49 protein-coding genes, 1 tRNA gene and 1 pseudogene (1 of these 51 cut by a window edge) are annotated in these 57671 nt (G+C 71.7%); 21 read left to right on the forward strand and 30 right to left on the reverse strand.

From position 1 onward, the window contains the following. Nucleotides 1-620 (reverse strand): AAA family ATPase (locus tag ABEB28_RS03130; protein WP_425558911.1); only part of this gene is annotated, 620 nt, incomplete at its 3' end. 337 nt (nucleotides 621-957) lie between these two features. On the opposite strand from ABEB28_RS03130, the gene ABEB28_RS03135 reads away from it, so the two are divergent. Continuing rightward, entirely contained in the window at nucleotides 958-3399 is a 2442-nt protein-coding gene (locus ABEB28_RS03135) for an MMPL family transporter (RefSeq protein ID WP_345726406.1), read from the forward strand. 144 nt (nucleotides 3400-3543) lie between these two features. Here ABEB28_RS03135 and aspS read toward each other — a convergent pair whose 3' ends face one another. Genes aspS through ABEB28_RS03150 form a run of 3 tightly spaced genes read right to left on the reverse strand, consistent with a single transcriptional unit; the run spans nucleotide 3544 to nucleotide 7327 of the window. Next, a complete protein-coding gene (gene aspS / locus ABEB28_RS03140) occupies nucleotides 3544-5364 on the reverse strand; it encodes an aspartate--tRNA ligase (RefSeq protein ID WP_345726407.1) in 1821 nt (606 codons plus the stop codon). Next, nucleotides 5361-6620, reverse strand: coding sequence for a histidine--tRNA ligase (gene hisS, locus ABEB28_RS03145; RefSeq protein WP_345726408.1), 1260 nt, complete (start codon nucleotides 6618-6620; stop codon nucleotides 5361-5363). Before hisS ends, aspS begins: the two co-directional genes overlap by 4 nt. Further along, the gene (locus ABEB28_RS03150; RefSeq protein WP_345726409.1) at nucleotides 6617-7327 is read right to left on the reverse strand and encodes an MBL fold metallo-hydrolase; all 711 of its coding nucleotides are present in this window, start codon (nucleotides 7325-7327) and stop codon (nucleotides 6617-6619) included. The genes hisS and ABEB28_RS03150 overlap by 4 nt, the downstream gene beginning before the upstream one ends. Nucleotides 7328-7676: 349 nt before the next feature. Between ABEB28_RS03150 and ABEB28_RS03155 the strand changes: the two genes are divergently transcribed. Then, nucleotides 7677-8492 (forward strand): peptidylprolyl isomerase, encoded by an 816-nt coding sequence (locus ABEB28_RS03155; RefSeq protein WP_345726410.1) that lies wholly within the window; start codon nucleotides 7677-7679, stop codon nucleotides 8490-8492. A gap of 289 nt (nucleotides 8493-8781) precedes the next feature. On the opposite strand, the gene ABEB28_RS03160 is transcribed toward ABEB28_RS03155, so the two are convergent. From ABEB28_RS03160 to pgsA, 16 genes and pseudogenes are all read right to left on the reverse strand, one after another. Further along, nucleotides 8782-8964: a hypothetical protein gene (locus ABEB28_RS03160; protein WP_345726411.1), complete on the reverse strand. Its 183-nt coding sequence runs from the start codon at nucleotides 8962-8964 to the stop codon at nucleotides 8782-8784. A gap of 16 nt (nucleotides 8965-8980) precedes the next feature. Next, nucleotides 8981-11422: a RelA/SpoT family protein gene (locus tag ABEB28_RS03165; protein WP_345726412.1), complete on the reverse strand. Its 2442-nt coding sequence runs from the start codon at nucleotides 11420-11422 to the stop codon at nucleotides 8981-8983. A gap of 185 nt (nucleotides 11423-11607) precedes the next feature. After that, entirely contained in the window at nucleotides 11608-12240 is a 633-nt protein-coding gene (locus ABEB28_RS03170) for an adenine phosphoribosyltransferase (RefSeq protein WP_345726413.1), read from the reverse strand. Then, nucleotides 12237-13418, reverse strand: a complete 1182-nt coding sequence (secF, locus tag ABEB28_RS03175; RefSeq protein ID WP_345726414.1) for a protein translocase subunit SecF — start codon at nucleotides 13416-13418, stop codon at nucleotides 12237-12239. The genes ABEB28_RS03170 and secF overlap by 4 nt, the downstream gene beginning before the upstream one ends. Nucleotide 13419: 1 nt before the next feature. Then, nucleotides 13420-15384 carry a protein translocase subunit SecD gene (gene secD / locus ABEB28_RS03180; RefSeq protein ID WP_345726415.1) on the reverse strand — a complete coding sequence of 655 codons (1965 nt, stop codon included), beginning with the start codon at nucleotides 15382-15384 and terminating at the stop codon, nucleotides 13420-13422. 194 nt (nucleotides 15385-15578) lie between these two features. Next, nucleotides 15579-16052, reverse strand: coding sequence for a preprotein translocase subunit YajC (gene yajC, locus ABEB28_RS03185; RefSeq protein WP_345726416.1), 474 nt, complete (start codon nucleotides 16050-16052; stop codon nucleotides 15579-15581). 210 nt (nucleotides 16053-16262) lie between these two features. After that, complete coding sequence (gene ruvB / locus ABEB28_RS03190) at nucleotides 16263-17378, reverse strand: Holliday junction branch migration DNA helicase RuvB (RefSeq protein ID WP_345726417.1); 1116 nt, start codon at nucleotides 17376-17378, stop codon at nucleotides 16263-16265. Beyond that, nucleotides 17375-17974, reverse strand: coding sequence for a Holliday junction branch migration protein RuvA (ruvA, locus tag ABEB28_RS03195; protein WP_345726418.1), 600 nt, complete (start codon nucleotides 17972-17974; stop codon nucleotides 17375-17377). Before ruvA ends, ruvB begins: the two co-directional genes overlap by 4 nt. Then, nucleotides 17971-18591 (reverse strand): crossover junction endodeoxyribonuclease RuvC, encoded by a 621-nt coding sequence (ruvC, locus tag ABEB28_RS03200; RefSeq protein ID WP_345726419.1) that lies wholly within the window; start codon nucleotides 18589-18591, stop codon nucleotides 17971-17973. The genes ruvA and ruvC overlap by 4 nt, the downstream gene beginning before the upstream one ends. 108 nt (nucleotides 18592-18699) lie before the next feature. After that, the gene (locus ABEB28_RS03205) at nucleotides 18700-19449 is read right to left on the reverse strand and encodes a YebC/PmpR family DNA-binding transcriptional regulator (RefSeq protein WP_345726420.1); all 750 of its coding nucleotides are present in this window, start codon (nucleotides 19447-19449) and stop codon (nucleotides 18700-18702) included. Then, the gene (pdxT, locus tag ABEB28_RS03210) at nucleotides 19446-20114 is read right to left on the reverse strand and encodes a pyridoxal 5'-phosphate synthase glutaminase subunit PdxT (RefSeq protein ID WP_345726421.1); all 669 of its coding nucleotides are present in this window, start codon (nucleotides 20112-20114) and stop codon (nucleotides 19446-19448) included. The genes ABEB28_RS03205 and pdxT overlap by 4 nt, the downstream gene beginning before the upstream one ends. Before the next feature lie 72 nt (nucleotides 20115-20186). After that, nucleotides 20187-21107, reverse strand: coding sequence for a pyridoxal 5'-phosphate synthase lyase subunit PdxS (gene pdxS / locus ABEB28_RS03215; protein WP_345726422.1), 921 nt, complete (start codon nucleotides 21105-21107; stop codon nucleotides 20187-20189). Between the two features lie 108 nt (nucleotides 21108-21215). Continuing rightward, the gene (locus ABEB28_RS03220; protein WP_345726423.1) at nucleotides 21216-21797 is read right to left on the reverse strand and encodes a hypothetical protein; all 582 of its coding nucleotides are present in this window, start codon (nucleotides 21795-21797) and stop codon (nucleotides 21216-21218) included. Between the two features lie 180 nt (nucleotides 21798-21977). Continuing rightward, complete coding sequence (locus ABEB28_RS03225) at nucleotides 21978-23177, reverse strand: glycosyltransferase family 4 protein (protein ID WP_345726424.1); 1200 nt, start codon at nucleotides 23175-23177, stop codon at nucleotides 21978-21980. Between the two features lie 17 nt (nucleotides 23178-23194). Beyond that, the gene (locus ABEB28_RS03230) at nucleotides 23195-24256 is read right to left on the reverse strand and encodes a phosphatidylinositol mannoside acyltransferase (RefSeq protein WP_345726425.1); all 1062 of its coding nucleotides are present in this window, start codon (nucleotides 24254-24256) and stop codon (nucleotides 23195-23197) included. Between the two features lie 236 nt (nucleotides 24257-24492). Further along, a pseudogene (gene pgsA / locus ABEB28_RS03235) lies at nucleotides 24493-25086 on the reverse strand (phosphatidylinositol phosphate synthase); the annotation flags it as partial. 452 nt (nucleotides 25087-25538) lie between these two features. Between pgsA and ABEB28_RS03240 the strand changes: the two are divergent. Continuing rightward, nucleotides 25539-27812 carry an elongation factor G-like protein EF-G2 gene (locus tag ABEB28_RS03240; RefSeq protein WP_345726426.1) on the forward strand — a complete coding sequence of 758 codons (2274 nt, stop codon included), beginning with the start codon at nucleotides 25539-25541 and terminating at the stop codon, nucleotides 27810-27812. A 34-nt stretch (nucleotides 27813-27846) separates the two neighbouring features. After that, nucleotides 27847-28422 (forward strand): HIT family protein, encoded by a 576-nt coding sequence (locus tag ABEB28_RS03245; protein WP_345726427.1) that lies wholly within the window; start codon nucleotides 27847-27849, stop codon nucleotides 28420-28422. 178 nt (nucleotides 28423-28600) lie between these two features. Here ABEB28_RS03245 and thrS read toward each other — a convergent pair whose 3' ends face one another. Beyond that, nucleotides 28601-30601, reverse strand: a complete 2001-nt coding sequence (thrS, locus tag ABEB28_RS03250; RefSeq protein ID WP_345726428.1) for a threonine--tRNA ligase — start codon at nucleotides 30599-30601, stop codon at nucleotides 28601-28603. Between the two features lie 297 nt (nucleotides 30602-30898). Between thrS and ABEB28_RS03255 the strand changes: the two genes are divergently transcribed. Beyond that, entirely contained in the window at nucleotides 30899-31717 is an 819-nt protein-coding gene (locus ABEB28_RS03255) for a hypothetical protein (RefSeq protein WP_345726429.1), read from the forward strand. A gap of 323 nt (nucleotides 31718-32040) precedes the next feature. On the opposite strand, the gene ABEB28_RS03260 is transcribed toward ABEB28_RS03255, so the two are convergent. Next, nucleotides 32041-32655, reverse strand: coding sequence for a TetR/AcrR family transcriptional regulator (locus tag ABEB28_RS03260; RefSeq protein ID WP_345726430.1), 615 nt, complete (start codon nucleotides 32653-32655; stop codon nucleotides 32041-32043). A gap of 81 nt (nucleotides 32656-32736) precedes the next feature. Here ABEB28_RS03260 and ABEB28_RS03265 point away from each other — a divergent pair, with 81 nt between their 5' ends. From ABEB28_RS03265 to ABEB28_RS03290, 6 genes are all read left to right on the forward strand, one after another. Beyond that, on the forward strand, nucleotides 32737-33156 hold the full coding sequence (locus ABEB28_RS03265; protein ID WP_345726431.1) for an organic hydroperoxide resistance protein: 420 nt from the start codon (nucleotides 32737-32739) through the stop codon (nucleotides 33154-33156). Nucleotides 33157-33212: 56 nt separating this feature from the next. Beyond that, the gene (locus ABEB28_RS03270) at nucleotides 33213-34271 is read left to right on the forward strand and encodes a type III polyketide synthase (RefSeq protein WP_345726432.1); all 1059 of its coding nucleotides are present in this window, start codon (nucleotides 33213-33215) and stop codon (nucleotides 34269-34271) included. Beyond that, a complete protein-coding gene (locus ABEB28_RS03275; protein ID WP_345726433.1) occupies nucleotides 34265-34771 on the forward strand; it encodes an isoprenylcysteine carboxyl methyltransferase family protein in 507 nt (168 codons plus the stop codon). The genes ABEB28_RS03270 and ABEB28_RS03275 overlap by 7 nt, the downstream gene beginning before the upstream one ends. Further along, on the forward strand, nucleotides 34768-35808 hold the full coding sequence (locus ABEB28_RS03280) for an NAD(P)/FAD-dependent oxidoreductase (RefSeq protein WP_345726434.1): 1041 nt from the start codon (nucleotides 34768-34770) through the stop codon (nucleotides 35806-35808). The genes ABEB28_RS03275 and ABEB28_RS03280 overlap by 4 nt, the downstream gene beginning before the upstream one ends. A gap of 45 nt (nucleotides 35809-35853) precedes the next feature. Beyond that, nucleotides 35854-36990 carry a DmpA family aminopeptidase gene (locus ABEB28_RS03285; protein ID WP_345726435.1) on the forward strand — a complete coding sequence of 379 codons (1137 nt, stop codon included), beginning with the start codon at nucleotides 35854-35856 and terminating at the stop codon, nucleotides 36988-36990. A 222-nt stretch (nucleotides 36991-37212) separates the two neighbouring features. Next, a complete protein-coding gene (locus ABEB28_RS03290; protein ID WP_345726436.1) occupies nucleotides 37213-37686 on the forward strand; it encodes an STAS domain-containing protein in 474 nt (157 codons plus the stop codon). 25 nt (nucleotides 37687-37711) lie between these two features. Here ABEB28_RS03290 and ABEB28_RS03295 read toward each other — a convergent pair whose 3' ends face one another. Further along, the gene (locus ABEB28_RS03295; protein ID WP_345726437.1) at nucleotides 37712-39346 is read right to left on the reverse strand and encodes an LLM class flavin-dependent oxidoreductase; all 1635 of its coding nucleotides are present in this window, start codon (nucleotides 39344-39346) and stop codon (nucleotides 37712-37714) included. 67 nt (nucleotides 39347-39413) lie between these two features. Further along, entirely contained in the window at nucleotides 39414-40061 is a 648-nt protein-coding gene (locus ABEB28_RS03300; protein ID WP_345726438.1) for a TetR/AcrR family transcriptional regulator, read from the reverse strand. 76 nt (nucleotides 40062-40137) lie between these two features. Between ABEB28_RS03300 and ABEB28_RS03305 the strand changes: the two genes are divergently transcribed. Then, on the forward strand, nucleotides 40138-40833 hold the full coding sequence (locus tag ABEB28_RS03305) for an SDR family NAD(P)-dependent oxidoreductase (RefSeq protein WP_345726439.1): 696 nt from the start codon (nucleotides 40138-40140) through the stop codon (nucleotides 40831-40833). Between the two features lie 103 nt (nucleotides 40834-40936). Here the strand turns inward: ABEB28_RS03305 and ABEB28_RS03310 are convergent, their stop codons facing one another. The 5 genes from ABEB28_RS03310 to ABEB28_RS03330 all read right to left on the reverse strand — a co-directional run bounded on the left by ABEB28_RS03310 (nucleotide 40937) and on the right by ABEB28_RS03330 (nucleotide 45476). After that, nucleotides 40937-41821 (reverse strand): alpha/beta fold hydrolase, encoded by an 885-nt coding sequence (locus tag ABEB28_RS03310; RefSeq protein ID WP_345726440.1) that lies wholly within the window; start codon nucleotides 41819-41821, stop codon nucleotides 40937-40939. An 85-nt stretch (nucleotides 41822-41906) separates the two neighbouring features. Then, nucleotides 41907-42542 carry a DapH/DapD/GlmU-related protein gene (locus ABEB28_RS03315; protein WP_345726441.1) on the reverse strand — a complete coding sequence of 212 codons (636 nt, stop codon included), beginning with the start codon at nucleotides 42540-42542 and terminating at the stop codon, nucleotides 41907-41909. Nucleotides 42543-42642: 100 nt separating this feature from the next. Continuing rightward, complete coding sequence (locus tag ABEB28_RS03320) at nucleotides 42643-43278, reverse strand: hypothetical protein (protein ID WP_345726442.1); 636 nt, start codon at nucleotides 43276-43278, stop codon at nucleotides 42643-42645. 22 nt (nucleotides 43279-43300) lie between these two features. Next, the gene (locus ABEB28_RS03325; protein WP_345726443.1) at nucleotides 43301-44557 is read right to left on the reverse strand and encodes a hypothetical protein; all 1257 of its coding nucleotides are present in this window, start codon (nucleotides 44555-44557) and stop codon (nucleotides 43301-43303) included. 31 nt (nucleotides 44558-44588) lie between these two features. Beyond that, the gene (locus ABEB28_RS03330) at nucleotides 44589-45476 is read right to left on the reverse strand and encodes an XRE family transcriptional regulator (RefSeq protein WP_345726444.1); all 888 of its coding nucleotides are present in this window, start codon (nucleotides 45474-45476) and stop codon (nucleotides 44589-44591) included. An 803-nt stretch (nucleotides 45477-46279) separates the two neighbouring features. On the opposite strand from ABEB28_RS03330, the gene ABEB28_RS03335 reads away from it, so the two are divergent. From ABEB28_RS03335 to nrfD, 6 genes are all read left to right on the forward strand, one after another. Then, complete coding sequence (locus ABEB28_RS03335) at nucleotides 46280-46495, forward strand: hypothetical protein (RefSeq protein WP_345726445.1); 216 nt, start codon at nucleotides 46280-46282, stop codon at nucleotides 46493-46495. Between the two features lie 168 nt (nucleotides 46496-46663). After that, nucleotides 46664-47080, forward strand: a complete 417-nt coding sequence (locus ABEB28_RS03340; protein WP_345726446.1) for a CBS domain-containing protein — start codon at nucleotides 46664-46666, stop codon at nucleotides 47078-47080. Nucleotides 47081-47192: 112 nt separating this feature from the next. Continuing rightward, on the forward strand, nucleotides 47193-47927 hold the full coding sequence (locus ABEB28_RS03345) for a hypothetical protein (protein ID WP_345726447.1): 735 nt from the start codon (nucleotides 47193-47195) through the stop codon (nucleotides 47925-47927). A gap of 529 nt (nucleotides 47928-48456) precedes the next feature. After that, nucleotides 48457-51843 carry a formate dehydrogenase gene (gene fdh, locus ABEB28_RS03350; protein WP_376981634.1) on the forward strand — a complete coding sequence of 1129 codons (3387 nt, stop codon included), beginning with the start codon at nucleotides 48457-48459 and terminating at the stop codon, nucleotides 51841-51843. Between the two features lie 2 nt (nucleotides 51844-51845). Then, nucleotides 51846-52745: a 4Fe-4S dicluster domain-containing protein gene (locus ABEB28_RS03355; RefSeq protein WP_345726589.1), complete on the forward strand. Its 900-nt coding sequence runs from the start codon at nucleotides 51846-51848 to the stop codon at nucleotides 52743-52745. A 41-nt stretch (nucleotides 52746-52786) separates the two neighbouring features. Next, entirely contained in the window at nucleotides 52787-53743 is a 957-nt protein-coding gene (gene nrfD, locus ABEB28_RS03360; RefSeq protein WP_345726590.1) for an NrfD/PsrC family molybdoenzyme membrane anchor subunit, read from the forward strand. On the opposite strand, the gene selD is transcribed toward nrfD, so the two are convergent. After that, entirely contained in the window at nucleotides 53724-54710 is a 987-nt protein-coding gene (gene selD, locus ABEB28_RS03365) for a selenide, water dikinase SelD (RefSeq protein ID WP_345726448.1), read from the reverse strand. The two genes, nrfD and selD, sit on opposite strands and share 20 nt — an antisense overlap. 41 nt (nucleotides 54711-54751) lie before the next feature. Between selD and ABEB28_RS03370 the strand changes: the two genes are divergently transcribed. The 3 genes from ABEB28_RS03370 to selB form a co-directional block, all read left to right on the forward strand. Next, nucleotides 54752-54844: transfer RNA gene (locus ABEB28_RS03370), tRNA-Sec, on the forward strand. Between the two features lie 18 nt (nucleotides 54845-54862). Further along, nucleotides 54863-56209 (forward strand): L-seryl-tRNA(Sec) selenium transferase, encoded by a 1347-nt coding sequence (gene selA, locus ABEB28_RS03375; RefSeq protein ID WP_345726449.1) that lies wholly within the window; start codon nucleotides 54863-54865, stop codon nucleotides 56207-56209. Next, nucleotides 56197-57671, forward strand: partial view of a selenocysteine-specific translation elongation factor gene (gene selB, locus ABEB28_RS03380; protein ID WP_345726450.1) — the 5' portion only. Its footprint extends 286 nt past the window's final position; 1475 of the gene's 1761 nt are visible here — the first part of the coding sequence; it begins with the start codon at nucleotides 56197-56199; the stop codon falls past the right edge of the window. The genes selA and selB overlap by 13 nt, the downstream gene beginning before the upstream one ends.

Below are 57671 nucleotides of genomic sequence, written 5' to 3' on the forward strand. Positions count from 1 at the left end.
CCGACGGCCCCGGCTATGGCCGCGTCGGCCGCGGCTTCCAGGGCGGTGAGCGAGCGCCGGGCGTCACCGTCGGCGAGGCGGACGAGGTGGTCCTCGGCGTCCGCGGCGAGGCGGACGGCGCCGTTCAGGCCGCGGGGGTCGACCAACGCGCGGCGCAGCAGCTCGCGGATGTCGTCCGCGTCCAGCGGGACCAGCGTGAGCAGCAGCGAGCGGGAGAGCAGCGGGGACACGACCGAGAACGACGGGTTCTCGGTGGTCGCCGCGACCAGCGTCACGGTGCGGTCCTCGACGGCCGCGAGCAGCGAGTCCTGCTGGGTCTTCGAGAACCGGTGCACCTCGTCGACGAAGAGCACGGTGTAGACGCCCCGGCGGCGTTCGAGCCTGGCCTGTTCGATCACCGCCCGGACGTCCTTGACGCCCGCCGAGAGCGCGGACAACGCGACGAAGCGCCGGCTCGTCGCCCGGGAGACCAGGTGAGCGATCGTCGTCTTCCCCGAGCCGGGCGGGCCCCAGAGGATCACCGAGAGCGGCGCATCCCCCTCGACCAGGCGGCGCAGCGGGCTGCCCGGGCCCAGGAGGTGCCGCTGGCCGACCAGCTCGTCGAGCGTCTGCGGGCGCATGCGAACCGCCAGCGGCGCGTGCGGGTCCACCCGGTCCGGCGCGCCCGTCCCGGCGATCGGCGCGGGCCGGGTGGGCCCCGGCTGCGCGGCCGGGTCGTCGCCGCGACCGTCGAACAGGCTTTCGGTCTCCACTCCTCGACCCTACTGACTCCGGCGCGCCAGCCTCGGCGGCCGCCCGGCGCCGCAGCCGGGTGCCGAGACCCCGCGGTGTGACCGGGAACGCACGTCTACGAACCGGGGCATCCCGGGAAGTTGCACCCGTCCGCCACACCGGAGCCGTACCGTCATCAGATCACCAGTGACCGGTGGCAACGTTGCCCGAGCAGCCGGAGATCAAGTGTTCGCGCGTCTAGGTCGGTTCTGCTACCGCCACCGGAAACTCGTGGTGGTGCTCTGGCTGCTCGTGTTCGTCGCCGGCATCGCGAACACCGGCCGGGTCACCGACCGGCTCGGCGGCGGGCAACAGGCGTCCGAGTCGATGGAGTCGGTGCGTGCGGCGACGCTGCTCACCGAGTCCTCCGAGTACGGCGGCCGGGTTTCGGCGGTGGTCGACGGCGTCCCGGTCGCCGCGGCGAAGAAGGCGATCGTCGACGCCCGCAACGACCTGGGGCGCACCGAGGGCGTCGGCCGGGTGCTCGACCCGTTCGCGCCACAGCTGCCGAAGGAGGGCCAAGAGCTCTTCGTCGCCACCGACGGCAAGGCCGCGCTGATCGTCGTCGACCTGACGCGCGAGCTCTCGGTCGACGGTCAGCACGTCGCCGAGCAGGTCATCGCCGACCGGCTGCACGCGATCGCCGACGCCGTCCCGGGCACCGAGGTGACCGTCGGCGGACCGACGCTCCTGCAGCGGGAGATCAACGATCAGACGCGGCGCGACACCGAGAAGGGCGAGATCATCGCGCTTCCGGCGACGCTGCTCGCGATGGTGGCGATCTTCGGTGGCGCGGTCGCCGCCGGTATCCCGATCGTCGGCGCGCTGGCCTCGATCGCCTGCGGGATGCTCGTCATGCTCGGCCTGCTGCAGCTGATGGACCTCGACCCGAACGTCCTGTCGGTGAGCACCGTCCTGGCGCTGGGCCTGTCGATCGACTACTCGCTGCTGATGGTCAACCGGTTCCGGGAGGAGCGGTACGCCAAGCGCACGGTGCCCGAAGCGATCGAGCGGACGGTCGCGTCGGCGGGGCGCACGATCACGTTCTCCGCCCTCACCGTCGCGCTGTCGCTGGCCGGGCTGTTCGTGTTCCCGAGCCCGATCTTCCGCGGCATCGGCTCGGCCGGCGTCGGCGTCGTGCTGTTCGCGCTGCTGGCCGGCGTCACGCTGGTGCCGGCCCTGCTGGGGATGAGCGCCCGCCGGGTCGGCGTCGGCCGGCACCGGTCGGAAAGACCGAGCGACAACGGCACGTTCGCGCGGCTGGCACGGCTCACCCGGCGGAGACCGCTGATCGCGACCGTGCTGCTGGTGACCGCGCTGCTGGGCGCCGGGATCCCGTTCGCGTCGGTGACGTTCGTGAACAGCAGCGCGAAGATGCTCCCGGAGGGCTTCGAGGCCCGCCGTTTCGCCGAGGTGACCGCCGCCCGGTTCCCGGGTCAGGAATCGCCACCGATCACGATCGTCGCGAACACCAGCCAGCCGGAGCTGGCGCTCTGGGCGACGAAGCTACAGCGCGACCCCGAGTACAGCGGCATCTCCCGGATCCTGCTGCCGACGCAGGTCACCGAGGGTTTGTCCAGCATCGACATCGTCCCGAAGGCCAGCGAACACGATCGGGTCGGGCAGCAACTGGTGCGGCAGATCCGCGCGGATCGGCCACCGTTCCAGATCTGGGTGACCGGCGACACCGCGGTGCTCGTCGACTTCCTCGCCGAGGTGCGGCGGTACGCGCCGTGGGCGGCGGCGCTGATGGTCGTGGCGACGCTCGTCCTGCTCTTCGCGATGACCGGATCGGTGCTGGTGCCGCTCAAGGCACTCGTGATGAACGTGCTGTCGCTGACCGCGTCGTTCGGGGCGCTGAAACTGATCTTCCAGGACGGGCACCTGCACGAGTACCTGGGCTTCGCCCCCACCGGCGGGTTGGAGCCCTGGGTGCCGGTGCTGGTGTTCTGCTTCGCGTTCGGGCTCTCGATGGACTACGAAGTCTTCCTGCTGTCCCGGATCAAGGAGCTGCGCGACGCCGGCCTGGACAACGACACCGCGGTCGAGATCGGGCTGCAGCGGTCGGGGAAGATCATCACCTCCGCGGCGCTGCTGATGATCATCGTGTTCGCCGGGTTCGCGGCCGGACGGATGCTGGCGATCAAGGAGCTGGGCGTAGCAATGGCGATCGCGGTCGCCGTCGACGCCACGCTGGTGCGGTGTCTGCTGGTCCCGGCGACGATGGCGCTGCTCGGCGAGGCGAACTGGTGGGCGCCGGGTCCGCTGCGCCGTCTCTACGACCGGTTCGGCCTGCACGAGGCACCGTCGGCCGAGCCGCTCCCCGTGCCCGCGGCGCGGCGTCCCGCGCTCCCCACGGCACCCCTCTCGCCTGCGCCCGCTGCGCCCGCTGCGGCGGCTCCGCACAGCGCGTCCGGCGGCTCGGTTCCGGCGGCGAATCGGTCCGCGGCGAACGGTCAGTCCGCGGACGGCGAGTACGTGTACCCGGGGTCGGACGAGCGGCTCTACAACACCTACCCGGCGCCTTCCGCTCCCCCGCAGCTGGGCCCGCGCCGGCCACCGCTGCCCAGGCCACGCTCCGAGGCCACCCCGACGGATGCCACCTCGGACGGGCCGCGCCGGCGGTGACGGTACTCACCGGCGGCGCGGAACGGCGTCAGGCCTTCTCGGACGAACCCTTGTCGGACGAACCCTTCTCGGACGAACCCTTGTCGGACGAACCCTTCTCGGACGAACCCTTCGGCTTGNACTCACCGGCGGCGCGGAACGGCGTCAGGCCTTCTCGGACGAACCCTTGTCGGACGAACCCTTCTCGGACGAACCCTTCGGCTTGGCGTCCACCCCGGCCTCGGCGCGCTGACGCGGCGAGATCGGCGCCGGCGCACCGGTCAGCGGGTCCCCGCCGGACGCGGTCTTCGGGAACGCGATGACGTCGCGGATCGACTCGACGCCGGCCAGCAGCGCGCAGAGCCGGTCCCAGCCGAGCGCGATACCGCCGTGCGGCGGCGCGCCGTACTTGAACGCCTCGAGCAGGAAGCCGAACTTGCCCTGCGCGTCCTCCTCGGACAGGCCGAGCACCTCGAAGACCCGCTCCTGGACGCGGCGGTCGTGGATACGGATCGAGCCGCCGCCGATCTCGGTGCCGTTGAGCACGATGTCGTAGGCCCAGGCCAGCGCCTCGGCCGGTGCCTCCTCGAACCGGTCGATCCAGTCCGCGTTCGGCGACGTGAACGGGTGGTGCACGGCGGTCCAGGCGCCCTTCGCACCCTCGACGCCGATCTCCCCGCCACCGATCGGCTCGAACATCGGCGCGTCGACGACCCAGAGGAACTCCCAGCGGGACTCGTCGATCAGCCCGCAGCGACGGCCGATCTCCAGCCGGGCCGCACCGAGCAGGTCCAGGGCGCCGGAACGCTCCCCGGCGCCGAAGAACACCGCGTCACCCGGCTTGGCACCGACCGCGTCGGAGAGGCCGGCCAGGTGCTCGGCGGAGAGGTTCTTGGCCACCGGGCCGCGGGGCTCGCCGGTCTCGGCGTCGAACAGCACGTAGGCGAGGCCCTTGTGACCCCGAGCCCGCGCCCACTCCTGCCAGCCGTCGAGCTCCTTCCGGGTCTGCGAGGCACCGCCCGGCATGACCACGGCACCGACGTGCGGTGCCTGGAACACCCGGAACGACGTTCCGGTGAAGTACGACGTGAGGTCGACCAGCTCGTTGCCGAACCGGACGTCGGGCTTGTCCGAGCCGTAGCGGGTCATCGCGTCGGCGTAGGTGAGCCGCGGCAGCGGCAGCGGGATCTCGTAGCCGGCCAGCTCCTTCCAGATCGCCGACACCACGGCCTCGCCGACCGCGATGACGTCGTCCTGGGTCACGAACGACATCTCGATGTCGAGCTGGGTGAACTCCGGCTGCCGGTCGGCGCGGAAGTCCTCGTCTCGGTAGCAGCGGGCGATCTGGTAGTACCGCTCCATCCCGGCCACCATCAGCAGCTGCTTGAACAGCTGCGGCGACTGGGGCAGCGCGTACCAGGACCCGGGCTGCAGGCGGGCGGGCACCAGGAAGTCGCGGGCGCCCTCCGGCGTCGACCGGGTCAGCGTCGGCGTCTCGATCTCGACGAAGTCCCGGTCGTCGAGCACGCGGCGGGCGATCCGGTTGACCGCGCTGCGCAGCCGCAGCGACGAGGCCTGCTGCGCGCGCCGCAGGTCGAGGTAGCGGTACTTGAGCCGGGCTTCCTCGCCGACCTCACCGGCGGTCTGCCCGTCGATCGGGAACGGCAGCGGCGCGGACTCGCTGAGCACGGTCAGGGACTCGGCGACGACCTCGATCGCACCGGTCGGCAGCTCGGGGTTGTCGTTGCCCTCCGGCCGGGCGCGGACCTCGCCGGTGACCCGGATGCAGTACTCGGCCCGCAGCGCGTGGCCGACCTCCTCGCGCAGGACGACCTGGACGTAGCCGGAGGCGTCCCGGAGGTCGACGAAGATGACCCCGCCGTGGTCGCGGCGGCGGGCCACCCACCCGGAGAGGGTGACGGTCTGACCCGCGTGCTCGGCGCGGAGCACGCCGGCCTGGTGGGTGCGGTATTGAGTGCCGCTCACGAGAGAAGCTCCTTGACGGTGCGGGCGAGGTCGGTCAGCGGTACGGCCCGCTGCTCGGCGGTGGTCAGATCTTTCAGCTGGGCGGTGCCGTCGGCGAGGTCCCGATCGCCCAGGAGCACCGCGAACCGGGCGCCGGAGCGGTCGGCGGCCTTCATGGCGCCCTTCAGCCCCTTGCCACCGAACGCGAAATCGGCCGCGACACCCGCGTCCCGCAGCTCGGTGACGAGCGTCAGCCCACGACGCCGAGCCTCGTCGCCGAGCGGCACGACGAACGCCGCGACGCGTGGCGCCGGGTCTCCGACCAGTCCTTCCGCCCGCAGGGCGAGCAGCGTCCGGTCGACGCCGACCGCGTAGCCGATGCCGGAGACGTCCGGGCCGCCGAGCTGCTTGGAGAGTCCGTCGTACCGGCCGCCGCCGCCGATCGCCGACTGCGCGCCCAGGCCGTTGTGGACGAACTCGAACGTCGTCTTCGTGTAGTAGTCCAGGCCGCGGACCAGCCGCGGTGCCTCCTGCCACGACACGCCGAGGTCGGTGAGGTGCTGCCGGACCTGGTCGTAGTGCCGCTGGCAGGTGTCGCAGAGGTGGTCGACCATCAGCGGCGCCTCGGTCAGCTGCGCCGCCACCTCCGGACGCTTGTCGTCGAGGACGCGCAGCGGGTTGATCGACGCGCGTCGCTGGGTGTCGGCGTCCAGGTCCAGCCCGGCGAGGAACGCTTGGAGCTTCTCCCGGTACTGGGGGCGGCACTCCGCGTCGCCCAGCGACGTGAGCTGCAACTCGAAGGCGGTGAGACCGATCTCCCGGAATCCCGCGACCGCGAGCGCGACGACCTCGGCGTCCAGCGCCGGGTCGTCGACGCCGAGCGCCTCCATGTCGACCTGGGTGAAGTGCCGGTACCGACCGGCCTGCGGCCGCTCGTAGCGGAAGTTCGACCCGACCGCGTAGAGCTTCACCGGCAGCTGGCCGCTGTACAGCTTGTGCTCGATGAACGCCCGCATCAGCCCGGCGGTCAGCTCCGGGCGCAGGGTCAGCGACCGGCCTCCCCGGTCCTCGAACGTGTACATCTCCTTGCTGACGACGTCGGTCGACTCGCCGACGCCGCGAGCGAACAGCGCGGTGTCCTCGAAGATCGGCGTCTCGATGTACCCGTAGCCGGCCCGGCGCAGCGGCGCGGTGAGCGCGTCACGGACGGCGAGGAACGTCGCCGAGTCGGGCGGAAGGGTGTCGAACGTCCCCTTCGGGGCGGTAAAGCTGGTCACAATCCGGTCCTCGGAAGAAAGGTGCCGTCGGCCGCGTTTCCCGCAGCCTCGGCGACCTGGAGCAAGTACGGGTTGGTGGCGCGTTCCCGGGCGATCGTGGTGTCGGGGCCGTGCCCCGGCTTCACCACGGTGGCGTCGTCCATCGGCAGCACGACGCGAGCCAGCGACGCCAGCATGTCCTGGGCGCTGCCGCCGGGCAGGTCGACCCGGCCGATCGACCCGGCGAACAGCAGGTCACCGGAGAACAGCACCGGCGCGTCCGGCGTCTCGACCCCGAACACCAGCGAGCCCGGGGTGTGACCCGGCGCGAGCGTGACGCTCAGCTCCACCCCGGCGAGCTGCAGCGTCTCACCGTCGGCCAGCATCTTGACGTCGCTCGGCTCGGTGTACTCCAGGCCGAAGATCGGAGTGCCCTTCGGGGCCCCGATGAAGCTCCACGGGTCGGCGAGCTGGTCGGCGTCGGCCGGGTGGATGTAGGCCGGGATGTCCCGCGCGCCGCAGACCGGCGCGACCGAGAACGTGTGGTCGAGGTGACCATGGGTGAGGATCACGGCGGCCGGATGGAGCCGGTGCTTCGTCAGGACGTCCTCGAGCTGGTCGACCACGCCGATCCCCGGATCGATGACCACACACTGTTCGCCGGCCGCGGGGGCGACGACCCAGCAGTTGGTGCCGAGCGCGAGGGCCGGAAATCCGGCGATGAGCACGAGTGTCCCTTCTCTTGACCAGGGTGTGGCGTATCCGGCGGCTGCGTTCCGATAACGGGACGCGTTCCCACCAGCCTACCGATGCCCGCCTGCCCGGGCCGACCGGCTTTACGGTGGTGCGGCCCGGCGCTACCGAGCGGCGTCCCCGCGCCCGACGGGCAGAGTGGGGTATCAGAAAAGCGATCTCGATCGGTGCATCAGGGCGCGTCGTGGGGTATCAGCCCCTCTTTTAGGGACGCGCCGTACACTCGGCCGCACGCGCGGGCCTTCGACGCCCGTGACATGCGCAGGCGGCGCGGCATCGCATTACGTGGGCTCGGCGCCGGAAACCCGAACAGGAGAGCACGGAGTGCCGACGAAGGATCGCCAGCGGCAGCTGGCCCGCGCCAAGCTCGAACGGCAGATGGCCCGGCGGGCCGCGGCCGCGAAACGCCGTCGTCAGACGCAGGCTGCGGTAGGCGCCGGTATCGCGCTCCTGCTCGTCGTCGTCGGGGCCGTGTTCCTCGTCGCCAACTTGAGCGGCGACGACGACAAGGACACGACCACGGAGGCCGCGACCGGCCCCAAGTGCACCTACCAGAAGGCCGACGCCAGCACCGGCAAGGTGAAGGACGTCGGCACGCCGCCCACGGCCGACATCCCCGACACCGGCACGCGCACGGTCACGATGACGACGAACGTCGGGACGGTGGAGTTCACCATCGACCAGGCGGGCGCTCCGTGCACCAGCAACAGCATGGCGTTCCTGGCCAGCAAGAAGTTCTACGACAAGACGTCGTGCCACCGCATGACGACCGGGGGCATCTTCGTGCTGCAGTGCGGTGACCCGTTCGGCGACGGCACCGGCGGCCCCGCTTACCGGTACGGCACCGAGAACCTGCCGGCGAACCAGCACCCGCCGTACCCGGCCGGGACGATCGCGATGGCGAAGAGCCAGGAGGCGATCTCGGTCGGCAGCCAGTTCTTCATCGTCTACAAGGACATCCCCGAGGACGCGCTGGGCGCGGACTACACGGTGGTCGGCAAGGTCACCAAGGGCCTCGACGTGATCGAGAAGGTCGCCGCGAAGGGCGTCACCCCGGCGGACCCGAGCAACCCCGGCGACGGCAAGCCGAAGCAGGCCGTGAACATCACGAGCTTCACGGTCTCCCCCGCCGCGAGCTGACCCGCACAGCGAAACGGCCTCGCCCCGATCGGGGCGGGGCCGTTTCGCTGTGGCGCAGCCGCCGCGTGGTTGTCGCACCTCCCGGGTGCCGCACGCAGTGGTTGTCGCGCCTCCCGGGTGCCGCGCACCGTGGTTGTCGCGCCTCCTGGGCGCCGCGCTAGGTGGTTGTCGCGCTCTGCGGGCTATGGCACGGACAGGGCGACAGCCATTCCCGCGCCGCGCGGGCAACTCGACACCGACGCCCACGAAGAAGCGCCCGCACGCGTCGCATGCGGGCGCTCCGGGTCGGTCAAATCCGCGAGTTAATGGACTCCGCGTTGCCCCAGTCCGGCGGCGGGTCTTCCGGTGGGGTGCTGGTCGCCTGGAGCGACCCGGTCTCCCGGAACGTCTCCAGCCCGACGATCTTCGCCCGCACCTTCCCGGGCTCCGACGCTCCAGCCGGACGGTCGGGCAACCTGCGCTCGATGCTCATCGCGCCTCCCTGAGGATCAACCGGACGTCACACGGTAGGCGTCGTACACGCCTTCGACCCGCCGCACCACGCGGAGCAGGTGCCCCAAGTGCTTCGGGTCGGCCATCTCGAACGTGAACTTCGAGACCGCCACCCGGTCACGCGTCGTGCTCACGGTCGCCGAGAGGATGTTGACCTTCTCGTCGGAGAGCACCTTCGTGACGTCGGAGAGCAGGCGGTGCCGGTCGAGCGCCTCGACCTGGATCGCGACCAGGAACGTGGACCCGGCGGTCGGCGCCCACGACACCTCGACCAGCCGCTCGTCCTGGCGCTTGAGGTCGGTGGCGTTCGTGCAGTCCTCACGGTGGACGCTGATCATGCCGCTGCGGGTGACGAACCCGAGGATCGAGTCACCGGGCACCGGGGTGCAGCACTTCGCAAGCTTCACCCAGACGTCGTCGCCGGCGTTGCTGACGATGACACCCGGGTCGCCGGGCCCGGCCGGGCGGGATCGGTGCCGGGACGGACTCGCCGTCTCGGCCAGGTCTTCGGTAGCGCCCTCCGCGCCACCGAGCGACGCGACCACCCGCTGGATCACGGCCTGCGCCGACACCTGGTTCTCACCGACCGCGGCGTAGAGCGCGCTGATGTCGGAGAGGTGCAGGTCACGCGCGATCGTCAGCAGCGCGTCGCCGCCGAGTAGCCGCTGCAACGGCAGGCCCTGCTTGCGCATGACCCGCTGCAGCGCGTCCTTGCCGGACTCGATCGCGTCCTCGCGGCGCTCCTTCGCGAAGTACTGACGGATCTTCGTCCGCGCCCGCGGGCTCTTGACGAAGCTCAGCCAGTCCTGGCTCGGGCCGGCGTTCTCCGACTTCGACGTGAAGATGTCGACGGTGTCGCCGTTGTTGAGCGTGCTCTCCAGCGGCACCAACTTGCCGTTGACCCGGGCACCGATGCAGCGGTGCCCGACCTCGGTGTGCACCGCGTAGGCGAAGTCGACCGGCGTCGAGTCTTTCGGGAGCGCGACGACGTCACCCTTCGGGGTGAAGACGTAGACCTCCTGGCCACCGAGGTCGAACCGCAGCGCCTCGAGGAACTCACCCGGGTCGCTGGCCTCGCGCTGCCAGTCGAGCAGCTGCCGCAGCCACGCCATGTCGTCGACGGTGGCGGGCGGGCCGGCCACGTCGGCACCCTTGGTCTCCTTGTACTTCCAGTGCGCGGCGATGCCGTACTCGGCGGTGCGGTGCATCGCCAGCGTCCGGATCTGCAGTTCGATCGGCTTGCCCTCGGGGCCGATCACCGTCGTGTGCAGCGACTGGTACATGTTGAACTTCGGCATCGCGATGTAGTCCTTGAAGCGGCCGGGAACCGGCTGCCAGGACGCGTGGATGACGCCGAGCGCGGCGTAGCAGTCGCGGACCGAGTCGACCAGCACCCGCACGCCGACCAGGTCGTAGATGTCGGCGAAGTCGCGGCCCCGCACGATCATCTTCTGGTAGATCGAGTAGTAGTGCTTCGGCCGCCCGACCACGGTGGCGCGGATCTTCGCGTTCTTCAGGTCGGTCTGGACCTGGTTGGTGACCTCGGCCAACCCACGGTCGCGGGCCGGTGAGTGCTCCTGCACCAGGCGCGCGATCTCCTCGTACCGCTTCGGGTACAGGGTCATGAACGCGAGGTCTTCGAGCTCCCACTTGACCGTGTTCATGCCCAGCCGGTGCGCCAGCGGCGCCAGCACGTCGAGCGTCTCGCGGGCCTTCTTCTCCTGCTTGGGGCGGGGCAGGAAGCGCAGCGTCCGCATGTTGTGGAGCCGGTCGGCGAGCTTGATCACCAGGACGCGCGGGTCGCGGGCCATCGCGACGACCATCTTGCGGATCGTCTCGGCCTCGGCCGCGTCGCCGAACTTCACCTTGTCGAGCTTCGTGACGCCGTCGACGAGGTGCGCGACCTCGCCGCCGAAGTCGGCGTGCAGCTGCTCCAGCGTGTACCCGGTGTCCTCCACCGTGTCGTGCAGCAGCGCGGCGACCAGCGTCGTGGTGTCCATACCCAGCTCGGCGAGGATCGTCGCGACCGCGAGCGGGTGGGTGATGTACGGGTCGCCGGACTTGCGTAGCTGACCGCGGTGGAACTGCTCGGCGACGTCGTACGCCTTCTGCAGCAGGCGGACGTCGGCCTTGGGGTGCGCGGCCCGGTGGGTGGCGACCAGCGGCTCCAGCACCACGTTGACGGCGCCCTGCCAGGACGGAGCACTGAATCGGGCCAGCGCCGCACGTACCCGGCGTCCGGTCGGCGCGCCGATACCGCCGGCATCGGTGCCCCCGAGCCCGACGGCGGAGCCGGCGGCCGGGTCGGAGTGCGGCAGCGCACCGTCCGCGACACCGTCGCCGGCCACCCGGGCTACTACGGGCGCAGCCGAGCCGGAGGAGTCGGCGGGACCGGGATCCCGCTGACCACCGGCGACCGTCGGTGCGACGTCTGACACAGGCCGCTCCCTCTGCTAGTGCCCCGCGGGTGCCTCACGGGAGGCATCGAGCTCCCTCCATGCTACGCGGGCGAGCATCTCCGACCGCGTGGCCTTCCACAGGAGCCCGGGTCAGCGACTGCTGCCCATCCGGTCACAACAGCATGGCCGGACGGTTGATGCCCGACGCGGGGACTCACCCCGAATCACACCGTGAGCAGCGCGTGTACGTCCCGTTCCGGCAGGCGTGCGCGTCCGTCGAGGAACGCCAGCTCCATCAGGACCGAGAACCCGACGACCTCACCACCGGCCTGCTCGACCAGCGAGATCGCGGCCGCCGCCGTGCCCCCGGTCGCGAGGACGTCGTCGAGCAGCAGCACCCGGGAACCCGGCTCGAACGCGTCCGCGTGGACCTCGAGCACGGCCTCGCCGTACTCCAGCGCGTACGCCGCCGACACGGTCGCCCGGGGCAGCTTCCCGGCCTTGCGGATCGGCACCAGACCGGCGCCGCTCGCGTACGCCACCGCGGCCGCCAGCACGAAGCCGCGAGCCTCGATGCCGGCCACGACGTCGAACGCGCCGCCGTACTCGGTCGCGATCGCGTCGATCACCTGGGCGAACGCGGGGCCGTTGGCGAACAGCGGCGTCAAGTCCTTGAACCCGACACCGGGCTTCGGGAAGTCCGGGACGTCGAGCACGTGGGCGGCGATCAGGTCGCTGACCGCGGCCGGGGTCACCGGCCCGCTGCCGACCCGGCCGCCCAGCGGGCCGTGCGCGGAGCGCTCACCGACCGGGTGCCCGGCCACCACGGGCTCGGGCACCGACTCCGCTTCGGTCATCGCTTCTTCCGGCTTCCGCCCGCACGGCCGGGCCGGTTACCGCCCGGGCGTCGTCGTTGCTGCTGCGGACGGCCGGTGGACGAGGCCCGGTTGCTGCCGGAGCCCGCAGCGGCGGTGGCCGGCTCCCGGTCGTCCGATTCCGTCTCGTCGGCAGTGGTCTCGTCGGCGGCCTTCGCCTCGTCGACCTCCGGGGTCTCCGCGGCGGCCTTGGCCGCCGCGGCGCGCCGCGCCCGGACGCGCTCCTTGAGCGCCTTGTACCGGGGCTCGCGCTCCTTCATGTCGACCAGCCAGGGCGTCGCGAGGAACAGCGACGAGTACGCACCGGCGGCCAGACCGACGAACAGGACCAGCGCGAGGTCCTTGAGCGTGCCGACGCCGAGCAAGCCGGCACCGACGAACAGCAGGCCACCGACCGGCAGCAGCGAGATCAACGAAGTGTTGATCGACCGCATCAGCGTCTCGTTCACCGCGTTGTTCGCGGCCTCGGCGTAGTCGACCCGCGAGCCGCCGACGATGCCCCGGGTGTCCTCGGAGACCTTGTCGAACACGACGACCGTGTCGTACAGCGAGAAACCGAGGATCGTCAGCAGACCGACGATCGTCGACGGCGTGACCTCGAACCCGATGATCGAGTACGCACCGGCGGTCAACATCAGGTCGTGCAGCAGCGCCAGCAGCGCGGCGATCGCCATCTTCGTTTCGAACCGGATCGCCAGGTAGGCGGCGACCAGCACGAGGAAGACCACGAGCGCGATCAGCGCCTTGTCGGTGACCTGGCCACCCCAGGACGAGCTGACCGCGTTGTCGGTGATGTCGTTGACCGCGAGGTCGTACTCCGCGGCCAGCGCCTCTTTGACCTCGGTGGTCTCGGCCGGGTTCAGCGACGCCGTCTTGATGACGAACTTCGCGTCCGCGCCACGGCCCGCTTCCTGGACCGTCTGCACCTCGCCGCCGGCGCCCTCGACGGTCTCGCTGACCTGCTCCGCGGTGACGCCGCTCGGCTGCTTGAAGACGAACGACGTTCCACCGGAGAACTCGATGCCCCAGTTGAAGCCGCGGAAGACCATCGTCCCGACACAGATCAGGACCAGGACCGCCGAGGCGATGTACCACCGCTTCCGCGAGCCGATGAAGTCGATGTTGGTCTCGCCCCGATAGAGGCGTCCGGCCAGTCCCATCTCAGGACTCCTTCGGGCTGACACGACGGGCGGTCGCCGCGGGCCGTCCGGCTGCCCCGGCGGGTGCGGCCGGGGTCTTACGCAGCGTACCCAGCCCGGACATGCGCGGTGACATGAACCGCGGCGAGCGGGCCATCAGGGCGACCAGCGGGTGCGTGAAGAGGAAGACGACGATGACGTCGACGAGCGTGGAGAGGCCCAGCGTGAACGCGAAGCCCTTCACGGCGCCGACCGCCAGGATGTAGAGCACCGCGGCGGCGAGGAACGACACCGCGTCCGCCGAGAGGATCGTGCGCCGTGCACGGGCCCAGGCCCGCGGCACCGCCGAGCGGACGCTCCGGCCGTCGCGGACCTCGTCCTTGAGGCGTTCGAAGAACACGACGAACGAGTCGGCGGTGATGCCGACCGCGACGATGAACCCGGCGACGCCGGCCAGGGTCAGCGTGAAGCCGATCTGCCTGCCGAGCAGGATCACCGACGCGTAGATGATCGCGCCGGACGCGAGCAGGCTGGCGATCGTCACCAGACCGAGCACCCGGTAGTAGAGCAGGGAGTAGATGACGACCAGGCCCAGACCGATGCCACCGGCGAGCAGACCGGCCTCCAGCTGCTCGATGCCGAGCGTCGGGCTGATCGACTCCGCGGTCTCGACCGCGAACGAGAGCGGCAGCGCGCCGAACTTCAGCTTCGCCGCGAGGTCCTGCGCCTCGGCCTTCGTGAACTGACCACTGATCTGGGTGTCACCGGTGATCACCTCGTTGGTGGTCGGCGCGGAGATCACCGTGTTGTCCAGGACCACCGCGACCTGCTTCTGCAGCGTGGCCTTGGTCAGGTCGGTCCACTTGTCCTGGCCCTTGCCGGTGAACTTCAGGTTGACGATCCAGCCGCCCTGCTGCTGGTCGAACGTGAAGCTCGCGGACTTGATGTCGGTACCGACGACACCGGCCTTCTCCAGCTTGTACTTCGTGTTGCCGTCACAGGCCACGACCTGGGCGTTGACCTCGTCGATCGAGCCGGCGGGACGGTTGTCGAGCATGGTGCAGCTGATCCACGGCACCTTGAACTGCCAGTCCAGCGGCAGTGCGGCGACCTCCGCGTCGGTCAGCTTCTTCGCGCCGGGCTCGAAGATCGCGGCGAGCTGCGGGTTGGTGGCCGCACCGGCGAAGTCCTGGGCGGTGCCCTGCGCGACGTAGGTCGCGGCTTCCTTGGGGAACTTGGCCAGCGCGGACTTCTGCAGCGCGGCCTGGCTCACCGAGGTCGGCGTGGGCGCCGGGGTGGCGGACGCCGACGGGCTCGCACTCCCCGACGGGGTGGCGCTCGGCTTGGCCGACGCGGACGTTGACGGCGTCGGGCTGGGCGTGTCCTCGGCGGCGGGCACCGCGGCCGGAGCTGCCGCGGGGGCACCACCGCCGCCTCCGCCGCTGGACGTGGACGGGCTCGCCGCGACCTTGGCCGACGTGCTCGGCGTCGGCGACGCGCTGCCCGACGTGGACGGGCTGGGGCTCGCCGTGCCGGACGTCGTCGGGCTGGGCGTGACGGTGGCCGCCGCGGCCGCCTTGATCGCAACGATGTCCTGCGCGGACTCCAGCACCGCACGGAACCGGAGCTGGGCCGGTTCGCCGACCTGCTTGATCGCGTCGTTGTTCTCGCCGGGGGCGTTGATGACGATGTTGCTGTTGCCCTCGGTCACGACCTCGGCCTCGGCGACGCCGGTGCCGTTGACCCGGTTCTCGATGATCTGCCGGGCCTGCTCGAGCTGCTCGGCGTCCGGAGCCTTACCGCCGGCTTGGGCGGCCCGCAGCGTGACGGTGGTGCCGCCCTGCAGGTCGAGGCCGAGGCGCGGAGTGAGCTTCTCCTTCAGCGAGCCATCGCCCTGGAAGAACACGAGCGCGTAGAGCGCGATCACGATGACCGCGAGAGAGGCGAGATACCGCCCGGCACGCAGCTGTCCGCGAGGTGGTGCCACGCTGAAAGGTCTCCTTCAGTGCTCGGGGCGGCAGGTGTGCCGCCCCGGTGAGTTCGCGCTACCGCCGCTGGCGCCGGACCCGAGTGGGGTGCGGTCGGCCGGACGGCGACGGTACGTCCGATTGGTGACGCTATCCGGTTGACCCGCGCCGCGCAGGCCCTTGCCGGTCCGGTCGGCAGCGGCGCCGATCGGGTTCAGCTGCGGTCGGTGCTGCCCTTGGCCGGATCCGCGGTCGGGTCGGCTGGGAGGTCCGCGGCAGGGCGGGCTGCTGCTGGCTTCTCCTCCACGGGCGTGTCGACGACGGGCGCGACCGCGATCTGCTCGTCGTCCGGGTCGAGGGCGTCCTCGTCGGGCACCAGGCCGGCCTTCATGGCCTCCTCGTCGGTGAGCACCTTGGCGATCGCGGCCCGCGCGTAGCGGTTCGTCACGCCGGGCGAGACCTCGAGGAGGACCGAGTCACCCTCGGTGGACACCACGGTGCCGTACAGACCGCCCAGGGTCATGACCGGCGCGCCCTCTTCCACCGCGTTCTGCATCTGCGTCATCTGCTTGCGGCGCTGCGACTGCGGTCGGATGACCAGGAAGTACATCAGCGCGAACACACCGACCAGGAGCAGCAGCGGCAGGATGCTCCCGCCGCCTCCAGTCTGTTCTGCGGCGTTTACCACGGAGGGCCCTTTCACACATCGGTCAGCGGGGTGTTGCGAGGGTGCGACTGCGGAAGTCTAGTAGCAGACGCTCAACGAGCCGCCACGCGGTGACCCTCCGCAGCAGAACGGGTCGCCGCCGGCGCCCGTGGTGGCGCTCACCCGGAGCGTGAACGACCCGCGCACCGGCATCGTTCCGCCGCTCCCGACCGCCGCACGCCCCGGGGTGGGTCAGGGAGCGGAGCGGAAACTGCCTCCGAACAGATCGTCGGGGTCGGGAGCCACCGCGCCGGCGGTGCCGGCGGCGAGGGCGGCGGATGATCCGGGCGGCGGCGTCCGGCCGAGATGGGCCCAGGCCGCAGGCGTGGCGACCCGGCCGCGCGGCGTCCGGGCGAGCAACCCGGCCCGCACCAGGAACGGCTCCGCGACCTCCTCGACGGTGCCCGGCTCCTCCCCCACCGCCACGGCCAGCGTCGAGAGGCCCACCGGTCCGCCGCCGAACGACGTCACCAGCGCGTCGAGCACCGCACGGTCGAGCCGGTCGAGGCCCACCCGGTCCACCTCGTACACCGTCAGAGCGGCCCGGGCGATCTCCTCGGTGACCTCCCCGTCCGCCCGTACCTCGGCGTAGTCGCGGACGCGGCGCAGCAGCCGGTTCGCGATCCGTGGTGTACCGCGGGACCGACTCGCGATCTCCGCCGTCCCCGCCGCGTCGATCCGCACCCCGAGGATGGCCGCGGACCGCATGAGCACCTTCTGCAGATCCTTCGGGTCGTAGAAGTCCAGGTGCGCGACGAACCCGAAGCGGTCGCGCAGCGGCCCGGTCAGTAGTCCCGAACGGGTGGTGGCCCCGACCAGCGTGAACGGCTCGACGTCCAGCGGGATCGCGGTGGCGCCCGGGCCTTTACCGACGACGACGTCGACCCGGAAATCTTCCATCGCCGAGTAGAGCAACTCCTCGGCCGGACGGGCGATCCGGTGGATCTCGTCGATGAACAGCACATCGCCGGGCGCGAGCGTGGTGAGCACCGCGGCCAGGTCGCCGGACCGTTCGATCGCCGGGCCGCTCGTCACCCGGATCGCGCTGCCCAGCTCGGCCGCGACGATCATCGCGAGGCTGGTCTTGCCGAGGCCGGGTGGACCGGAGAGGAGGATGTGGTCGGGCGGACGGCTGCGCCGCTGCGCGCTCTGCAGCAATACCTCGAGCTGCTCGCGGACGCGGTGCTGCCCGATGAACTCCGTGAGTTGCCGCGGCCGCAGGCTCGTCTCGACGTCCCGCTCGTCCGGCGCCGCGTACGCGGAGACGACGTCCGCCTCCGGTTCGCCCCAGGCCGCCGGGCCGGTCACCGGTTCCGACCCAGGATCTGGATCGCGCGGCGGAGCGCGGTGGCCACCTCGACGGGCTTCCCGTCGAAGTCGGCCGCGACGACCGCCACGGCGTCCTCCGCCTCCTTCGCCGACCAGCCGAGACCGGCCAGCCCGTCGCGGACCTGCGCCTGCCAGCCGCCCGGCGCGCCGAGGGTGGGCGTGGCGATCGGGTCGACCGCGCCGATCCGGTCGCGCAGTTCGAGCACGAGCCGCTCGGCCCCCTTCTTGCCGATGCCCGGCACGCGGGTCAGCGCAGCGGTGTCCGCCCCGGCGATCGCCGCGCGGACGGCGTCCGGGGAGTGCACGGCCAGTACCGCGAGGGCCAAGCGGGGCCCGACGCCGCTCGCCGTCTGCAGCAGCTCGAACAGCGACCGTTCGGCGTCGGACGCAAAACCGTAGAGGGTCAGTGAGTCCTCGCGGACGACCAGGCTGGTGGCCAGGCGGGCCGGGGACCCGACCCGCAGGCCGGCGAGCGTGGCGGGCGTGCACTGCACGGCCATGCCGACACCACCGACCTCGACCACCGCGCCGTCCGGCCCGACGGCCGCGACCTCCCCGCGGACCGACGCGATCACGCGCCCACCCCCGGCTGCTCCGCTACCGGGCCGACGTCTCGCGGCTGCGGGGCTCCCGGCTCGGAGCGCGGCACCGGCGCCGGCCGGACAGGCGCCGCCGCGCGGGCGTTGGTCCTGGCCAGCGCGGCCGCCAGGCGGGCCTGGGTCGGCGCCCGCCAGAGGTGACAGATCGCGAGCGCCAGCGCGTCCGCCGCGTCGGCGGGCTTCGGCGTGGCCGAGAGCCCGAGGATCCGGGTCACCATCAGGCCGACCTGCGCCTTGTCGGCCGTACCCGACCCGGTGACGGCGGCCTTGACCTCCGACGGAGTGTGCAGCGCGACCGGCAGACCGGCACGCGTCGCGGCCACGATCGCCATTGCCGCCGCCTGCGCGGTGCCCATCACGGTGCGGACGTTGTGCTGGCTGAACACCCGCTCCACCGCGACGACCTCGGGGCGATGTTCCTCGATCGCCGCGGCCAGCGCGTCGGCGATCGACACCAGCCGATGGCCGAGCTCCGCGTCCGCCGGGGTACGGATCACGTCCACGTGGACGAGGCCGCACCGCCGACCCGGCGCCCCGTCCACCACACCGACCCCGCAGCGGGTGAGACCCGGATCGACCCCGAGCACGCGCAAGCCCGTCCACCTCCGTACAGCTGTTCGGTACGGAACGGATCAAACCACAGTCCGGAGGCCGTACACCAAAGGCCAGCAGCCCGGCGTGCTGAACCGTTGGCGCACGGCCTAGCCGACCTCGGCCATGACCTCGTCGGAGACGTCGAAGTTCGCGTACACGTTCTGCACGTCGTCGCTGTCTTCCAGCGCGTCGATCAGCTTGAACACCTTGCGCGCGGCCTCGGCGTCCAGCGGGATCTGCATGCTCGGCACGAAGCTGGAGTCGGCCGAGTCGTAGTCGATGCCGGCGTCCTGCAGCGCGGTGCGCACCGCGACCAGGTCGGTCGGCTCGCAGACGACCTCGAACTCCTCGCCGAGGTCGTTGACCTCCTCGGCACCGGCCTCCAGCACCGCCATCAGGACGTCGTCCTCGGTCAGTTCGCCCTTTCCGACGATGATGACGCCCTTGCGGTGGAACAGGTACGAGACGCTGCCCGGGTCGGCCATCTGGCCACCGTTGCGGGTCATCGCGGTGCGCACCTCGGAGGCCGCGCGGTTGCGGTTGTCGGTGAGGCACTCGATCAGCACCGCGACGCCGTTCGGGCCGTAACCCTCGTAGGTGATCGTCTGGTAGTCGGCGCCACCGCCCTCGGCGCCGGAGCCACGCTTGACCGCGCGGTCGATGTTGTCGTTCGGGACCGAGCTCTTCTTCGCTTTCTGGATGGCGTCGTAGAGCGTCGGGTTACCCGCTGGGTCGCCACCGCCGGTGCGGGCCGCGACCTCGACGTTCTTGATCAGCTTGGCGAACATCTTGCCGCGCTTGGCGTCGATGACGGCCTTCTTGTGCTTCGTGGTAGCCCATTTGGAGTGGCCGCTCACCGTACTGCCTCCTCGATCGTCCGCTCGTCGGTCGTGCCCCTCCCCCGGAGACCGGGTTCCCGCAGCCCTCGTAGCACCATTTCGACGAACAAACCGTGCACGCGGAGATCTCCGGTGAGCTCCGGGTGGAAGGAGGTCGCCAGCAAGTTGCCCTGGCGGACCGCGACGATCCTACCGTCCGCCGGGCCACCGCTTACCCGGGCGAGGATCTCGACGTCCGGGCCGGTGCTCTCCACCCACGGAGCGCGGATGAAAACCGCGTGCACCGGATCGCCGTCGACGCCGTTGAACACCAGGTCGGTCTCGAACGAGTCGACCTGCCGTCCGAACGCGTTACGGCGTACCACCATGTCGATGCCGCCGAAGCTCTCCTGGTCGGGTCGCCCGTCCAGCACGGTTCCGGCCAGCATGATCATTCCGGCGCACGAGCCGTAGACCGGCATCCCGTCGGCGATCCGCTCCCGGATCGGATCGAGCAGTTCGAACACCGTGGACAGCCGGCTCATCGTGGTCGACTCACCACCCGGCACGACCATGCCGTCCACCGCCGCCAGCTCGCCGGGGCGTCGCACCGGCACCGCGTCGGCCCCCGCGGAGCGTAGGGCGTGCAGGTGTTCGCGGACATCGCCCTGCAGGGCGAACACACCAATGACGGGAGAACTCACGGAATTCCAGTCTACGGTCCGGGACGGACGACGGCCCGCGCTCCCGCGCGGGCCGTCTCGATCAGGGGTGGGTCACCAGCCGCGGGACGCGTACTTCTGGTCCGCGGGCAACGTGTCGACGTTCAGCCCGACCATCGCCTCGCCGAGGCCACGGGAGACCTTCGCGATGACGTCGGGGTCGTCGTGGAACGTGGTGGCCTTGACGATCGCCTCGGCCCGCTTCACCGGGTCGCCCGATTTGAAGATGCCGGAGCCGACGAAGACACCCTCGGCGCCGAGCTGCATCATCATCGCGGCGTCGGCCGGGGTGGCGATACCACCGGCGGTGAACAGCACGACCGGCAGCTTACCGAGCGTCGCCACCTCCTTGACCAGCTCGTACGGCGCCTGCAGGTTCTTCGCCGCGACGAACAGCTCGGTCTCGTCGAGCGTGGACAGCCGCCGGATCTCACCGCGGATCGACCGCATGTGCCGGGTCGCCTCGACGACGTTGCCGGTGCCGGCCTCGCCCTTGGAGCGGATCATCGCCGCACCCTCGGCGATCCGCCGCAGCGCCTCACCCAGGTTGGTCGCGCCGCAGACGAACGGCACGGTGAACGCCCACTTGTCGATGTGGTGCGCCTCGTCGGCCGGGGTCAGCACCTCGGACTCGTCCACGTAGTCGACGCCGAGCGCCTGCAGGACCTGGGCCTCGACGAAGTGCCCGATCCGGGCCTTGGCCATCACCGGGATCGACACCGCGGCGACGATGCCCTCGACCATGTCCGGGTCGCTCATCCGGGCGACGCCGCCCTGGGCGCGGATGTCGGCGGGCACGCGCTCCAGCGCCATCACCGCGACCGCGCCTGCGTCCTCGGCGATCTTCGCCTGCTCCGGCGTGACGACGTCCATGATCACGCCGCCCTTGAGCATCTCGGCCATGCCGCGCTTGACCCGGGCGGTCCCGGTGGTGCCTACCGGCTGGTCGGACGTGGGGTTGGTCTGGGCGGACACGGCTATGCGGCCTTTCGATCGGCGTGCACTGAAAACAGGAGGCGACGTGAGTCGGAGCGGGTCGCCCACCAGAGAAACTTCTTCATCGTAGCTCCGGCGACGGTGACCTCACGACTGGCCGGTTGTGGCCCTTCCGACATCCTCGACGGCCGCCGTTCGCAGGTCGGCTGCGGCGCGGGCCAGCCGGACCGCCTCCCGCTCCTGGCGTTCGTGGACGAGCGCGTCCAGGTCCAGCTCGTCGACGTCGAAGTACTGCGGCAGCGGCGCCCGCCGCGCCAGCCAGAACGTCCGCGGGATGCGGGCCGTGCGCAGCGAGCGGGTGTCGCGCACCGCGTCGTTGTACACCTGCCGGGCGACGCCCAGGCGGCGGTTCGCGGCGAGCAGCGTGGGCGCGTCCAGCGCGTCGACGCCGAGGTTCCGCAACTCGCGGACGAGGTCGTTCTCGGCGCCCTGGCGCGCGTCGGAGTCGGGGTGGCCGCTGGTCAACGCCACTGCGGCGGCGGCGCGGGCCTCGGCGGCGACGTCCCCGGGCAGCTGACGGGCGGCCTCCGCACGACGGCCGAGTTGCTCCTCGAGCGCATCCCGGGCGGCGGCGGTGCGGGCGGTCAGCCGGGCGATGCGACGGGACAGCCACCAGACGTAGAGCAGGACGAGCACCAGCGCCACAGCGATGACGACCGGCCAGTCCACGAGGTCGACTGTATCGGGTGCGTGCATCAGGATTGTTTCGGCGTGATGGTTATGACAGCGGACGGTAAACGCCGCGATCACACGCGCCCGCGCTCATCCGGTCACGAAGGGCCCAGTCGCTCCGTACGGGTGGAGTCGGCCCTCGTGCGTGCAGTCGGTCGTTACGGACCCAACCGCTCGTTACGGGCGCAGTCGTTCCCGGAGGTAGTGGGGCAGGCGGTGGGTGGAGACCTCGTCGGCATCGGTCACCGTCGGCTCGCTCGGGTACGCGGCGATCGCACTCTGGTACACGTCCACCACGCGGGCCGCCACCACCGGCCAGTCGAACGCGGCCACCGTCGACCGGCCGAGCGCCGCCAGCGCCCGCCGCCGCGGCGGGTCGTCGAGCAGCTGGCCGATGCACGCGGCCAGCGCCGCCGGCTGCCCGGTCGGGAACAGCGCCCCGGCCCGCCCGTCGTCGAGGACCCGGCGGAACGCGTCCAGGTCGCTGGCGACGATCGTCGCGCCGGCGGCCATCGCCTCGGTCAGGATGATCCCGAACGACTCCCCGCCGGTGTTCGGGGCCACGTACACGTCGACGCTGCGCAGCATCCGCGCCTTGTCGGTCTCCGAGACCATGCCGAGCAGCGTCACCCGGGGGCGCAGCGCGCGCGGCAGGGCGTCCAGCGCGTCGTCGGCGTCCCCGGGGCCGGCGACCAGCAGCCGCAGCCCTGGCCTCTCCGGCGCCAACTGCGCGAACGCGTCGGCGAGCACGGTGAAGCCCTTGCGCGGCTCCCCGAACCGTCCGAGGAACCCGAGCGCGCCGCCCTCGCCCGGCCATCCCGGCAGCGGAGCCGCGTCGCCGAACTTCCCGACCGCGACCCCGTTCGGGATCTCCACCGCTCCCCCGTCCAGGTGCTCGACCTGCACCCGGCGGGCCAGCGCGGAGACCGCGATCCGTGCGGTGATCTTCTCCAGCACCGGCTGCAGCGCGCTGTGCACGGCGGCGAGCGTCCGCGACCGCTGGGTGGCGGTGTGGAACGTCGCCACGATCGGACCGGTCGCGACGACGCAGGCCAGCAGCGACAGCGAAGGCGCGATCGGCTCGTGCACGTGCAGCACGTCGAACCGGCCGTCGCGCAGCCACCGCCGCACCCGGGCCAGCGAGAGCGGGCCGAATGCCAGCCGGGCCACCGACCCGTTGTACGGCACCGGCACCGCCCGCCCGGCCGGTACGACGTACTCCGGCAGCCCCGGGCCACCCTCCGGTGGCTCCTCGGCCGGCGCCAGCACCGATACCTCGTGGCCCAGCCCGATCAGGGCCTCGGCCAGGTCCCGGACGTGCGCCTGCACGCCGCCGGGAACGTCGAAGGAGTAGGGGCAGACAATTCCGATGCGCATCCGTGCGTCCTCGGCGGTCAGTCGGTCGTCCGCCGCCGCCTCGGCGGCAGGTCGGCCAGCCAGAGCGGTTGCAGCATGTGCCAGTCGGACGGATGCTCCGCGATTCCCTCCGCGAGCGCGTCGGCGACCCGCTGCGTCACGGCGGCGATCCGCGCCGGGTCCCGGTGGTCCGCTCGTTCCATCACTACGCTCTGCGGCGAGCCACCGTCGCTCCGGGCGCCACCGTCCACAGCATCGCCGTCCGCGTGCACCTCCGCCTGGGTGGCGTCCGGCGCCGACGTGGCCGCCTCGGTTGCCACCGCACTCCGGGGCGCCGCCTCCGGGCCGGTCTCGATCGGGCCGATCAGGCGGGCCCGGGTCGCCGGGCCGTCGGTCCACAGCGCCAGCCCGTAGAGCGGCGCACCCGTACGCAGCGCCAGCACCGCCGGACCGGCCGGCATCTTCGTCCGCTCGCCGAAGAAGTCCACCTCGACGCCGCGCGCCGACAGGTCACGGTCGGCGAGCAGAACGACAACGCGGCCGTCCCGCAACCGCTCGGTGAGCACGTCCAGCGGCGGCCGCGAGGCACCGGTGAGCGGCAGGATCTCCATGCCCAGCGCCCGCCGGAACGCAAGGAACCGCTGGTAGACGTCCTCCGGCTTGAGCCGCTCGGCGACCGTGGTGACCGGCACGCCGTGCAGCGTCGCCCACGCACCGGCCAGGTCCCAGTTCCCGGCGTGCGGGAGCGCGACCACCACGCCCCGGCCTGCCGCGACAGCCCGGTCGAGCACCTCCGCGTTCTCCAGCACGAACCGCTGCTGGATGTCCTCGTGTGACCACTCGGGCAGGCGGAACGCCTCGTGGTAGTAGCGCGCGTACGACTGCAGACCGCGCTTGACCAGGCGATTCAGCTCGTCCTCGGACATCTCCGGCCCGACGACCCGGCGCAGGTTGGCGGCGAGCCGACGCGGGCCGGCGCCGCCGCGTCCGGCGAACCAGCCGGCGCCCGCCTCGAACAGCCTCCGGACCGGGCGCTCCGGGAGGACCCGGATCAGCTTCCACCCCGCGGCGTACGCCGCGCTCGTCACCCGCTCGTTCACCCCTGCTCCCCGCGCACGTCGGCGGTGGGTTCGGTCGACGCGTCCCCGGCCGGGGCGGCAGCGCGCCCAGGATCGGCCGGAGTGGCGCCGCGTCCGGGGTCGGCCGGGGAGGCTCTGCGTCCCGGGTCGGCCGGGGCGGCGGGATCCTCGGCGTCGGCCGCGCGGTCGGTCGGTGTCTGTGACGGGGGCGGCACGGGGCCGGTATCCAGCGGCCGCGCCGGGCGGACCCGGTCGTCGCGGGTCTGGTTCCAGACCGCCCGCACCCGCTGCCCGACCGTGAACGCCGCCAGCACGGTGAGCAGCCAGAGCACCGACTCGACGCCACCCGGGACGCCGGTGACCTCCAGGACGCCGCCGATGCCGACCAGCACCAGCCGCTCGGTGCGCTCGGCGATGCCGACGTTCGCGGTGAGGCCGAGGCCTTCCGCGCGGGCCTTCGCGTAGGAGACCAGCACGCCGGTGATCAGACAGAGCAGCGCCGCCACGCCCGCCGACGTCCGCCCCTCGGAGAACAACCAGTACGCCGCCGCGGCGAAGATCGACGCGTCGGCCAACCGGTCGCAGGTCGAGTCGAGGAACGCGCCCCACCGGCTCGACCAGCCGCGGGCCCGAGCCATCGCTCCGTCGAGCATGTCGGTCAGCGCGAAGAACGTGATCGCTATCCCGCCGGCGAGCACGTGCCCGGGAACGACCAGGAAGATCGAGGACAGTACGACACCGGTCGTACCGATCAGGGTCATCGCGTCCGGGGTGAGGCCGGTGCGCACCAGCGCGGCCCCGATCGGGCCGGTCACGCGGGTGATCCGGGCGCGCGCCAGGACGTTGAGCATCGGGATCCGTTCTCGAAGGGGTGGCTGCGGCGTGCCCACGATAGCCGCTACCAGGCCCGGTCCCATCGGGGCGCCGAATCCGGCCCCGGTCGCTGCCCGGGCCGACGGGCCGTGGTCGTCGAATCCTCGACCCCAGGAGGTCGACGATCCGACAACCACCTGCTCGGCGTAGGGTGCGCCGCTCCTCTTCCGACGGCGCGCCGCCGGAATACGGGCGGCGCGCCGGGGAAGGCGAGCCCGGGTCACCGGACGTCCGTACCGCCCGACACAATTGGCCGGTCGGATTCGGTGCAGCCCGTCCCAGCGGTCGGCAGGGCTTGCCCCACACCGGGGCGGCGGTGTGGGATCGATCACACGGATATGTCTTCCGGTGGCTTTGTCTTCCGGTGGCGCGGCCGGGATGCGCGCTAGCCGCCGGCGCAGCGTCCCGGCGAGCGCGAGGAGGCACCCCGATGGCGCAGAAGGTGGCTGGCAGCCCCGACCGGGCGAGTTCCGCCGGGCCGGTGGTCGACGATCCACGGTCTCTACGCAACGTCGTCCTGGTCGGCCACAGCGGCGCCGGCAAGACGACGTTGGCGGAGGCTCTGCTGGTGGCGACCGGCACGATCCCGCGGGCGGGTTCGGTGGTCGACGGGACGACGGTCTGCGACTGCGACCCCGCCGCGGTCCGGCAACAACGGTCGGTGACACTGCAGTTGGCGCCGGTCGTCCACCGCGGCGTGAAGATCAACCTGCTCGACACCCCGGGGTACGCGGACTTCGTCGGCGAGCTCCGCGCCGGCCTGCGCGCGGCCGACGCCGCCCTGTTCGTCGTCTCCGCCGTCGACGGCGTGGACGCCAGCACGATCGCGCTCTGGGAGGAGTGTGCCCGCGTGGGTATGCCGCGGGCCGTCGTCGTGACCAGGCTCGACCACCCGCGTGCCGACTTCGACGAGTCGGTCGCGATCTGCCAGCGCGTGTTCGGGGACGGCGTGCTCCCGCTCTACCTGCCGGTGCACGAGGCGGTTGAAGGCGCTCCGCCCGCCAACGGCGGCAAGCAGACGCTCTCCGATTTCCTCGGCGGCATCAACGGCGCCGACGAGCAGACCCGCACCGCTGGCCTCATCGGCCTGGTCACCCAGCAGATCTACGACTACAGCGGCGGTGGCTTCGAGCCGGTGGTCCGGCCGGCCGACCCCGAGCACCTGGAGCTGATCGAGGAGTCCCGGAACGCGCTGATCGAGGGGATCATCGCGGAGAGCGAGGACGAGACCCTGATGGACCGGTACCTCGCCGGCGAGGAGATCGACCCCGACGTGCTGATCACCGACCTGGAGACCGCGGTCTCCCGGGGGTCGTTCTACCCGGTCCTGCCCGCCGACCCGAGCACCGGTGTCGGCCTGGCGGAGCTGCTGGACGGCATCGTCCGTGCCTGCCCGGCCCCGGACGAACGGCCCGCACCGGCCGTCACGACGATCGACGGCGACCCGCGCGACCCGCTCACCGCCGATCCGGCCGGGCCGCTGGTGGCCGAGGTGGTGAAGACGACGGTCGACCCGTACGTCGGCCGGGTGTCGCTGGTCCGGGTGTTCTCCGGGACGCTCCGCGCGGAAGACACCGTGCACGTGTCCGGCCACGGCGTCCGCTCCTCCGACGACACGCACGCGCCCGGCGAAGCCTGGGCCGACCACGACGCCGACGAGCGCGCCGCACACCTCTACTCCCCGCTCGGGACACAGCTGCGCGAGGTTCCGTACGCGGTGGCCGGTGATCTGTGCGCGCTGACCAAGGTCGGCAGCGCGGAGACCGGCGACACGATCTCGTCGAAGGACGACCCGCTGCTGGTGGCACCGTGGGACCTGCCGGAGCCGCTGCTGCCGGTCGCGGTCGTCGCCCGTACCCGCAGCGACGAGGACGCCCTCGCCAAGAACCTGTCCCGCCTGGTGGCCGGGGACGCCACGCTGCGGATGGAGCGCAACCCGGAGACCGGTCAGCTGGTGCTCTGGTGCATGGGCGAGGCCCACGCGGACGTCGTCCTCGAGCGCTTGCGGGCGGGCAGCGTCGACCTGGACACCGAGCCGGTGCGGGTCCCGCTGCGGGAGACGTTCGCCGGGCCGGCGAAGGGGCACGGCCGGCACGTGAAGCAGTCCGGCGGGCACGGACAGTACGCGATCTGCGACATCGAGGTGGAGCCGCTGCCGACCGGTTCCGGCTTCGAGTTCGTCGACCGGGTGGTGGGCGGAGCCGTGCCGCACCAGTACATCCCGTCGGTGCAGAAGGGCGTCCGGCACCAGATGGAGCGCGGTCTGGTGGCCGGCTTCCCGGTCGTCGACCTCAAGGTGACGCTGGTCGACGGCAAGGCGCACAGCGTCGACTCGTCCGACGCCGCGTTCCAGATGGCCGGTGCGCTGGCGCTGCGCGAGGCCGCGTCGCAGGCCACGATCAGCCTGCTCGAGCCGGTGGACGAGGTGGACATCACGGTGCCGGACTCCTATGTCGGCCCCGTGATGAGCGACCTGTCCGGACGCCGCGGCCGGGTCCTCGGCACCGAACCGACTGGTGCGAGCGGAGAACCGGGGCACGAGCGAACCGTGGTGCACGCGGAGGTGCCGGCGTCCGAGCTGGTCCGCTACTCCCCCGAGTTGCGTTCGCTGACGTCCGGCACCGCGACGTTCACCCGTTCGTTCGCGCGGTTCGAACCGATGCCGCCCAACCTCGCCGCGAAGGCGCTGGCCGACCACTCCTGAAGCTGCCGTCCGGTACGTCCGTAGGATCGCAGGCATGACGGGCCCGGAGATCGAACGGCAGCAGGGGGCCGGCGACCCCGATCACTTCCAGCGACTGTGGACGCCGCACCGGATGGCGTACATCAAGGGTGAAGGCAAGCCGGCCGGCGAAGGAAGCGACGGCTGCCCGTTCTGCCTGATGCCGTCGCTGCCGGACGACCAGGCGCTGATCCTGGCGCGTGGCGACACCGTGTACGCGCTGCTCAACCTGTACCCGTACAACTCCGGCCACCTGATGGTCGTCCCCTACCGGCACGTGCCCGACTACACCGATCTGGACGTGGGCGAGGTCGCGGAGCTCGGTGCGTTCACCCAGGACGCGATGCGCGCGGTGCGGAAGGCGTCCGGGGCGCACGGGTTCAACATCGGGATGAACCAGGGGTCGGTCGCCGGGGCCGGGATCGCCGCGCACCTGCACCAGCACGTGGTGCCGCGGTGGGGCGGGGACACGAACTTCATGCCCGTGGTGGGTCAGACGAAGGTGCTTCCCGAGTTGCTGGGCGAAACCCGCTCCCTGCTGGCCGCCGCTTGGGCGGACACCGCCGAAGCCGCCACCCTCGAACGCCCGTAACCCGCCCGCCCGGCGTCCACCGCAGGCAGCTGCTCGAAGCGCCGCCAGGCGCTGCTGGGTATGAACCTGGAGCCCGTCCAGAGCGGCGCTGGCAGTCGAGCGGGCCGACGCCGTGACATCAGCGAAGCGTCATCAGGAGGCCCGCTCGCCTGTCGGCGTCGTTCTGGACGGGCCGCCCTCAGGCGGACGGGCCGATGTTGGTGCGGGAGCGCACCACTTCGAGCACGTGCTCGACGGCGGCGTCCAGCGGCACCCCGTTGCGCTGCGACCCGTCGCGGTACCGGAACGACACGGTGCCGGCCGCGACGTCGTCGTCGCCGGCGATCACCATGAACGGGACCTTCTGCTTCTGCGCGTTCCGGATCTTCTTCTGCATCCGGTCGCTCGCGGTGTCCACCTCGGCCCGGATGCCGTCCCTCCGCAGGCGCGCCGCGAACTCCTCCAGGTACCCGACGTGCCCGTCACCGATCGGGATGCCGACCACCTGCACCGGCGCCAGCCACGCCGGGAACGCTCCGGCGTAGTGCTCGGTCAGCACCCCGAAGAACCGCTCGATCGAGCCGAACAGCGCGCGGTGGATCATCACCGGCCGCTGCCGGGAGCCGTCCGCCGCCTGGTATTCCAGCTCGAACCGCTCGGGCAGCATGAAGTCCAGCTGGATCGTGGACATCTGCCAGGTCCGGCCGATGGCGTCCCGGGCCTGCACCGAGATCTTCGGGCCGTAGAACGCCGCGCCGCCCGGGTCCGGCACCAGGTCGAGCCCGGACTCGGTGGCGACCCGCCGCAGCGTCTCGGTCGCGACGTCCCAGACCTCGTCGTCCCCGATGTACTTCTCCGGGTTCTTGGTCGAGAGCTCCAGGTAGAAGTCGTCGAGCCCGTAGTCCTTCAGCAGGTCGAGGACGAACTGCAGCAGCGAGGTGAGCTCGCCCTCGATCTGCTCCTGGGTGCAGAAGATGTGGGCGTCGTCCATGGTCAGGCCCCGCACGCGGGTCAGGCCGTGGATGACGCCGGACTTCTCGTACCGGTACACGGTGCCGAACTCGAACATCCGCAGCGGCAGCTCGCGGTACGACCGCCCACGCGACCGGAAGATCAGGTCGTGCATCGGGCAGTTCATCGGCTTCAGGTAGTAGTTCGCGCCCTCCAGCTCCATGGGCGGGAACATGCCGTCGGCGTACCAGTCGAGGTGGCCGGAGACCTCGTAGAGGTGACCCTTCGTGATGTGCGGGGTGTTGACGAACGAGTACCCGGCTTCCTCGTGGCGCTTCCGGGAGTAGTTCTCCAGCTCCCGGCGGATGACGCCGCCCTTCGGGTGGAACACCGGCAGGCCGGAGCCCAGCTCGTCCGGGAAGCTGAACAGGTCGAGCTCCGCGCCGAGCTTGCGGTGGTCGCGCTTCGCGGCCTCCTCGAGACGCCGCTGGTAGTCCTTGAGCGCGTCCCGGGTCGGCCACGCGGTGCCGTAGATCCGCTGCAGCTGCGGGTTCTTCTCGCTGCCCCGCCAGTACGCCGCCGCCGACCGCATCAGGCTGAACGCCGGGATGTTGCGGGTGGTGGGCAGGTGCGGGCCGCGACACAGGTCGGTCCAGACCCGGTCGCCGGACTTCTTGTCGAGGTTGTCGTACATGGTCAGCGCGCCTTCGCCGACCTCGACCGAGGCGCCCTCGGCGGCGTCCTCGCCGGCGCCCTTGAGCGAGATCAGTTCCAGCTTGAACCGCTCGTGCGCGAGTTCCTTGCGGGCCTCGTCGTCGCTGATCGGGCGGCGGGAGAAGCGCTGACCGGCCTTGATGATCTCCTGCATGCGCTTTTCGAGGCGCTTGAGGTCGTCCGGGGTGAACGGCTTCTCCGGCAGGAAGTCGTAGTAGAAGCCGTTGTCGATCGGGGGGCCGATGCCGAGCAGGGTGCCGGGGAAGAGGTCCTGGACCGCCTGGGCGAGCACGTGGGCGGTGGAGTGCCGGAGCACGTTCAGGCCGTCCGGCGAATCGATGAGCACCGGCTCGACCTCGGCGTCGGCGTCCGGGATCCACTCCAGATCACGCAGCTGACCGTCGGCGTCGCGGACGACGACCGCCGCCTGGCCACCGTCGATCGGGATCCCGGCCGCTACCAGCGCGTCCGCGGCCGTCGTCCCGGCCGGCACCACGACGGCGGCGGTCACGGGCGCGGAACGGGGTGCGGACACAGTTCTCTCCTCGAGTCTGGTTGACGCCGGGATGTCGCGTCCCGGCTAGCTCCGATGCTAGTCGGGGAGCCTGTCCGGCCCCGCACCGGTTATCCCGCGCCGCGCGCCGCAGAGGGCGGTGTGGGGGCACCCCCGACGCCCGTCGGCGGCGACCGCGCGCGTCGGAACTGTCGGGTGCCCGACCGCGCCCGCGTGTGGCGGGGGAGGTGGCACGAAACCGGGATCCCTACGCACACTGCCGTCCGTAGTGTCGTCGCCAAGCAAGCAAACCCCTCACTACACGAACGGAAGACCACGATGAGCGACAGCGGCGACACGATCGACTCCGGCGCCGACGCCCCCACCAGCACGATCGCCGAAAACGATGTGCCGCTGGATTACGACAACGACGGCGTCGTCGACGGTTACCTCCACCAGGAGGGCGACGGAACGGCGTACGCGGTGCTCGATCTGGACCACGACGGTGAGTCCGAGACGGTCGCGGCCGACACCGACGGTGACGGCTACGTCGACGTCGTGGCGACCGACACCGATGGCGACGGTGCCGTGGACTACGCGGTCGTCGACACCGACGGTGACCACATCGCGGACACCGCGGTCTACGACCGGGATGGCGACGGGGACTTCGACTACGGGGCCGTGGACACCAACGGCGACGGCGTGATCGACGGCACCGTGGCCGACACCGACAACGACGGTGACTTCGACGCGGCCGAGATCGACAGCGACTACGACGGCACCGTGGACGCGGTGGTCGTCGACACGAACGACGACGGCGTGTTCGACACGGTCTACAGCGACACGGACGGCGACGGCACGGTCGACACCGCGACTGCGGTCGACGACGCCCCGGCCCCGGCGCAGCAGACCGCGGCCGACGCGGCTGCCGACCCGGCGACGACCACCACGACGACGACTACCACGACCACCACCACGGACACGGCGACCGACCCGTCCGCCACGACGACGGACACCACGACCACGGCGTCCGACCCGGCGACCACGACGGAGACGACCACTACGGCGTCCGACCCGGCCAACACGACGGAGCCGACGACCGACACCGCGACCGACCCGTCCACCGTCTCGGCGCAGCCGGCCGCCCCGGCCAGCTGACCCAGCTCGTCACTGCTCACCTGACCGCGTGACCGGCGGGTCGAGCAGGTAGGCGAGGACGCCGCGCGGCTCGGCGTCCTCGCCCTGCACGGCAGGGCGGCGGCGCACGTCCCGACCGAACCAGGGCGCGTCGGGTGGGCGCGGGATTTTCGGGAAGACCACCGCTCAGCGCGGGCCGAGAGGTGGTCTTTCGGGAAACGACCGCGAGCACGGCGGGCCCGGGAGCCCTGCGGGCACGGCGGCCCGGGAGCCCTGCGGGCACGGCGGCCCGGGGGCCCTGCGGGCACGGGGAGCACGCGCGGCGGGCCCGTCGCGGCAACGCGTCAGTCGTGCGCGGCGATCAGGGCGGTGACCGACGCGCGGAGCGTCGCCCGGACCTCGGCCGGATCGTCGAGCTGCCCCCCGACCACCACGCCGTCCCGCAGCATGACCAGCATCCGGGCGGTGGCGTCCGGCGTCCGATGGCCGCTCGCCACCAGCAGTTCCCGCACCGCGTCCGCGTACCAGCGCCGGTGGTCGGCCACGATCCGCCGCACCGGACTGTCCGGGTCGGGGTACTCGACCGCGGCGTTGACGAACGCGCAGCCGCGGAAGCCCGGGCCGCAGGCGAACTCGCCGAGCGCGTCGAACATCGCGAGCACCACGTCGACCGGCTCGATCCCCGCCGACAACGCGGTGAAGGCCGACGCCTGCCGGTCGTGCAGCCCGGCGAGGTACGCGCAGACCAGGGCGTCCTTGGTCGGGAAGTGGTGGTAGAACGTCGCCTTCGCGACGCCGGCCTCGGCGATGATCCGGTCGATGCCGACGGCGCGGATCCCCACCGCGTAGAACAGCGCGCTGGCGGTGCCGAGGATGCGCTGCCGTGCGCCGGCGGGCCGCCCGGCGGCATTCTCCGGCGCGGAGACTCCCGGTAGTTCGAGTGGAGGAGTCGTCAGCACCCCTTGAAGTTACCAGACAGACCTGTCTATGCTGCGAACTAGACAGACAAGTCTGTCTAGCCACCCAGCGAAGGGACGCTCATGTCGACGCTCTACACCGCGATCGCCACCGCCGACGGCAACGGACGCAACGGACGGGTACGCACCTCCGACAGCAAGCTCGACGTCCAGCTGTCGTTCCCGAAGGAACTGGGTGGCAGCGGCGCAGGCAGCAACCCGGAGCAGCTCTTCGCCGCCGGCTACGCGGCCTGCTTCTCCAGCGCGCTCGGGATGATCGCCGGTCAGCGCAAGCTCGACGCCTCCGAGGCCGCGGTGACCGCCGAGGTGGGCCTCGTCTCGGGCGAGAACAACGCGTTCGGCCTGGCCGTGACGCTACGAGTCGAGCTTCCGGAGCACCTGCAGGGCGAGACCGGCCGCGAGCTGGTCGAGGCCGCCCACCAGGTCTGCCCCTACTCCAACGCGACCCGGGGCAACATCCCGGTCGAACTCGTCGTCGAGTAGTACACGGCACGCTGTGCTGACGGGCGCGGCGGCGGTTCACCGCATACGGTCGAGGCATGACGCAGCTCGCCGCGGTCCTCGGCGTCCTCCCCGACCACCGGTACCCGCAGCCCGAGCTCACCGACCTCGTCGCGGAGGCGTGCGGGCTCGATGCCGGCCAACGCCGGTTCCTGGAACGCGTCCACGGTGGCGCGGGCGTCCAGACCCGACACCTGGTGCTGCCGATCGAGCAGTACCGCACGTTACGGGACTTCGGCGCCGCCAACGACGCGTTCCTCACCGGCGCGGTCGACCTCGGCTCGCGCGCGATCCTCGGCGCGCTGGCCCAGGCCGGCCTGACCGTGGAGGACGTCGACGTGATCCTCGCGGTCACCTCCACCGGCCTGGCGATCCCGTCGCTGGACGCCCGGATCGCCGAGCACATCGGCCTCCGCCCGGACGTCAAGCGCACGCCGGTCGTCGGTCTGGGCTGCGCGGCCGGCGCGGTCGGGATCTCGCGGCTGCACGACTACCTCCGTGGCTGGCCGGACCAGGTCGCCGTCCTGGTCACGATGGAGCTGTGCTCGCTGACCGTGCAGTACGACGACCGCTCGCCGACCAACCTGGTCGCGAGCGGTCTCTTCGGTGACGGAGCCGCCGCGGTGGTGGCCGTCGGCTCGGAGCGCGCGACGGCCACGTCCGGGCCGCAAGTGATCGCCACCCGCAGCATCCTCTACCCCGGCACGCTCCGGACGATGGGCTTCGACGTCGGGCCCGGCGGCCTGAAGGTCGTCCTCGGCACCGAGGTCCCGGCGCTGGCCGAGAAGCACCTCCGGGTCGGTGTGGACGACTTCCTCGCCGCGCACGGCCTGACCCGCAAAGACATCACGACCTGGGTGTCGCACCCCGGTGGCCCGAAGGTGCTGGAAGCGATCGAGTCCGGACTGGAGCTCCCGGAGGGCGCGCTCGGAGCCAGCTGGAGCTCCCTGCGGCGGATCGGCAACATCTCGTCGGCGTCGGTGCTGCACATCCTCCAGGACACTCTGGCCGATCGCCCACCCGAGCGCGGCACACCCGGCATGCTGATAGCGATGGGACCGGGATTCTCCGCGGAACTGGTGCTGCTGCAGTGGTGAGCTACACCCTCCTCGTGCTGGCCGTCGGCCTCGAACGCGTCGCCGAACTCGTCGTCGCGCTGCGCAACGCGCGCTGGAGTTTCGCCCGCGGCGGCCGCGAGTACGGTGCCGGCCACTACCCGGTGATGGTCGTCCTGCACACCGGGCTGCTCGTCGGGTGCGTGGCGGAGGTCTGGCTCGCCGACCGGCCGTTCCTGCCCTGGCTGGGCTGGCCGATGCTGGCGCTCGTGGTGGCGTCGCAAGGACTGCGCTGGTGGTGCATCCGGACGCTCGGCCACCAGTGGAACACCCGGATCATCGTGGTGCCCGATGCGCCGCTGGTCACCAGCGGGCCCTACCGGTGGTTCCCGCACCCGAACTACATCGCGGTCGTCGTCGAGGGATTCGCGCTCCCCCTCGTCCACACCGCCTGGGTCACCGCGCTGATCTTCACGGTCGCGAACGCCGCGCTGCTCACGGTCCGGATCCGGGCCGAGAACCGGGCCCTGGCTGCGGCGTGAGAGACCTCCTCGTCGCCGGTGGAGGTCCGGCCGGGCTGGTCACCGCGCTGCTCGCGGCCCGCGCCGGGCTCGAGGTGGCGGTCCTGGAACCGCGGGCGACCCCGATCGACAAGGCCTGCGGCGAGGGCCTGATGCCCGGCGCGGTCGCGCTCCTGTCGGAGCTCGGCGTCGAGGTTCCCGGCCTGCCCTTCCGCGGCATCCACTACGCGGACGCCGCCCGCGGCGTCGACGCGCTGTTCCGGAACGGGCCCGGACTCGGTGTCCGGCGCACGGCGTTGCACGCGGGGCTCGCCGACGCGGTGGCGCGGGCCGGCATCGAGCTCGTGCCCCGCGCGGCCGGAGCCGTCGATCAGGACGCCGACGGTGTCACGGTCGCCGGACTCCGGGCCCGCTACCTGGCCGCCGCCGACGGTCTGCACTCGCCGATCCGGCGACAGCTCGGGCTGCAGCGACCCTCCCGCGGACCGGCCCGCCACGGGCTGCGGCGGCACTACCCGGTTCGTCCCTGGACGGAGTTTGTGGAGGTGCACTGGACGTCGGGCGCCGAGGCGTACGTGACGCCGGTCGCCCCCGACCTGGTGGGCGTCGCCATCCTCACCACCGCACGGGGTCCCTACACCGACCAGCTCGCCCGCTTCCCGGCACTGGCGGCCCGTCTCTCCACTGCGAACACCTCCGGCGCGGACGCCACCGACGCCGGTGGCGTCCGCGGCGCCGGCCCGCTGCGGCAGCGGGTGTCGTCCCGGGTCGCCGGGCGGGTGCTGCTGGTCGGCGACGCCGCTGGGTACGTCGACGCGCTGACCGGAGAAGGGCTCGCGGTGGCGTGGGCGAGCGCCGCCGAACTCGTCGCCTGCGTCGCGGCGGACCGCCCGGCGGAGTACGAACGGCGGTGGCGCCGGGCGTCCCGGCGGTACCGGGTGCTGACCGGCGGACTGCTCTGGGCACGCAACCGCCCGCTGCTCGCCCGCGCGATCGTCCCCGCCGCGACGAGGCTGCCCCGCACGTTCGCGACCGTGGTGAACGAGCTGGCCCGCTGACCGGGCGGTGTCACCGGCCCCGGCCCGGCTCGGCATCATGCGCCTATGGCTGATCCCCTGCTCTCCACGCCCTCCGGGCGGCTCCGCGCCCGGGCCCTGGGCGTTCCGTTCCTGGGCACGCCCGGACGCTGGAACGCGCTGACCGACGTGCCGGACATCGAGGTCGGCTACACGACGTTGATCGAGGGCGCGAGCGTGCGGACCGGGGTCACCGCGATCCTGCCGCGCGGACGCGACGGCGTCGGCGTGCCCTGCGCCGCCGGCTGGTTCTCGTTCAACGGCAACGGCGAGATGACCGGGACGACGTGGATCAGCGAGAACGGTGCGCTCGCCACGCCGATCGCGATCACGAACACCCACGCGGTCGGACCGGTGCACCAGGGCGTCGTGGAGTGGATCGCCGCCCACCACCCCCGGGTCGCCGAGCAGTGGCTGCTGCCGGTCGTCGCCGAGACGTACGACGGCGACCTCAACGACATCAACGGGCGCCACGTCCGTCCGGAGCACGCGCTGGCGGCCCTGGACGCGGCCGCCGGCGGGCCGATCGAGGAGGGCAGCGTCGGTGGCGGCACCGGAATGATCTGCCACGGTTTCAAGGGCGGTTCGGGCACTGCGTCGCGCGTGGTCGAGTACGGTCCCGATCGGTACACGGTGGCCGCGTTCGTCCAGGCCAACTACGGTGCCCGCCGCGAGTTGACGGTGGCGGGGATGCCGCTCGGCGCCGAGCTGGCCCGCACGCATCCCGACGTGGTCGCCGGACCCGCCCGGACACCGCCCGGTGCCGGCTCGGTGATCGTCGTGCTCGCCACCGACGCACCGCTGCTGCCCGGCCAGTGCGCGGCCCTGGCACGCCGGGCGACGCTCGGCATCGGCCGGTCGGGCACGGCGGGCAGCCACTTCTCGGGCGACCTGTTCCTCGCGTTCTCCACGGCGAATGCGGGCGCGTTGACCAGTACGTTCCCTGCCGGACCCGTCGGCGCCGACGCGTACGAGCAGCTGCGGTTCGTTCCCTGGGGCCGGATCGATCCCTTCTACGAGGCCGCGGTCCGAGCGGTGGAGGAGGCCGTGGTCGACGTGCTGGTGGCGAACGCCGACATGGTGGGCCACCGCGGATATCGCGTTCCGGCCCTCCCCCACGACGCCGTCCGCGCCGCGGTGAGCCGGCTCGCCGGGCCCACCTGATCGGACCCCACGACGCCGTCCACGCCGCGCTCGCCCAGGCCGCGTGATCGGCGAAACTTCCCGACTACCCGCCCGGACGCAAGACCACACGCCAGAGACAGTACAATTTTCCCGATTAGGGCTATTTGCACCCGACGGATCGCCGCCGGGTGGATCGCGGTTCATAGTGGCCCTGCACGTGCGCCCGGAAGCCAGGGAGACCCCGGAAGCCAGGGAGACGTAGTGGTCGTGCACCAGCACCGCATCGTCCTGCGCGCGCCGCTGGCTTCCGACGTCTTCGCCCCCTTCGCGTCCGGCGACGGATCGTTGGACGTCTCCCAGGTCGTCGACGAGGAGACGCACTATGCCCTCTTCTTGCTCGTCGGCACGCTGGACGAGAGCACCGCGCCGCAACTGCTGGAGCACCTGGTCGCCGCCGCCCGGCTCCCCGCCATCGACTTGGTCATCGTCGACCTGCTCCGGGTCGCGTACCTGGGCGTCGCCGGAGCCGGCTGCTTGGAGGCCGGGTGGCGCGCGGCCGGGCGGTCCGGCGCCACCCTCGTGGTCTGCCGTCCCACGCGCTTTGTCCGCCGGGTACTGGAAGCGAGCGGGCTCTCCGGACTGATCGAGCACGACGCCGACCCGATGGACGCCGACCCCACGGGCGCCGACCGGCCGGACCTTCCCAGCCCGGCGTCCGGGTGGCGGTGGGAGTAGGCCGAGCCGGGCATGCGGTGCCCCGTCAGGCGAGGCCGAAGCGGGCGAGCGGCTCGACCAGCTCCCGCTCCTCGTACGACAGGTGCGAGAGCAGCGTGTCCGAGAGCAGGTCGACCGCTGCCCGCACCTCGTCGATGCCCTTCTCGTCGGTGACCAGGCCGACCAGCGCCCGGTCCACTCGCTCGAGCACGTCGTGGATCACCAGATGTTCCTCGGCCAGCCGATCGACGACCGGCACCAGCCCGGCGTCGGCCCGCCGCAGCCGCGGGAAGAGCGCCTGGTCCTCCAGGGTGTGGTGGGTGGTGACGACCCGGCAGTACGACTCGCAGTAGGTGCCGAGCGTCCAGTTGTTCTGGCGCAGCGTCATCGCGTTGATCGCCGACCGGGCGGCGCCGGGGTCGGTGAGGCTGTCCGCCACCTGCTCGACGAGGTCCCGGACCGTCTCCAACTCGGCGCGCAGCTGATCGTGGACGTCGATCAGGTGCTGTCCGGACGCCCGCTCCGAGGCCGTGTAGGTCCGGTTCCGGTCGGGCACCGGCCCGGCCGGCCGGGTGGTTTCGTCCCAGAGCCGGACGTCGGAGCGCCGCACGCCGTCGTCCGGGGTCGGCGTGATGCCCAGCCCCGCCGGCACTGAGCCCGTACGCGGCGCGGCCCGGTCCGCAGCCGAGCCGGGGCCCTGCGACCGGGCGGCCTCGCGTCCGGCGGCATCGGAGCCGGTAGGAGCCCACCCCGCCTCGACGGACGGGCGGTCGGGCTGCGGCGGGGTGGCCGCACGGCGGGCGCGCTCGGCGTCGACCAACTCGTTCACGGCGGGGACCACCTCGGCGGCGAACCGGCGCACCACGTCCGGGTCGTCACCCATCACGACGTAGCCGCTCATCCCCTGGTCGAGCGTGAGCTCGGCGAGTTGCTCCGCCCACATCCCGGCGGGGCCGGTGAGGAAGCCCGTCCCGCGGGGAGCGAAGCGACCGCCGATGTTGTAGAGCCGGCGGATGTCCCGCGGATCCCGCCCGGCCTCCTCGGCCGCCGCGTCGATCGCGGCGTTCATCCCCGGCAGCTGGTCCGGGCCGGCGTACGGGCTGCTGGGAAGCCACCCGTCGGCGAGCCGGCCGGTGAGCGCGAGCATGCGCTTCTTGTACGCACCGAGCCAGATACCGACGTGGTGGGCGGGTGCGGGACCGGCGTGCGCACCCTGCACCCCGTAGTACTCCCCCGCGATCCGCACCGACCCACTCGGCGCCCAGAGCGCACGGATCACGCCGATCGCCTCGGCCAGCGCGTCGACGGCCTGCGCGGGGGTCAAGCGGCGGCCGCCGAGCGCGGCGATGCCGTCCCAGAACGCCCCGGAGCCGAGGCCCAGCTCCACCCGGCCGCCGGTGAGCAGGTCGAGCGACGCGACGCTCTTCGCCAACACCGCAGGCGGCCGCAGCGGCAGGTTCACGACGTTCGGCGTCACGCGCAGCCTGGTCGTGCGGGCGGCGATGACCGAGAGCAGCGTCCACGTGTCGAGGAACCGGGCCTGGTACGGATGGTCCTGGATGCTCGCGAGATCCAGGCCGACTTGCTCGGTGAGCTGGGCCAGCTCCACCACCCGATCGGGCGCCTCCGCGCTCGGCGTCAGGAACGTCCCGAACACCAGGTCGTGTCCGTAGTCGGCCATCTTGTCGCTCCGCTCACTCAGTCTGTGACAAATAGTCTGCCACACAGAAGAACTGAGTGACAGAAGATCAGCTCTCGCGCTGACCGAACGCCATCGCGTCGCGGACCGCCTCCGGCGAGAGCGGCGCACCCGGCAGCGGATGGGCCGCCGTGCCGCGCAGCCCGTCGAGCACGATCGCGAGGTGCCGACGCCAGGCGTCCGGCGCGACCTCTCGCAGCCCGTCGGTCGCCCGAACGGCCGCCCACACCAGCAGACCGATGTCGGAGGTGTCGACGTCCGGCCGGAGCGCCCCGACGGCGCGCGCACGGTCGAGGAGCGCGACGAAGAGCTCGTGCCCCCGGCGTTTCGCCTGCTCGGTCGCGGAGTCCGGCGGCAACGTCCGGACACAGATGTCGGTGAACCCGCGATGCCGGGCCTGCAACCCGCCGATCGCCGTCAGGTGGTCGACGAGGCCCTGCCACGGATCGGGGGCGGTGAGCGCCTGCGCCGCCGAGGCGACCGAGGCCTCGACCGTGTCGATCAGGGCCGCATCGACGAGCTCCGCCCGGGTCGGGAATCGGTTGTAGAGCGTTCCGATGCTCACCCCCGCCGCGCGGGCCACGTCCTCTAGCGGTGCATCCAGCCCTCGAGCGGCGAAGACGCCCTTCGCCGCCGCCACCAACGCCTCGCGATTGCGCTGGGCGTCCCGGCGGAGCGGCCGGCTCGGTGCACTCATCCACTCAGCCTACCAAGTTGAGGAGGTCCTCAACTTGAGCTAACTTGAGGATAACCTCAAGTTTGGAGGGCTACGAATGCCCACGCTCGCTGTTTTCGGCGCCGGACCGGCCTTCGGCCTGTCGGTCGCCCACCGGTTCGGCCGCGAGGGATACGGGGTGACGCTCGTCGGCCGGAATCCCGGCACGCTCGCGTCGCTGACCGAGTCGCTCCGCGCGGCGGACGTGCCGGTCGAGACCGCCGTCGCCGATCTGACCGACCGCGACCGGCTCCGTGAGGTCGTGCAGACGATCGGCACACCGGACGTCACGGTCTACAGCCCGGGCGACGTGAGCCGGCTCCCCGTCGCCGCCCTCGACCTGAGCGCAGAGGAGCTGGAGACCTGGCTCCCGCTGCACCTGCTGTCACCGGTCGCCCTGACCCGGGCGCTCCTGCCGGGGCTGCTCGCCCGCGGGTCGGGCAGCCTGATCGTGGCGCTCGGCTCGGCGGTGCGGGTCACCGATCCGCTGCTCGCGAGCGTGGCGACGGCGCAGGCCGGACTGCTGAAGTACCTGCACGGCGTGGCGACGAGCGCCGGGCCCCGGGGGGTCGACGTCCACGGGTTACTGATCGGCTCGCTGATCGAGCGCAGCGCGGCCGCCGCACTGGTCGATCAGGGGCACTTCGCCGAGCAACTGGCCGAGGCGCCGCCGCGCGTCAGCCCGGACACGCTCGCCGACCGGGCGTTCTCGCTGGTCGGACAGGTCGACACGGTGGAGGTCGGCCCGCTCTGACCCGCCCGCCGCAGCGCGAGGCCCGGGCAGGTGGTTGTCGAATCGTCGACCCCAGGAGGTCGACGATCCGACAACCACCGTGGCGTCCCCGTCGCGGCCGGTGCTACGCGGGGCGGGCCCAGGAGCGGCGTAACGCGGCGGCGAACTCGCGCGCTCGCTCGTCCGGGAAGAACAGCTTGCCGCCGAGGATCTCGACGACCCGGGACGCGCCCGGAATCGTGTCCCGCAACCAATACGCCCACTTGCGACGGAAGAAGATGTCCGCGGTACCCCAGACGATCAGCGTGGGCACGGTCAGCCGGGACAACTCCGGCTCGATCTGAAGCAGGTCGCGGGCGCGCAGCGCGGTGAGGAACCGCTGGAACTGGCGGGCGGCGTCCGGGGTGCCGATCAGCGGCTCCAGGTTCGCCCGCACGATCTCCTCGGGCATCGCGTCGACGTCCTGGTAGCCGGTGCCGTACACCACCTTCCGCGCTCGCTCGACGTCGCGCAGCAAGCGCGGCCCCGTCCGCGAGAGCATGCCGGCTCGGGCCAGCAGCACGGTCGGCAGGAACGCGGTCGGCGGGACGTTGTCGTGCGCCTCGCAGTTGGTCAGCGTCAGCGACGACAGGCGATGCGGGTGCCTGGCCGCGAATATCTGGGCCACCGCACCCCCGGTGTCGTGTGCGACGAGATCGACCTGAGCGAGACGGAGCGCGTCGCAGCAGTCGGCGACGAACTCAGCGAGTGCGGGCAAGGTGAAGTCCTGATTCGCAGCGGCCGGCGTCCGGCCGTGCGAAGGCAGGTCGACCGCGATACACCGCCGGTCTCCGTCGAGCTCGGCGAACACGTTCCGCCAGAGATAACTGCTGGTGCCGACGCCGTGCAGGAACAGAATCGGCGTGCCGGAGCCGCCGGTGTCGACATAGCTCACCGGCCCGCTGCGGGTGAGTAACTCAGCCCGGTACCGGTCGAAGTGGTGCTGCTGCGTGAAGAAGGTCTCCGTCATAGCCGCGCCCCTCAACTCTGAGTAGTTACGGTAGAGACAGAGTGCTTTGGTACCCCACATCGAGAGTCGGCACCAGCGGAAGACCTCAGGCGGCCGTGAAGAAAGATGAACTGGCCAGCGGGCCCGACCACTCCGAGAAGTGGACGATCTGGTTGACTCCGGACGCGATATGGCGCGGCGGCACGTCGCGGGTGACGAACGCCCCCGCACAGACGTACGCCCGCTCGCCGATCAGCACCGGCCCCACCACCTGGGACTGAGCACCTACGAAAGCTGCCTCGCCGATCACCGCGGACGGCTCGGCCGAGTCCGGCGCGTCCCAGGGCCGGTCCGGATCGAGGTGGGAGTGCAGCAGGGTGCCGAAGACCCGCGCTCGCGCCCCCACGATGCTGCGCTCACCGATGTTGCCGCCGATGATCGCGCCGTCGCCGATCTGCGCCCGCGCCCCGACGAACGCCCGATGGGTGATCAACACGCCGGTGCCCAGCCACGCTCCGATCTCGACCCGGCAGTACGCGTCGACGATCGTCTCCGCACCGACCACCACCCCCTCCTCGACCAGCGCGAAATGACCCACGCTCGCCCGGGCGCCGATCACGGTCGCCGATCCGGCCCCCTCCCACTCGCCTTCCTGCAGTGCACGTGGTGCGGCGCCGACCACCGCGGTCGGTGCGATGCTCGCGGTCGGATCGACGAGAACGCCACTGAGCCCGGACTCCATGCGGTGCCTCCGACTTCAGGTCGCGCCTTCTGCCGAGGCGTCCTCCACACGGTACGAACCGTCGGCGTTCTCTCGCAGTCGGAGCCACAAGTCCTGACGGTCACGCGGGGCAGAGCAGCACCGACCGCCGCGGGTGGAACGGACTGTCCACCCGGGACGGAACCGACCCCTCACGTTCCGGCCACGGCACGTCCAGACCGAAGTTGCGCAGCCAGTCGGTCGTCGCGGTGGCGAGCCGCGCCGCGGCCGGCACGAGGACGAGATGCCGGCTCAGATGCCTCGGGTCCAGTGCGTCCGGCGCGGCGACGACGTGCAGCGAGACCCGACGCCCGGGGTTCGCCGCGTGAACCCGGCTCAGCGCTGCGAGGAGCGGACCCGTCTCGACCGAGCCGAGCGATCCGCCGAGGGAGAGGACGACGATCGGGGCACTGTCCCCGAAGAACCAGGGGTCGGTGCGGACGACCGGCGGCAGGCCGATCGCGGCGGCGCGGAGCCGGAGCAGCTCCTCGAGCAGGAACGCTTGACTCGCGGACTCCGCCGCCCGGAACAGCCGGGAGTACTCCACCAAGTGCTCGGCGGAGGGCACCACCGGGTGGAGCTGGTCCTCGTACGCCGTGACCGTGGCCGCCGTGCTGCGCAGCAGAGACGCCATTTCGGCGGGGGTCAGCGCGGCGTCCGTACCGTCGAACCGGAGCTGACGCAGTCGTCGCGCCAGCGTTCGCGCCGGTTTCGGCATGCCGACTCCGCCTCCTCCCGTGTCATCCGCCCAGCAGCGCCATGGAGCGTGATCGGCGTTCCGGCTCCGGTTCGCGCCGGTTCTTGAGAAGCTCGGCGACCGTGCGCGGCGTGCGTGGCTGCCGGACAGGTCCGGGCTCGGCGCGGTCACTGGTCAACCACGTCAGGCGGTGGTTTCCGGCGCCCGCCAGGTACTCGAGCGCGTCCGCCGGGGTGAATTTGCGCAGTCGGGCGAAGTCGTCTTCCCAGACGTCCAGATCGGACTGCCAGACCGCGATGTAGCGGATGCAGTCGTCCGGCGAGATCTTCGCCAGCTCCTGTCTCGCTGCCTCGATCGCCGCGAGCACGTGCACGTCGGTGGCTCGCTCCGCGATCATCGCGAGGAACGTTCGACGGCGGGCGAGCACCCGCTTCCAGAAGCTGCGGCCGAGCCGGCCCGGCGCGGTGGGGTCGTACGCGAGCTGGGCCATCAGCCCTTCGGCGATGACGTCGCCGAACTCCTCGCTGCGTGCCCTGTCGATTTCCTTGTACGGATCGAACGCCAGCTGGCGCGCGTACCCGGTCGTCGCGACCGATCGGCGCCGCACGTCGTCGAGGAGGAAGAGCCAGTCCTCGTTGTAGATCTGCGGGAAGAACGGCACGAACTGTCCCAGGTAGACGCCGAGCGCCGAGCCGGAGACGAACACGTCCTGCCCGACACCGCCGACCGAACGGTAGGCGTGGCAGACCACCGAGTTGTCCGGGAAGCTCTCGACCCGCAGTCCGACGACGGGATAACGCTCGGCGGCGCGCGGTCCGAGGTGACCCGCCATCTCGCGGACCTGCTCCGGCCGGACGTCGTAGATGTCGTCGTCCAGGAACAGGATGCGACGCCACCCGAGCATCTTGGCGAGCAGCAGGCCGAGGTTCCGCTTCACCGAGAGATCGCTGCGGCGGTGCACGACCTTGGGGTGGTGCGTACTGGCGAACGTGAGGAGCTGGTGCTCGTAGCCGTCCGGGAGGTCGACGGCGATCCAGCGCAGACCGGGGCGATGGGACGCCTGCTCGGCAACCGCCCCACTGGTCGCGGAGCGGCTGCAGAGCACGACGAGAGTGCAGCCGAGATCATCCGCCAGCGCCACCGCCGACGTCAGGTGATCCACCGATCGTGTCGCCGGAACGACGATGGCGTCCATGTCCCCCGGCGCGGCCTTACGGGCCGGGCGGACCAAGAGATCGGCGTGCGATTCGCGGTGGACGTGCTCGCCAGTGGCGAAGCTGACTACCGCCCCGCGACCCACGGGGCACCTTTCGCGCCAGTCCTGGACATCGTCACTCCGGCCATTCGTAGAGGCGGTTCTTGTCGATCCGCAGGTCGGGTGTCGCCACGATGCCGTCGTTGACGTTGACCCGGAACAGCACACCGAAATTCGCGAGGTCACTGAAACGGGACCGGAGATACTCCTCGTTCTCCACCCGAAGCGCCGCGTGGGTGAGCACTCGGACGGAGGCGAAAACGCCGGCGCTCCAGACCCCGTTGCAAATGGTGACCGTCCGGCCCCGGTTGTCCGGATTGGTCGCGCGCACCAGCAGTCCGACGTCCTCGACGAGTTCGTCGCCGTCCGCGGTCATCACTGGCTCGAACAGCCGTCGTTCCCCGCCCTCGCGACTCATGAAGACATCCGACTCGCCCTCCGGGCCGAGCATCTGGAACACCGGCAGGCCGAGCCGTGCCGCGAGGCGGCCCACCTTGTTGTTCCACGCGACACCGCCGAGCAGCACGAGATGCTGGCTGGAATCTTCGGTGCGCATATTCGCGGCGGTACGGAAGCTGACTTGCGACGTCGGGTTCTGCGCCCGGATGTGCCCGTACAGCTCGATCAGCGCGTCGACGTCCGCGTACGAATACAGCTCCCCGTACGTGAAGCTGCGCGGGTGCGCCGAGGCCGGCCGCTCCTCCTCCGGCAGTTCACCGCAGAGCAGGACGATCGGGTGCCCGTCGGGAAAGTGCCAGAACGACTCGGGCTGATCGCTGCCCGGCTCGGAGTCCGGGGTCTGCCCGAGCGCGACCTGGCGCAGCTCCAGCAGTTCTTCGCGCAGCGCTTCGTACCGCCGGTGCTCCTCCGCCGTCAGATCGTCGTCGTCGAGCAGCCGTCCGACGCCGGCTTCGTACGACCGCCGGCTGGCGAAAAAGCGCGCATAGGAATCCAGACGCTCCACTGGAGCGGCTTTCGGATCAGTCGGGCTTTCGTACGCCGAAATCGTCGAAATACCGACCCCGAGCACCGACGCGAGAACGTCCTGCGTAAGCCGGCGTTCGGGCCACTCATGACGTCGAAGCGCCCGCAAGCGGCGAGCCAACGCGGCGGCTGCCGGCGCGCGTACCGGTTGCATCAGCGCCTCCCGACGCCCGAGCTGGACCAATTCAGAGTGGAATTACACCATGCGAAGTGACGCAGTACTAGATGTACGTGAATCCTAGACCTGTTGACCGAATTTAACGCAAGCCTTACCTTGGCTTACAGAATTTCACTGAAGGTTCGGCCGTTCATCGAAATCTCAAGGAGGTTCGAAGAGTAGCACCGCAGCTCCACCCGTCGTTCGCGATGTCGCGGGCGCACCGGCAGGGTCGGACCTCTTCATTACGCAGAGCCCCCTCGTCACGGTGCCGACGCTGAGAGATCCGCCGGTGCCGCCCTTCGGAAGGCGGCCAGCAATGAGCCCGTTCAGTCTGGGATTCACCGATCTACTCGCCCGTTTCCTCACCCCGGCCGGCCGGCACCGTGCCCGCTTACTCCGCGAGGCGGAGGCAGCCGCGTACATCGCCTCTCGACGGCTGGAAATGACCCAAACCCTCGCCGATATCGGCGAACACTGCCTCAGTTCCGCCGCTTGGACCCACCGCGCGCTGGCCCATCAGCGTCCGCACCTGGACGCGCCATCTCGGGCGATCATGGCGTCACTCGGCCGCGCGCTGAGCTCGGAGATCGACCGTTTCACCAGATCAGGGCACGGGTGCTGAGATGGACATCGTGCTCGCGATTGTGATCAGCGCGTCTGTGGGGGGCGTTTCCGCGTACCGCTTGTTCCGGCTCGGCTTGACGCTAGGGGTGCGTCAGGCGCAGCAGGAGCTCGCAGCGGTGCAGGCGGCAGTGGAGACGGCGCACCGCATGCGCGAGTTGGAGGCCGCGGCCAGCATCGAGCTGGCCCGACGACTGCCTCCGCCGACCGGCCCCTGACTGCCGGTCACCGAACCGCTATTGGCCGGCAGTAGAAACTTCAGCGAAGTTTCTAGGTCGGGTTCGGACGGACGTTCGGGGCCGACCATCGGAACCGGAGGCATCTCCGCCGCTGCAGCGGGTACCCCACGAGGGTCCGTACGTCGCCATCGTGGTCGAGGAGGATCCGTGCCAACTGCCAGAGAGATCATGACGCCGGACGTGACGTGCGTCGGAGAGAACGAGACGCTCGCAGCCGCCGCGAAGAAGATGGCCGATCTGGACGTCGGGTCGCTGCCCATCTGCGGGGAGGACAACCGGCTCAAGGGCATGCTGACCGACCGCGACGTCGTCGTGAAGGCGGTCGCAGCCGGACGGGACCCGGCGGACTGCCAGGCCAGTGAGTTCGCGCAGGGCAAGCCCGTGACGATCGGTGCGGACGACGACGCGGCCGAGATCCTGCGAACGATGAGCAGCCACAAGGTGCGCCGTCTGCCCGTGATCGACGGGCACGACCTGGTCGGGATGGTCGCGCTGGCCGACGTCGCCCGCGCATTGCCGGACAGCCGGGTCGGCGACCTCATGGACGCGCTCACCACGCCGTGATCCGAGCACTGCGGCCGGGGCGCGCGCCCCGGCCGCAGTCGTGTGCGGCGACGCGCATCCGGTAGCCTGTCATCCGAACGACGACATGTGTACTGTCATCGGAAGGATGACGATGGTCGACGAGGGCGTGGTCGCGAACCAGAACGGCGGCTCATCCCCGGCACAGCAGACGCTGCGGAACCACTTCGCCGGGAGCGAGCTCCCCCGGTCGACCGCCGCCGACCTGGTCCGTCTGGTGCACGGCGTGCTGCCCGCACCTCGGCCCGGCGATTCGGACGTTACCCCCGCGACACCCGACGCGGAGACGATCCTGTCCGCTCTCCGGATGCTCCGAGAACTCCGGGAAGAGCTGGCCGGGTGGGAGCCCCGCCTGATCGACGCCGCTCGCACCCTCGGCGTCAGCTGGAACGACCTCGCGCCGGCGCTCGGCGTCGCCAGCAGGCAAGCCGCCGAGCGGCGGTACCTGCGGTTGCGGCCGGCCCGCGCCGACGAGGCCGGGTCCACACGCGACGAACGAGTCCGCAACGAGCGTGACCGCCGTGCCGAGGACCGCGCGGTCGTCGAGTGGGCACGTCGGCACGCCGGGGCGCTGCGGCGCATCGCCGCCCGGGTCGCCGACCTGCACGACCAGCCGGAGTTGGACGAGTCGGCCCGGGAGAGCGTCGACCAGGTCCACCGGACGCTCGGCGGCGACGACACCGCCGAGCTGCTGTCCCCGCTTCGCGATGCTCGCGACGCGCTCGGCCCGAGTCATCCCGCGCTGGCCCAGTCGATCTCCGACGTCCTCGACCGCACCGACGCCCTCCGCGACCACACTCGCCAGCGAAGAGCAGACACCCGAGGGTGACCCCCTGTTGCGACTCCCGGCATCGGTCCCGGCAACGCAACAGACGAGTGTCCGACGTTCGAGCCGATCACCACGCCGGGAGAAATCGTTCGCGACTACGGGGTCATCATTCGGAGTCACAACCCCTTCCTCCCGCCGAGCGCGAGCAGTAAGCGGCGGATCGTCATCATCTACGGCTGTTATGGATTCGGCACCGTCGCCGCGGTGCGGTATGCCCAACTACCCGAATTCATCGAACTCGTCGCAACAACCGACGTGGACGTCGAGTGCGTGGTCGAGTGCGACGTCGTCAGACGCACGGCCCAGGCACCCCGCCAGGTCTACTTCAAGACCTATCCAGGAGGCACTCTCGCCCGCCGGCTGCCGCCCCCTCCCAGCACGGACGCTGATCCAGCCGCCGCCTGAGCATTCCGGCGCCCTCCAGCGCCCGCCGGGAGCGCGCGCTCTGATCGGGCGCCGCGGAGCCCGCAGGCAAAGGATGCGGGCTCCGAGGTGTTTGGGACGCGCAACCAGTGGCATTCTGGCTCCCGTGGGCGTGCGTACGTGGATCGAGAGCTGGCCGGTCTACCGGCAGCTGACCGGAACCGACCCGTTGGGTCGTGGGCACGCCGCCCAATCCGAGCGCTCCGCGACGCTGACGCCGCGCACCGAGCACGCCGATCGGGTCGCCCACTCGGTGTGCCCGTACTGCGCGGTCGGCTGCGCCCAGAAGGTCTACGTCACCGACGACCAGGTCGTGCAGATCGAGGGCAACCCGGACTCGCCGCACAGCCGGGGGCGGCTCTGCCCGAAGGGCTCGGCCAGCAAGCAGCTGGTCACCGGCCCGCACCGCGAGCAGAAGGTGCTCTACCGCGCGCCGTACGCGACCGAGTGGACCGAGCTCGACCTCGAGCAGGCCATGGACATGGTCACCGACCGGTTCCTCGAAGCCCGGCAGCGCGGCTGGCAGGATACCGACGAGAACGGCAACGTCGTCCGGCGGACGCTCGGCATCGCCAGCCTCGGCGGCGCCACGCTGGACAACGAAGAGAACTACCTCATCAAGAAGTTGTTCACCGCGGCCGGCGCGATCCAGATCGAGAACCAGGCCCGCATTTGACACTCCGCCACGGTCCCCGGTCTGGGGACCTCGTTCGGGCGCGGCGGCGCGACCAACACGCAGCAGGACCTGGCTAACGCCGACTGCATCGTCATCATGGGCTCGAACATGGCCGAGGCCCACCCGGTGGGCTTCCAGTGGGTGATCGAGGCCAAGAAGCGCGGGGCGCGGATCATCCACGTCGACCCGCGGTTCACCCGGACGAGCGCGCTGGCGCACCAGTACGTCTCGCTGCGGGCCGGTAGCGACGTCGTGTTCCTGGGCGGCGTCGTCAATTACATCCTCAGCAACAACAAGGACTTCCGGGAGTACGTCACCGCGTACACCAACGCGTCGTTCCTGGTGAGCGAGGACTATCAGGACACCGAGGACCTCGACGGGCTGTTCAGCGGCTACGACCCGGAGACGGCCAGCTACGACCAGACGTCGTGGCAGTACCAGGGCGCGGAGCAGGACGCCGCGGCCGAGGGACAAGACAGCGCCGAGGCCAAGGAGCAGGCCACCGGGTTGCAGCACGAGTCCGGCGGTCCGCCGCTGCACGGGCCGACGCATCCGCCGTCCGACCCGACGCTGCAGGACCCCCACTGCGTCTTCCAGGTCCTCAAGCGGCACTTCGCCCGGTACACACCGGAGCTGGTCGAGGAGGTCTGCGGCGTCCCGCGCGCAGCGTTCGAAGAGGTCTGCGAGGCGTGGACGTCCAACTCCGGACGCGAGCGCACCACGGCGGTGGTCTACGCCGTCGGCTGGACCCAGCACACGCTCGGCGTCCAGTTCATCCGGACGTCGGCCATCATCCAGCTGCTGCTGGGGAACATGGGCCGTCCCGGCGGCGGGATCATGGCGATGCGGGGCCACGCCAGCATCCAGGGCTCCACCGACATCCCGACGCTGTTCAACCTGCTGCCGGGCTACCTGCCGATGCCCAGCGCGGCCACGCACCGGGACCTGCGGAGTTACGTCGACAGCATCGTCGGCGACAAGCAGAAGGGCTTCTGGGCCAACGCCGACGCTTACACGGTCTCGCTGCTCAAGGAGTACTGGGGCGAGAGCGCGACCGCGGAGAACGACTTCCACTACGACTACCTGCCCCGGCTCACCGGCGACCACGGCACCTACCGCACGGTGATGGACATGGTCGACGGGAAGGTCCACGGCTACTTCCTGCTCGGCCAGAACCCGGCGGTCGGCTCGGCGCACGGAAAGCTCCAGCGCCTGGGCATGGCGAACCTGGACTGGGTTGTCGTGCGCGACCTGGCGATGATCGAGAGCGCCACGTTCTGGAGGGACTCGCCGGAGGTGGAGACCGGCGAGATCGTCCCGGAGGAGTGCCGGACCGAGGTGTTCTTCTTCCCGGCCGCGGCGCACACCGAGAAGGAAGGCACGTTCACCCAGACCCAGCGGATGCTGCAGTGGCGGGAGAAAGCCACCGAGCCCAAGGGCGACCAGCGGTCGGAGCTCTGGTTCTTCTACCACCTGGGTCGCCGGATCAAGGCCCGGCTGGCCGGCTCCGACGATCCCCGGGACGCGCCGATCCGCGACCTGAACTGGAACTACGAGGTCCACGGTGACGAGCCCGACGCCGAGTCGGTGCTCAAGGCGATCAACGGTTACGACCTGACGACCGGCACGCTGCTCAACGGCTACCTCGACCTGAAGGCCGACGGCTCGACGGCGTCCGGATGCTGGATCTACTCCGGCGTCTACGCCGACGGGGTGAACCAGGCGGCCCGCCGCAAGCCCCGCGATGAGCAGGACGAGACCGCCGCCGAGTGGGGCTGGGCCTGGCCGTACAACCGGCGCATCCTCTACAACCGCGCGTCGGCCGACCCGCAGGGCCGCCCGTGGAGCGAGCGGAAGAAGTACGTCTGGTGGGACGAGCAGAAGGGTGAGTGGACCGGAAAGGACATCCCGGACTTCGAGAAGACGAAGCCGCCGTCCTACCGGGCGCCGGAGGGCGCGACCGGCGTGGCCGCGATCCAGGGCGACGATCCGTTCATCATGCAGGCCGACGGGAAGGGCTGGCTGTTCGCGCCGAGCGGGCTGCAGGACGGGCCGCTGCCCACCCACTACGAGCCGCACGAGTCGCCGTTCGGCAACGCGCTCTACCGCCAGGCGGGCAACCCGACCCGGAAGGTGTACGGACGGCCGGACAATCCGTCCGACCCGTCGCCGCCCGAGGAGCACTCCGAGGTCTTCCCGTTCGTGCTCACCACCTCACGGCTCACCGAGCACCACACCGCCGGCGGGATGAGCCGCTGGCTGCCGTACCTCTCCGAGCTGCAACCGGCGTTGACCGTGGAGGTCTCCCCCGAGCTGGCCGCCGAACGAGGCCTGGAACACCTGGGCTGGGCACACGTGGTCACCTCCCGCACCGCGATCGAGGCGCGTGTCCTGGTCACCGACCGGATGACACCGCTGCGGGTGCTCAACCGCACCGTGCACCAGGTCTGGCTGCCCTACCACTGGGGCAGCACGGGGCTGGTCACCGGCGACGTCACCAACGACCTGTTCGGCGTCGCGCTCGATCCGAACGTGCTGATCCAGGAGACCAAGGTCGCCACCTGCGACGTCCGGCCGGGGCGTCGGCCGCGCGGGCCCGAGCTGCTGCAGTACGTGCAGGACTATCGGGAACGGGCCGGGATCACGACCGAGACGGGGACGCGCGTGCACACCGGCGGGCAGCCGTACCTGGAGAACGCCGAGGACCCGGCCGAGTCGCTGGTTCCGCCGGACGACACCGCCGCGGCGCCGCGGGAGGGTATCGACCTACCCGAAGCATCCCGTGGCCAGGGCACGACCGAGGGAGGTGGCCAGTGAACATCGGTCCGAACAGCTTCTTCGGCCCGCTGGAGAGCCCGGCCGCCGACGCCGGTTACCCGGACCCGCCGGCCCGTAAAGGCTTCTTCACCGACACCTCGGTCTGCATCGGCTGCAAGGCCTGCGAGGTGGCGTGCAAGGAGTGGAACGGCGTCCCCGACGACGGGTTCAACCTGCTGGGACTGTCGTTCGACAACACCGGCAACCTCGGCGCCGACTCGTGGCGGCACGTGGCGTTCATCGAACAGACCGCGGCACCCGAGGCGACCACCGTCGACCTGGGGATGCCGAGCACGGAGCTGCCCGGTGCGGCCACCGGCGCCGAGACCCGGCAGGACTTCCGCTGGCTGATGGCCTCGGACGTCTGCAAGCATTGCACCCACGCCGGCTGTCTGGACGTCTGCCCGACCGGTGCGCTGTTCCGCACCGAGTTCGGCACGGTCGTCGTCCAGCAGGACATCTGCAACGGCTGCGGCTACTGCGTCTCGGCCTGCCCGTACGGCGTGATCGACCGTCGCGAGAGTGACGGTCGGGCGTGGAAGTGCACGCTCTGCTACGACCGGCTGCGCGACGGGATGGAGCCGGCCTGCGCCAAGGCCTGCCCGACCGACTCGATCCAATTCGGTGACCTGGACGAGCTGCGCGCCCGCGCCGCCGAGCGGGTGGAGAAACTGCACGCGGACGGCGTCGGCGAAGCGCGGTTGTACGGCGAGAACCCCGACGACGGGGTCGGCGGCGATGGCGCGTTCTTCCTGCTCCTCGACGAACCGGAGGTGTACGGCTTGCCGCCGGACCCGCACGTGCCGACCCGGGACGCCGGGCGGATGTGGAAGGCGGCCGGTCTCGCCGGGCTGGGCATGCTCGCCGGCGCGGTCGCGGCCTTCGTGGGGCGGAAGCCGTGAGTCCTCGGCAGCGGGGCGACGACGGCGGCCGTGAGCAGCGGATGGTTCCGCGGGCGGAGTTCCGGTCGTACTACGGCCGCCAGATCCTCAAGTCGCCGGTCTGGAAAGACGACATCGCCTACTACTTCTTCCTCGGCGGACTCTCGGCCGGCTCCGCGTTGCTGGCCGCCGGAGGCGATCTCACCGACCGCCCGGCGCTGCGCCGGAGTGGGCGCCTGGGCGGGCTGGTCGCGCTGATCGGCGGCACGTACTACCTGATCGCGGACCTGGGGCGCCCCGAGCGGTTCCACCACATGCTGCGGGTGGCGAAGCCGACATCACCGATGAGCATGGGGACGTGGGTGCTCTCGGCTTACGGTGGTGCGCTGGGCGCCGCTGCGGTGGCGGAGGTCGTGCCCGCGCGGTGGCGGCGTCTCGCGACGCTCACCCGCTCCACGGCCAGGCCCGCGGGGCTGGCGGCCGCGGTGCTCGCCCCGGCGGTCGCCTCCTACACCGCGGTGCTCCTCTCGCACACCGCCGTGCCGTTCTGGAACACCGCGAAGGACGAGCTGCCGTTCGTGTTCGTCGGCAGCGCCGCGGCGAGCGGCGGCGGTCTGGGGATGATCCTCGCTCCCCGCGACCAGGCCGGCCCGGCGCGGCGGATGGCGGTCCTCGGCGCCGTCGCCGAACTCGCCGCGGAACAGCGGATGGAAGGCCGGCTGGGGCTGGTCGGGGGTGTCGTCCACGAGGAGAAGCCGAAGAAGTTCCTCACCGCGGCCAAGGTGCTGACGGCCGGTGGCGCGGTGGGCGCCGCGCTGTTCGCGCGGCGGTCCCGGACCGCGGCCGTCCTCTCCGGTGCCGCCCTGCTCGCGGGCAGCCTCTGCACCCGGCTCGGTGTACTGCACGCGGGTATCGCGTCCACGAAGGACCCGAAGTACGTCGTCGGTCCCCAACGTGAGGAGCTGGCCCAGCAGGAGCAGCTAGCCCAGCGCGAGCGCCTCAGCGCACCCGGACGGTGATCCCTGGCTCGGCGGGCAGTAGCCGGCCGATCACCGGATAGCCGGGGAGCTCCCCGGCGACGAGCAGCCCGCCGGACGTCTGCGCATCGGCGAGCAGCAGCGCCTCGTCCTCGTTGATCGCGGAGGCGTCCAGGTGCGGGCGCACCCAGTCGAGGTTGCGCCGGGTACCGCCGCTGACGTAGCCCGCGGCCAGCGCCTCGCGGGCGCCCTCCAGGTAGGGCACGGCGGCGGCCTCGACCTCGGCGGTGACCCCGCTCGCCCGGGCCAGCTTGTGCAGGTGACCCAGCAGCCCGAATCCGGTGACGTCGGTCGCGCACACCGCGCCGGCCTCCAGCGCGGCCGTCGAAGCCTTGTCGTTGAGCGTCGTCATCGCGTCGATGGCCTGCGGAAACACCTCGCCGGTCTGCTTGTGCCTGGTGTTGAGGACGCCGATGCCCAGCGGCTTCGTGAGCGTCAGCGGGACGCCCGCCCGGCCGGCGTCGTTGCGCAGGATCCGGTCCGGATCGACCAGCCCGGTGACCGCCATCCCGTACTTCGGCTCCGGATCGTCGACGCTGTGCCCACCCGCGACGTGGCACCCGGCCGCGCGGCCGACGTCCAGGCCGCCACGCAGTACCTCGCGGACCAGATCGAACGGGAGCACGTCCCGGGGCCAGCCGAGCAGGTTCACCGCGACGACCGGGCGGCCGCCCATCGCATACACATCGGACAGTGCGTTGGTGGCCGCGATCCGGCCCCAGTCGTACGGGTCGTCGACGACCGGCGTGAAGAAGTCGGCGGTGGCCACCACCGCTCCGGCCGGAGTGCGGACCACCGCGGCGTCGTCGCCGTCGTCGAGGCCCACGAGCAGTTCGTTCTCGGAGAGCGGCACGGCGCCGATCAGGCCCTTGACGGCCTCTTCGAGCTCACCGGGGGGAATCTTGCAGGCACACCCACCGCCGTGTGCGTACTGAGTCAGCCGGTACATGGGGCCAACACTATTGTGGGCAGCGCCCCGTTCAAGGGCAGGGAGGCGTTTGGGTGGCTGGTGCCCCCCGCGGTCTTCAAAACCGTAGTGGCCGAGGATCTCGGTCAGGCGGGTTCGATTCCCGTCCGTCTCCGCCGATTAAGGTCTCGGGCATGGATCCTCGCCGCTCCATTCCGCGGACCGACGCGGTACTGGCCGACCCCTGGCTGGCCGGCGCGGTCGAGCGGCTGGGGCGGTCCCGGGTGAAGGCGGCCGTCGTCGAGGCGCAGGCCCGCGCCCGGACCGGCGAGATCGCTCCGGACGACGTCGCCGCCGCGGCCGCGCGGAGCCTGCCCCAGCGGGCGACGTCGCTGCGGCCGGTGCTCAACGCCACCGGCGTCGTGCTCCACACCAACCTGGGCCGGGCGGTGCTCTCCGCGGCGGCGATCGAAGCGCTGCAGGCCGCGGCCGGCGCGACCGACGTGGAGCTGGACCTGGCCACCGGTCGGCGCGCCCGGCGCGGGCGGGCCACGATGGCGGCGCTCGCCGCGGCGGTCCCCGACGCCGGCGCCGTACACGTGGTGAACAACGGCGCCGCCGCGCTGGTGCTGGCGGCCACCGCGCTCGCGGCCGGGCGGGAGATCGTGGTCAGCCGCGGCGAACTCGTCGAGATCGGCGACGGGTTCCGCCTGCCGGACTTGCTGGAGTCCACCGGCGCCCGGCTGCGGGAGGTCGGCACCACCAACCGGACCACGCTGGCCGACTACCGCGCCGCGATCGGGCCGGAGACCGGGTTCGTGCTCAAGGTGCACCCCTCGAACTTCGTCGTCACCGGCTTCACCGCCGCCGTCGACGTCGCCGCGCTGGCCACCCTGGACGCGCCGGTGGTCGTCGACATCGGTTCCGGCCTGCTCGCCCCCGAGCCGCTGCTCCCGGCCGAGCCCGACGCGGCGACCGCGCTGCGGGCCGGCGCCGACCTGGTCACCGCCAGCGGCGACAAGCTGCTCGGCGGCCCGCAGGCCGGGCTGCTGCTCGGCACGGCTCCGCTCGTGGAGCGCCTGCGCCGCCACCCGCTGGCGCGCGCGCTGCGGGTGGACAAGCTGACGCTCGCCGCGTTGGAGGCCACGCTCACCGGCCCGGCCACCCCGACCGCGACCGCGCTCCACGCCGACGTCTCCGTGCTGCGGGAACGCGCCTCGACGCTGGCGGCCACGCTGCGCGCCGAGGGGATACCGGCCGCGGCCGCGCCGAGCGTCGGCGGGGTCGGCGGTGGCGGCGCTCCCGGCGTCGTGCTGCCCTCGGCCGCGGTCGCGCTGCCGGCGGCCTGGGCCGCCGCGCTGCGGGCGGGTGACCCGCCGGTGGTCGGCCGGGTCGAGCGCGGCGCGCTCCTGCTCGACCTGCGCTGCCTCCCCGCTGATCTGGACGACGTCCTGGGCGACGCCGTGCGCGCGGTGGCCGCCCGCGAGGCCACCACGCGGGAGGACACCGCCGCCGGGGCGGCCGACGCATGCACGTCGTAGCCACCGCAGGCCACGTCGACCACGGCAAGTCGACGCTGGTCCGGGCGCTGACCGGGATGGAGCCCGACCGGTGGGCCGAGGAGCGCCGCCGGGGCATGACGATCGACCTGGGCTTCGCCTGGACGCGGCTGCCAGGCGGCGCCGAGATCGCGTTCGTCGACGTTCCCGGCCACGAACGATTCGTGCCGAACATGCTGGCCGGCGTCGGCCCGGTGCCGGCCGCGCTGCTCGTCGTCGCGGCCGACGAAGGCTGGATGCCGCAGACCGCCGAGCACGTCGCCGCGCTCGACGCGCTCGGCGTCTCGCACGCGGTGCTGGCCGTGACCCGCAGCGACCTGGCCGATCCGGCGCCGACGATCCAGCAGGTCACCGACCGGCTGCGCGGCACGTCGCTGGCGGGGCTGCCCGCGGTCGCGGTGAGCGGCGTGACCGGCGCCGGGCTGGACGCGCTGCGTGCGCGGCTGGCGTCGCTGGTCGCCGCCCTGCCGGCGCCGGACGCCACGGCACCGGTGCGGCTCTGGGTCGACCGCGCGTTCACGATCCGGGGCAGCGGCACGGTCGTCACCGGAACGCTCAGCGCCGGCACCCTGCGCGTCGGGGACGAGCTGTCGCTGAACGGCCGCAGTGTGCACGTCCGCGGGCTCCAGGCGCTCGGTGTGCCGCATCAGGAGGTCAGCGCGGTCGCGCGGGTCGCGGTCAACCTCCGCAACGTCGACAAGGGCGACGTGCACCGAGGCGACGCGCTGCTCACCCCGGGCCGGTGGACGTCCACGGCGCTGGCCGACGTGCGAGTCGGCGGCGACGACCTCGACGACGCCCCGAACGCCCTCGTCCTGCACGTGGGCTCGGCCGCCGTCCCGGTCCGCGTCCGTCCGTTGCACCACCCCGACAAGGAACCGCAGTTCGCGCGGCTGACGCTGGCGACGCCGCTGCCGCTCGACGCGCGGGACCGGGCCCTGCTCCGCGATCCGGGCGGCCATCGGGTGGTCGGCCGGGTCACGGTGCTCGACACCGACCCGCCCCCGTTGACCCGCCGGGGCGCCGCGGCGGCCCGCGCCACCGACCTGGCCGCCGTCGGCACCGAGGACAACCTGCTGCGGACCCGCCGGCTGATCCGCGCGACGGAGCTGCGCGGCCTCGGCGCCGCTCCCCCACCCGACGCGATCCGGGCCGGCGACTGGCTGCTCGACCCGCAGCACGCCGCCGAGCTGCGCGAACGGCTCCGGAAGCTGCTGGCCAATCATCGCGCCACCGGCACGCTGGAGGCCGGTCCTACGATCGAGGAGGCCCGGACCGCCCTCGACCTGCCCGACCGCAGCGTCCTGCTGGCGCTGATCGCCGCCCCGCTCACCGTCCGCGACGGCCGGGTCGTCGACCGGGACGCCGCTCCCCCGCTGCCCGCGCCGGTCGCCGCCGCGATCGAGCTCCTCGCGGCCGATCTCGCCAGGAACCCGTTCCGGGC

The organism is Cryptosporangium minutisporangium (assembly GCF_039536245.1).
Taxonomy (GTDB): domain Bacteria; phylum Actinomycetota; class Actinomycetes; order Mycobacteriales; family Cryptosporangiaceae; genus Cryptosporangium; species Cryptosporangium minutisporangium.

What these genes read in the sequence shown, in the direction of transcription:
- ABEB28_RS03160 (WP_345726411.1), bottom strand. Translation starts at nt 8,964, where the DNA reads ATGAGCATCGAGCGCAGGTTGCCCGACCGTCCGGCTGGAGCGTCGGAG.
- ABEB28_RS03170 (WP_345726413.1), bottom strand. Translation starts at nt 12,240, where the DNA reads ATGACCGAAGCGGAGTCGGTGCCCGAGCCCGTGGTGGCCGGGCACCCG.
- secF (WP_345726414.1), bottom strand. Translation starts at nt 13,418, where the DNA reads ATGGGACTGGCCGGACGCCTCTATCGGGGCGAGACCAACATCGACTTC.
- ABEB28_RS03225 (WP_345726424.1), bottom strand. Translation starts at nt 23,177, where the DNA reads ATGCGCATCGGAATTGTCTGCCCCTACTCCTTCGACGTTCCCGGCGGC.
- ABEB28_RS03240 (WP_345726426.1), top strand. Translation starts at nt 25,539, where the DNA reads ATGGCGCAGAAGGTGGCTGGCAGCCCCGACCGGGCGAGTTCCGCCGGG.
- ABEB28_RS03245 (WP_345726427.1), top strand. Translation starts at nt 27,847, where the DNA reads ATGACGGGCCCGGAGATCGAACGGCAGCAGGGGGCCGGCGACCCCGAT.
- ABEB28_RS03255 (WP_345726429.1), top strand. Translation starts at nt 30,899, where the DNA reads ATGAGCGACAGCGGCGACACGATCGACTCCGGCGCCGACGCCCCCACC.
- ABEB28_RS03265 (WP_345726431.1), top strand. Translation starts at nt 32,737, where the DNA reads ATGTCGACGCTCTACACCGCGATCGCCACCGCCGACGGCAACGGACGC.
- ABEB28_RS03270 (WP_345726432.1), top strand. Translation starts at nt 33,213, where the DNA reads ATGACGCAGCTCGCCGCGGTCCTCGGCGTCCTCCCCGACCACCGGTAC.
- ABEB28_RS03285 (WP_345726435.1), top strand. Translation starts at nt 35,854, where the DNA reads ATGGCTGATCCCCTGCTCTCCACGCCCTCCGGGCGGCTCCGCGCCCGG.
- ABEB28_RS03295 (WP_345726437.1), bottom strand. Translation starts at nt 39,346, where the DNA reads ATGGCCGACTACGGACACGACCTGGTGTTCGGGACGTTCCTGACGCCG.
- ABEB28_RS03300 (WP_345726438.1), bottom strand. Translation starts at nt 40,061, where the DNA reads ATGAGTGCACCGAGCCGGCCGCTCCGCCGGGACGCCCAGCGCAATCGC.
- ABEB28_RS03305 (WP_345726439.1), top strand. Translation starts at nt 40,138, where the DNA reads ATGCCCACGCTCGCTGTTTTCGGCGCCGGACCGGCCTTCGGCCTGTCG.
- ABEB28_RS03310 (WP_345726440.1), bottom strand. Translation starts at nt 41,821, where the DNA reads ATGACGGAGACCTTCTTCACGCAGCAGCACCACTTCGACCGGTACCGG.
- ABEB28_RS03315 (WP_345726441.1), bottom strand. Translation starts at nt 42,542, where the DNA reads ATGGAGTCCGGGCTCAGTGGCGTTCTCGTCGATCCGACCGCGAGCATC.
- ABEB28_RS03320 (WP_345726442.1), bottom strand. Translation starts at nt 43,278, where the DNA reads ATGCCGAAACCGGCGCGAACGCTGGCGCGACGACTGCGTCAGCTCCGG.
- ABEB28_RS03335 (WP_345726445.1), top strand. Translation starts at nt 46,280, where the DNA reads ATGGACATCGTGCTCGCGATTGTGATCAGCGCGTCTGTGGGGGGCGTT.
- ABEB28_RS03345 (WP_345726447.1), top strand. Translation starts at nt 47,193, where the DNA reads ATGGTCGACGAGGGCGTGGTCGCGAACCAGAACGGCGGCTCATCCCCG.
- nrfD (WP_345726590.1), top strand. Translation starts at nt 52,787, where the DNA reads ATGGTTCCGCGGGCGGAGTTCCGGTCGTACTACGGCCGCCAGATCCTC.
- selD (WP_345726448.1), bottom strand. Translation starts at nt 54,710, where the DNA reads ATGTACCGGCTGACTCAGTACGCACACGGCGGTGGGTGTGCCTGCAAG.
- selA (WP_345726449.1), top strand. Translation starts at nt 54,863, where the DNA reads ATGGATCCTCGCCGCTCCATTCCGCGGACCGACGCGGTACTGGCCGAC.